Annotated in this window: 36 protein-coding genes; 28 read left to right on the top strand and 8 right to left on the bottom strand. The window is 71.5% G+C overall.

Features of this window, described 5'->3' with window-relative positions:
* Positions 1–137 precede the first annotated feature (137 nt).
* Positions 138–1,319, bottom strand: a complete 1,182-nt coding sequence (locus tag AB0F10_RS16780) for an acyl-CoA dehydrogenase family protein (RefSeq protein ID WP_360624928.1) — start codon at positions 1,317–1,319, stop codon at positions 138–140.
* Between the two features lie 323 nt (positions 1,320–1,642).
* Here AB0F10_RS16780 and AB0F10_RS16775 point away from each other — a divergent pair, with 323 nt between their 5' ends.
* The 24 genes from AB0F10_RS16775 to AB0F10_RS16660 all read left to right on the top strand — a co-directional run bounded on the left by AB0F10_RS16775 (position 1,643) and on the right by AB0F10_RS16660 (position 35,269).
* Positions 1,643–2,536 carry a fatty acid desaturase family protein gene (locus AB0F10_RS16775; protein WP_360624925.1) on the top strand — a complete coding sequence of 298 codons (894 nt, stop codon included), beginning with the start codon at positions 1,643–1,645 and terminating at the stop codon, positions 2,534–2,536.
* A gap of 2 nt (positions 2,537–2,538) precedes the next feature.
* Positions 2,539–3,453, top strand: a complete 915-nt coding sequence (locus tag AB0F10_RS16770) for an arginine deiminase family protein (protein ID WP_360624922.1) — start codon at positions 2,539–2,541, stop codon at positions 3,451–3,453.
* On the top strand, positions 3,453–7,232 hold the full coding sequence (locus AB0F10_RS16765) for an amino acid adenylation domain-containing protein (protein WP_360624919.1): 3,780 nt from the start codon (positions 3,453–3,455) through the stop codon (positions 7,230–7,232). The genes AB0F10_RS16770 and AB0F10_RS16765 overlap by 1 nt, the downstream gene beginning before the upstream one ends.
* A gap of 20 nt (positions 7,233–7,252) precedes the next feature.
* Positions 7,253–8,548 (top strand): condensation domain-containing protein, encoded by a 1,296-nt coding sequence (locus AB0F10_RS16760; RefSeq protein WP_360624916.1) that lies wholly within the window; start codon positions 7,253–7,255, stop codon positions 8,546–8,548.
* 117 nt (positions 8,549–8,665) lie between these two features.
* Entirely contained in the window at positions 8,666–9,352 is a 687-nt protein-coding gene (locus AB0F10_RS16755) for a Type 1 glutamine amidotransferase-like domain-containing protein (RefSeq protein WP_360624913.1), read from the top strand.
* 100 nt (positions 9,353–9,452) lie between these two features.
* Positions 9,453–10,604 carry a serine hydrolase domain-containing protein gene (locus tag AB0F10_RS16750; RefSeq protein ID WP_360624910.1) on the top strand — a complete coding sequence of 384 codons (1,152 nt, stop codon included), beginning with the start codon at positions 9,453–9,455 and terminating at the stop codon, positions 10,602–10,604.
* 164 nt (positions 10,605–10,768) lie between these two features.
* Positions 10,769–15,781: an amino acid adenylation domain-containing protein gene (locus AB0F10_RS16745; RefSeq protein ID WP_360624908.1), complete on the top strand. Its 5,013-nt coding sequence runs from the start codon at positions 10,769–10,771 to the stop codon at positions 15,779–15,781.
* Positions 15,781–17,094, top strand: coding sequence for an MFS transporter (locus AB0F10_RS16740; protein ID WP_360624905.1), 1,314 nt, complete (start codon positions 15,781–15,783; stop codon positions 17,092–17,094). The genes AB0F10_RS16745 and AB0F10_RS16740 overlap by 1 nt, the downstream gene beginning before the upstream one ends.
* A 1-nt stretch (position 17,095) precedes the next feature.
* Positions 17,096–17,719, top strand: a complete 624-nt coding sequence (locus AB0F10_RS16735; protein WP_360624931.1) for a GNAT family N-acetyltransferase — start codon at positions 17,096–17,098, stop codon at positions 17,717–17,719.
* Between the two features lie 39 nt (positions 17,720–17,758).
* Complete coding sequence (locus AB0F10_RS16730; protein ID WP_360624902.1) at positions 17,759–18,937, top strand: alpha/beta fold hydrolase; 1,179 nt, start codon at positions 17,759–17,761, stop codon at positions 18,935–18,937.
* Between the two features lies 1 nt (position 18,938).
* A complete protein-coding gene (locus AB0F10_RS16725; protein WP_360624899.1) occupies positions 18,939–21,536 on the top strand; it encodes an AMP-binding protein in 2,598 nt (865 codons plus the stop codon).
* Positions 21,533–23,134, top strand: coding sequence for a condensation domain-containing protein (locus tag AB0F10_RS16720; protein WP_360624896.1), 1,602 nt, complete (start codon positions 21,533–21,535; stop codon positions 23,132–23,134). Before AB0F10_RS16725 ends, AB0F10_RS16720 begins: the two co-directional genes overlap by 4 nt.
* A gap of 14 nt (positions 23,135–23,148) precedes the next feature.
* Positions 23,149–24,378 (top strand): condensation domain-containing protein, encoded by a 1,230-nt coding sequence (locus AB0F10_RS16715; protein ID WP_360624893.1) that lies wholly within the window; start codon positions 23,149–23,151, stop codon positions 24,376–24,378.
* Positions 24,379–24,487: 109 nt separating this feature from the next.
* Complete coding sequence (locus AB0F10_RS16710) at positions 24,488–24,778, top strand: phosphopantetheine-binding protein (RefSeq protein ID WP_360624890.1); 291 nt, start codon at positions 24,488–24,490, stop codon at positions 24,776–24,778.
* Positions 24,775–26,340 carry an amino acid adenylation domain-containing protein gene (locus AB0F10_RS16705; protein WP_360624887.1) on the top strand — a complete coding sequence of 522 codons (1,566 nt, stop codon included), beginning with the start codon at positions 24,775–24,777 and terminating at the stop codon, positions 26,338–26,340. Before AB0F10_RS16710 ends, AB0F10_RS16705 begins: the two co-directional genes overlap by 4 nt.
* A 27-nt stretch (positions 26,341–26,367) precedes the next feature.
* Complete coding sequence (locus tag AB0F10_RS16700) at positions 26,368–27,183, top strand: thioesterase domain-containing protein (RefSeq protein WP_360624884.1); 816 nt, start codon at positions 26,368–26,370, stop codon at positions 27,181–27,183.
* 125 nt (positions 27,184–27,308) lie between these two features.
* Positions 27,309–29,186, top strand: coding sequence for an FAD/NAD(P)-binding protein (locus AB0F10_RS16695; RefSeq protein ID WP_360624881.1), 1,878 nt, complete (start codon positions 27,309–27,311; stop codon positions 29,184–29,186).
* Positions 29,183–30,763 carry an AMP-binding protein gene (locus tag AB0F10_RS16690; protein ID WP_360624878.1) on the top strand — a complete coding sequence of 527 codons (1,581 nt, stop codon included), beginning with the start codon at positions 29,183–29,185 and terminating at the stop codon, positions 30,761–30,763. The genes AB0F10_RS16695 and AB0F10_RS16690 overlap by 4 nt, the downstream gene beginning before the upstream one ends.
* Positions 30,764–30,767: 4 nt before the next feature.
* Positions 30,768–31,550: a hypothetical protein gene (locus AB0F10_RS16685; protein ID WP_360624875.1), complete on the top strand. Its 783-nt coding sequence runs from the start codon at positions 30,768–30,770 to the stop codon at positions 31,548–31,550.
* Between the two features lie 4 nt (positions 31,551–31,554).
* Complete coding sequence (locus AB0F10_RS16680) at positions 31,555–31,815, top strand: phosphopantetheine-binding protein (RefSeq protein WP_360624872.1); 261 nt, start codon at positions 31,555–31,557, stop codon at positions 31,813–31,815.
* A gap of 91 nt (positions 31,816–31,906) precedes the next feature.
* Positions 31,907–32,116: an MbtH family NRPS accessory protein gene (locus AB0F10_RS16675; RefSeq protein ID WP_360624869.1), complete on the top strand. Its 210-nt coding sequence runs from the start codon at positions 31,907–31,909 to the stop codon at positions 32,114–32,116.
* 6 nt (positions 32,117–32,122) lie between these two features.
* A complete protein-coding gene (gene sbnA, locus AB0F10_RS16670; RefSeq protein WP_360624866.1) occupies positions 32,123–33,088 on the top strand; it encodes a 2,3-diaminopropionate biosynthesis protein SbnA in 966 nt (321 codons plus the stop codon).
* 9 nt (positions 33,089–33,097) lie between these two features.
* Positions 33,098–34,081, top strand: coding sequence for a 2,3-diaminopropionate biosynthesis protein SbnB (gene sbnB, locus AB0F10_RS16665; RefSeq protein ID WP_360624863.1), 984 nt, complete (start codon positions 33,098–33,100; stop codon positions 34,079–34,081).
* Between the two features lie 18 nt (positions 34,082–34,099).
* Positions 34,100–35,269 carry a pyridoxal-phosphate dependent enzyme gene (locus AB0F10_RS16660; RefSeq protein WP_360624860.1) on the top strand — a complete coding sequence of 390 codons (1,170 nt, stop codon included), beginning with the start codon at positions 34,100–34,102 and terminating at the stop codon, positions 35,267–35,269.
* Positions 35,270–35,348: 79 nt separating this feature from the next.
* On the opposite strand, the gene AB0F10_RS16655 is transcribed toward AB0F10_RS16660, so the two are convergent.
* Complete coding sequence (locus AB0F10_RS16655) at positions 35,349–36,314, bottom strand: DUF1702 family protein (RefSeq protein WP_360624857.1); 966 nt, start codon at positions 36,312–36,314, stop codon at positions 35,349–35,351.
* Between the two features lie 261 nt (positions 36,315–36,575).
* On the opposite strand from AB0F10_RS16655, the gene AB0F10_RS16650 reads away from it, so the two are divergent.
* Positions 36,576–37,382, top strand: coding sequence for an AfsR/SARP family transcriptional regulator (locus tag AB0F10_RS16650; RefSeq protein ID WP_360624854.1), 807 nt, complete (start codon positions 36,576–36,578; stop codon positions 37,380–37,382).
* 16 nt (positions 37,383–37,398) lie between these two features.
* Here the strand turns inward: AB0F10_RS16650 and AB0F10_RS16645 are convergent, their stop codons facing one another.
* The 6 genes from AB0F10_RS16645 to AB0F10_RS16620 all read right to left on the bottom strand — a co-directional run bounded on the left by AB0F10_RS16645 (position 37,399) and on the right by AB0F10_RS16620 (position 44,437).
* The gene (locus AB0F10_RS16645; RefSeq protein WP_360624852.1) at positions 37,399–38,757 is read right to left on the bottom strand and encodes a cytochrome P450; all 1,359 of its coding nucleotides are present in this window, start codon (positions 38,755–38,757) and stop codon (positions 37,399–37,401) included.
* Entirely contained in the window at positions 38,754–39,230 is a 477-nt protein-coding gene (locus AB0F10_RS16640; RefSeq protein WP_360624849.1) for an acyl-CoA thioesterase, read from the bottom strand. Before AB0F10_RS16640 ends, AB0F10_RS16645 begins: the two co-directional genes overlap by 4 nt.
* Positions 39,231–39,343: 113 nt before the next feature.
* Complete coding sequence (locus AB0F10_RS16635) at positions 39,344–39,952, bottom strand: response regulator transcription factor (protein ID WP_360624846.1); 609 nt, start codon at positions 39,950–39,952, stop codon at positions 39,344–39,346.
* 66 nt (positions 39,953–40,018) lie between these two features.
* Complete coding sequence (locus AB0F10_RS16630) at positions 40,019–41,137, bottom strand: histidine kinase (protein WP_360624843.1); 1,119 nt, start codon at positions 41,135–41,137, stop codon at positions 40,019–40,021.
* A 173-nt stretch (positions 41,138–41,310) separates the two neighbouring features.
* On the bottom strand, positions 41,311–42,402 hold the full coding sequence (locus AB0F10_RS16625) for a branched-chain amino acid aminotransferase (RefSeq protein ID WP_360624840.1): 1,092 nt from the start codon (positions 42,400–42,402) through the stop codon (positions 41,311–41,313).
* Positions 42,403–43,141: 739 nt separating this feature from the next.
* Positions 43,142–44,437: a cytochrome P450 gene (locus AB0F10_RS16620; RefSeq protein ID WP_360624837.1), complete on the bottom strand. Its 1,296-nt coding sequence runs from the start codon at positions 44,435–44,437 to the stop codon at positions 43,142–43,144.
* Positions 44,438–44,960: 523 nt separating this feature from the next.
* On the opposite strand from AB0F10_RS16620, the gene AB0F10_RS16615 reads away from it, so the two are divergent.
* The 3 genes from AB0F10_RS16615 to AB0F10_RS16605 all read left to right on the top strand — a co-directional run.
* Entirely contained in the window at positions 44,961–46,730 is a 1,770-nt protein-coding gene (locus tag AB0F10_RS16615; RefSeq protein WP_360624834.1) for a non-ribosomal peptide synthetase, read from the top strand.
* Between the two features lie 22 nt (positions 46,731–46,752).
* Positions 46,753–48,108, top strand: a complete 1,356-nt coding sequence (locus AB0F10_RS16610; protein WP_360624831.1) for an MFS transporter — start codon at positions 46,753–46,755, stop codon at positions 48,106–48,108.
* Positions 48,083–50,243 (top strand): amino acid adenylation domain-containing protein (locus tag AB0F10_RS16605; RefSeq protein WP_360624828.1); only part of this gene is annotated, 2,161 nt, incomplete at its 3' end. The genes AB0F10_RS16610 and AB0F10_RS16605, both read left to right, overlap by 26 nt.

The following is a 50,243-nucleotide window of genomic DNA, read 5'->3' as shown; positions in this document are numbered from 1 at the left end:
GGCGGGCACGCCGGTGCCGGGTGGGGGCTGCGGTCCGCTCGCGGCACGGAGAGGCCGGCGTGGGTGCGCAGCATGGACATGCCCCGCCAGATCCGTTCGAGACGCTGCCCTCGAGCGGATCTGGCGAAGGGATCGGATCAGATGTAGGCCGTGTTGGAGTCCAGCCCGCAGACGATCCGGCCGTAGAGCTCGAGGTTGGTGTTCGGGTGCAGGATGGCGTGCAGGTTGAGCACCTGGATGTCCCGCAGGATGCGCTGGATCGGCACGTCGCGGTAGATCGAGGAGCCGCCGCTCGCACCGTCCAGGATCTCGATCGCCTCCTTGGCGCGCTGGCACGCGGCACCCAGGTCGAGCCGGACCCGGGCCCGTTCCTCCAGGGTCCACGACTCGCCGGCCTGCCCCTTGGTGTCGATCATCGTCGCCGCGCGGTGGGCGTGGAACCCGACCTCGTCGATCCGGGTGATCGCCGCGGCGACCTCCAGGTGGGTGATCGGCGCCTCGGCCTGATTCTCGTAAGCGGTGTAGGTGATCTTCCGGCCGGGCAGCCGCTCGAGGAAGGCGTCCTTCGCCGCCAGGGCTAGGCCCAGGGCGGGCGCGCTCACCGTCGAACAGGCGGTGGGCATGAATGGAGCCTGGTAGATCGCCGCGTTCGCGTTCAGTACGGACTTGTGCTGGCCCTGCAGCACCGGCCCCATCTGTAGCACCCGCTCCGCGGGCACGAAGACGTCCTTGGCGATCGTGGTGACGCTGCCGGAGCCGCGCATGCCCGAGGTGTGCCAGTCATCGATGATCTGCAGGTCCGCCATTGGCACGGCGATCATGACCGGGGCGAAACCGCCATCCCCGGTCGGCGTGACCGCCGCGTTCGTGTTCCACGTGCTCTGCTGCGCCCCCGAGTTGAACGACCACTTGCCGTTGACGAGGTAGCCGCCGTCCACGGGCACGGCCATCGCACCGGGGCTGAGGATGCCGCTGATGCGAATATCCGGCGTCGTGAACACCTCGTCCTGCACCTCATCGGGGAACAACCCCATCATCCACGTGCTGATCTGCCAGACCGCGACCGTCCAGGCGGTCGATCCGTCGCCCCGGCCGAGCTCCGCCAGCACGTCCACGACCGTGCCCATGTCGGACTCGTAGCCGCCGTAGCGGACCGGGACGCGCATCTTCAGGATTCCCGCGCCGGTGAGCGCGTCGATGACGTCGTCGTGGATCCGCCGGTTCTCGTCCATCCAGACGGCCCTGTCGCGCAGCAGCGGGACCAGCTCGGAGGCACGTCGAACAAGCTCGTCCCTGGGCGGTGCTTGGGTGATCTCCATGGTTTTCTCCTCAGCGGGCGTCGCGGTGCGCGGCCATGCCGGACGACATAGACAACCCTTCGAAGGCTGTCAACCCGGTCACCCGGCGGCATCTTGGCGGTTGCTGCGCGGTGCGCCGGCGGAGCCACGGCCGACATCAGCAGACCCGACAGGGGCGCCCCCCGAGCAAACCGGGATAAGACTGCACCGCAACGCCGACATAGCTTCGGGACGACGACGCATCTCGATCGTCGGGAGAAGGGATCGCGGTGCCTACAAGTGTGAATGCCCCCCTGACAAGGAGGTCGGCTGTTCCGCCCGAAGTGAGTTCCCTGATCAGGCCCATGTCCCGGCGGGACAACTGGCTCAACTGGCTGTTCCTGGCGGGCGACTGGTCCCTCATCGGCGCGGCCGTCGCGGTGCACCTGCTGAGGCCCGGCCTGGTGACCTATCTGTTCGTCCTGGTCGTCATCGGCAGCCGGATGCGCGCACTGGCGAACCTGCTCCACGAGGCCGCGCACTTCAAGCTGTTCCGCAACCGCCGCCTGAACAACCTGGCCGGCCGCGCGCTGTGCGCATCTCCCATCTTCGTCGGCTACGGAAGATACGTCGCCGACCACAAGCTGCACCATCGCAACCTGTGGAAGAACGCACAGGACCCCGATCTGGCCCTTTACGAGCTGACCGGGACGGTGGGCGCCTCCAGCAGCCGGATGTCCTTCACAAGGTTCGTGTTCGTCCACGTCGTCCTGGTCGTCGTCCCGGTGATGCCGTTGTGGCGTCTCTTCCGGGAGTCGCTGCGCGACCGGGCCAAGCTGGCGACCGCGTGCCTGCTGATCGCGGCCGGGGCCGTTCTGACGGCCACCGGCCCGGCGGTGCTGACCGACATCTTGGTGTACTGCTGGATCATTCCCTGGTTCACCGCGTACCAGAGCATCACGTACTGGGCCGAGCTCGGGGAGCACGGCGGACTGAAGGTCTACGGCGGGGACTGGGGCAGCAGGAACTGGCGCGGAAACATCGTGACGCGCTGGGCGATCGGCTCCCACTCCGACGACATCTACCACCTGCTCCACCACTGGTTCCCGTCCATTCCGCACTATCGACTGCGGTCGCTGGACCGGGTCTGCCGGTCCCGCTGGTTCGAATACGGCTCTCAGGCACGGTGCGACGGCTTCTTCCTCGGCAACCGGTGGAAAACGTCGGTGCTTCGTGACATCTGGCTCGGAGGGAAATAGCAATGACCAACGACACCTTTACGGATGCGGTCGGCGCACCGGGCGAAACGCTCGTGGACGCGGTCGCCGACGGGCGGTTCGGGGTGCGGTCGATGATCGCGCCACTGCGCCGGGTGCTTGTCCGCCGTCCCTCGACGACGGGCGACTTCGCCACGGCGGAATGGCAGCGGCCCGATCCGGAGTTGCTGGTCCGCCAGCACGAGGACTTCTGCCGGCTGCTCGCCGACCTGGGGTGTGAGGTGGAGTTGGCCGACACCGCCGAGGGCATGGTCGATGCAACCTTCATGAAGGACCCGGGCCTGGTGATCGGCCGGGGCGCCGTGGTGTTCCAGATGTCGAAGCCGGTTCGGCGCGGCGAGTCGGTGCTGTTCGCCGAGGCGCTGAGGGCCGCCGGGGTGCCGATCACGGCCGAACTGTCCGGTGCCGCCCGGGCCGAGGGCGGCGACATCCTCTGGCTGGACCCCGCCAATGTGCTGGTGGGCCGCGGCTACCGGACGAACCCCGAGGGGGTACGGCGGCTCCGGGACATCTTCCGCGACGAAGGCGTCAGCGTGCGATCCGTGGACATGCCGCACGACCGTGGTCCGCTGCACGTACTTCACCTCACCTCGGTCGTCTCGCCGGTGGCCGACGACCTCGCCGTGGTGTACCTGCCCCTGGCGCCCGTGCCCCTGCTGGAGGAGCTCGAGGCGCGTGGGGTGCGCGTGATCCCCGTGCCGCCCGACGAGTACGAGACGATGGCCAGCAATGTGCTGACCGTCCGTCCCGGTGTGGTCGTCATGGTGGCCGGGAATCCCCGTACGCAGGCGGCGCTGGAAGCCGCCGGCTGCGAGGTGCACGTCTACGACGGCTCGGAGATCTCGGTGAAGGGGACCGGCGGGCCGACGTGCCTGACCGGCCCGATCTGGCGCGACTGATGAGCGACGAGGTCGGTGAGACGCTGCCGCGACTGCTGGAACGGCAGGCGGCGCGGACGCCGGACGCCACCGCGGTGATCTTCGGTGCCCGCAGGCTCTCCTACGCGGAGCTCGACCGCCGGGCCAACCAGCTCGCCCGGCATCTGGTGACACTGGGCGCCGGCCCGGAGCGGCTGGTCGCGATCGCGTTGCCGCGCAGTGAACGGATGATTGTCGCGGTGCTGGGCGTGTTGAAGGCCGGCGCCGCGTACCTGCCGGTCGACCTGGACTATCCGGCCGAGCGGATCTCTTTCATGCTGGCCGACGCCGCCCCGGTGCTGTTGATCACGGACACCGAGGCCGGCGTGCCGCGGGCCGGTGGACCTCCGGTCGTGGCCCTCGACGACCCCGGGACGCTCGCCGTCCTGGCGGGCCTGCCGGGAACCGCCCTGGCCGATGACGAGCGGGTCGCCCCGCTCCGGCCGGACCACCCGGCGTACGTCATCTACACCTCCGGCTCCACGGGCACGCCTAAGGGGGTCACTGTCGCCCACCGCAGCGTCGTCAACCTGGTCCGCTGGGCGGCGGCCGAGTTCACGCCCGAGGACCTGTCGCTGGTGCTGGCCGCGACGTCGTTGAGCTTCGACGTCTCGGTGTTCGAGATCTTCAGCCCGCTCGCGTGGGGTGGCAGTCTCGAGATCATCCGGAATCTGCTGGAGCTGGCCGACCGGCCGGGCGGCCCGTGGCAGGGCAGTCTCCTCACCGCGGTGCCGTCGGCGATCTCCCAGCTGCTCGGCACGCCGTGGGCGCCCGTCAAGGTGCGGAAAGTGCTGCTGGGCGGCGAGGTATTGACGGCGCACGCGTGTGCGAACGTCCGGGCCGCGCTGCCGCAGGCGGAGATCGTGAACGTCTACGGCCCGACGGAATCCACGGTGGACGCCATCGTGCGGCGGGCCGTCGCTGAGGACATCGACGCCGGCGAGGCCCTGCCGATCGGGCAGCCGATCGCCGGCACGCGGGTGTTCGTCCTGGATGACGGGCTGCGACCGGTCGAGCCGGGAGTGGCGGGGGAGCTGTACCTGGCGGGCGCCGGTCTGGCGCGGGGATATCTGAACCGGCCGGGCCTGACGGCACAGCGGTTCCTGGCCTGCCCCTTCGCGTCCGGTGAGCGGATGTACCGCACCGGTGACCGGGTGCTGTGGCGGGCGGACGGGAACTTGGAGTTCGTCGGCCGGGTGGACGACCAGGTGAAGGTCCGGGGGTTCCGGATCGAGCCGGGTGAGATCGAGGCGGTGCTGGCGGCGCAGGCGGGGGTGGCGCAGGCGGCGGTCGTGGTGCGGGAGGACCAGCCGGGGGCCCCGCACCTGGTGGCCTACGTCGTGCCGGAGCGGGGGGTGGCGATCGACGCCGCCGGTCTGCGTGAAGCGGCCGCGTGCCGGCTGCCCGGGTACATGGTGCCCGCCGATGTGGTGCTGCTGGCGGAGCTGCCCCTGTCGGCGAACGGGAAGCTGGACCGGCGGGCGTTGCCGGAGCCGGACGCCAGGGCCTCCGCCGGCGGGCGGAATCCGGCGTCCCCGCGGGAGGAGATCCTGTGCGAGTTGTTCGCGGACGTGCTGGGGGTCGACCGGGTGGGAGTGGAGGACAGCTTCTTCGCCCTGGGTGGGCACTCTCTGCTGGTGGTCCGGCTGATCAGCCGGATCCGGTCGGTGCTCGGCGTGAAGGTCGGGGTCCGGGCGGTGTTCCGGAATCCGACAGTGGCGGCGCTCGCGAAGGTTCTGGGCGAGACTGGCAGCCCCTCGCTGCCCCTGGTGGCGACGGCCCGGCCGGAACGAGTGCCGTTGTCGTTCGCCCAGCAGCGGCTCTGGTTCCTGGCTCAGCTCGACGGCCCGAGTGCGACCTACAACATTCCGGTCGCCTGGCGGCTGACCGGCCGGCTGGAGGTGGCCGCGCTGCGGTCGGCCCTGCATGACGTGGTCGGGCGGCATGAGTCGTTGCGGACCATGTTCTCAGTCGCCGGTGGCCAGCCGCAGCAGCGGATCGTGGACATCGCCGCGGCGGTGCCGGAGGTCATGGTCGCCGCGACAGATCCGGCGGGTCTGCCCGCGCTGCTCGACGAGGCGACGCGCCACGTGTTCGACCTGACAGTCGAACTGCCGGTCCGCGCGTGGTTGTTCCAGCTGTCGCCCGGCGAGCACGTGTTGCTGCTGCTGACCCATCACATCGCCTTCGACGGCTGGTCGATCGGCATCATGGTCCGGGACTGGGCCGAGGCCTACCGTGCCCGCGCCGCCGGGCGGGCGCCCGGGTGGAGCGAGCTGCCCGTGCAGTACGCGGACTATGCGGTGTGGCAGCGGAGCCTGCTCGGGGACAGCCAGGACGCGGACAGCATCCTGGCCGCCCAGGTGGCCTACTGGACGTCGACGTTGCAGGGTTTGCCCGACCAGCTCGACCTGCCCTACGACCGCCCGCGACCGGTCGAGTCCACTCACCGTGGCAGCACTGTGCCGATCAGCGTGGACGCCGCCTTGCATGGCAAGCTGCTGGCGGTGGCGCGCGAGCATGGAGCGACCCTGTTCATGCTCCTCCATGCCGGCCTCGTGGCCCTGCTGAACCGGCTCGGGGCGGGCGCGGACATCCCGGTCGGTACGCCGGTGGCCGGTCGCACCGACGAGGCGGTGCACGATCTGATCGGTCTCTTCGTCAACACGCTGGTGTTGCGGGCGGACGTCAGCGGCGCCACGAGTTTCACCGAGTTGCTGACGCGGATCCGTGAGACGGACCTGGCCGCCTACGATCACCAGGATCTGCCGTTCGAGCGCCTGGTCGAGATCCTCAACCCGGCCCGCTCGGCCGCCCGGCACGCGCTGTTCCAGGTGATGCTCGTCTCCGACAACACCGGCAACCGGCCGTGGCAGGTGCCGGGCCTGCGGAGCGAGATCGAGCCGGTCGGTCATGAGACCGCCAAGTTCGACCTCATTCTCGCCGTCCGCCAGGAGCATGCCGCCGACGGATCGCCGGCGGGCATCCGTGGTGCCTTCGAGTACTCCCTGGACCTGTTCGACGAGGAAACCGTGCGGGCGATGGCCGACCGGCTGACGCGGTTGCTGAGCCAGGCTGCCGAGAACCCGGCTCTGCCGGTGAGCGACCTCGACATCCTGTCCGCCGCGGAGCGGCAGCGGTTCCTGCACGAGTCGACCGTCGGTCGGCTGGCATCCGACGCGACGCTGCGGAAGGCGCTGGAGCGCGACGAGTTCGGCGCGGGCCGGCCGGCGGCGGACGCGCGGGTGTATGTGCTGGACGGGCAGCTGCGGTTGATCCCACCGGGGGTGGCGGGGGAGTTGTACCTCGCGGGTACGGAGCCGGTGTGGGCTGACGAGGACCGGCCGGGGTTGACGGCACAGCGGTTCGTGGCGTGTCCCTTCGGCTCCGGCGAACGCATGTACCGCACGGGAGAGCCGGTACGGTGGCGCGCGGACGGGACGCTGGAGTTCGCCGGCCGGGCCGATGACCCGGAGTCCCCGCCGGACCTCGATGCGGCGGCCGGCGACCACGACCAGGCGTCGCCGCAGGAGGAGCTCCTGGGTGAGCTGTTCGCGCAGGTGCTCCGGGTCGACCGGGTGGGAGTCCGGGACAGCTTCTTCGACCTGGGCGGCCATTCCCTGCTGGCGGCCGTTCTCGTCGCACAGCTGACGGCGCGCTTCGGTGTGGAACTGCCCCTCAAACATTTCTTCAAGGACCCCACCGTCGCCGCTGTCAGCGAATATCTGGAGAGCAGCCTCCGCAACGGCGGACCGCGTTGACCCGCCCGCGGATCTACCCGATGAGCCGCGAGCAGGAGTCACTGTGGCTCGACGATCTGATCTGGGACGGGCAGTCGATTTACTTGGAGTCCTGGGCCTGCCGGATCACCGGGAGTCTCGACGTCGCCGCGCTCGAGTGGACGATCGGCCAGATCGTCTCACGTCATGAAGTGCTGCGCACCCGGCTGACCGAGCGGGCGGGCGAGCCGGTCCAGATCGTCGCCGCGCCGGCGTCCGTCCGGCTGGCGCAGCTGTCCTGCCCGCCGGCGGAGCTTCCGGGCGCGCTGAGCCGGATCGTCGCCGAGCCGCTCGACCTCGACGAGACACCGATCCGGCCCTGGCTGGTCCGGGTGTCTCCGGCGGAGGTCGTCCTGGTGGTGCAGCTTCATCACGCCGTGATCGATGACTGGTCGCTGAACGTCTTCCAGCGCGAGCTCATGCACCTCTACACGACCCGGCTGCTCGGCCGGCCGCCCGTTCTGGAGCCGTTGCCGATGCAGGCCGGCGACTTCGCCGTCGCCCAGCAGGCCGAGGGGCTGGACCCGGCGGACGTCGGGTACTGGCGGGAGCGCGTGCGGGCGGCACCCCGGTCCTTCCCGATCCCGCCGGACCGGCCCGGCCCGGAGGACCTGCCACACCGTGCCGGGCGGCATGTCCTCACCCTCGGTCCCGAGCTGGGCCGGGCGGTCCGTGCCGCCGGCCGGACTCTGCGGACCACTCCGTTCACCGTGTTCGCCGCAGCGATGGCCGCGCTGTTGTGGCAGTACGGTGAGTCCGACGAAGTGATCTTCGGTACGCCGGTGTCGCTGCGGGGGACGGCCGCCGTCGACGGCATGATCGGCTTCCTCTGCAATATGCTGCCGCTCCGGCTGAGGGCCTCGCGGGCCACGTCGTTCCGGGAGCTCACGAGGGCCACCAGGGCCGAGGTCCTCGGCGCGATGGCCCATCGCACGGTTCCCTTCTCCCACCTCGTCCGGATGACCGGACGTGAGGCGGAAGACGGCCAGCGGCCCCTGTGCGATGTGATCCTGGTGGTCGACGACATGAGTTGGGAACCGTTCTCCCTCCCGGGGCTCACCGCGGAACGGATCCACATTGCTCCCGCGCGAGCCAAGTGCGCTCTCATCGTCAGTCTGGTGGCGGGTGAGGACGGCGGTTACACGGGACTCTGCGACTACGACGCCGATGTCTACGAGGCCGCCACCATCGCTCGGGTGACCGGCCGGTACGCCGCGCTTCTGGCGCACTGCGTCGCGGCCCCGGACGAGCCCCTGGGACGGCAGCAAGGCTTGGTCGAGCAGCCCGGCGGTCGTTGACGGCTTCGGTGTCGTCGTTGATCGTCGGTTGGCGAGGGAGTCCGATGGATTCCCGCCGCTGACCGTGAACGAGAACAGTGTCGCCGCCCTACGGCGGTCCGAGCAGAAACGGTCCTCATGAAACTTCTCCTCACCTCGTCCGGCATCAGGAACCAGAGCATCGCCGGCGCGCTGACCGACCTGTTGGGCAAGCCGATCGCCGAGTCCAGCGCCCTGTTCGTGCCGACCGGCATCTACCCCTTCCCAGGCGGTGCCGGCAGGGCCTGGGAGGCGATGTCCGGGAAGGCTCGCAGCCCCCTGTGCGACCTGGGCTGGAAGTCCCTGGGAATGCTAGAGCTCACCGCGCTGCCGACCATCCGGGAGGAGAACTGGATCCCCTCGGTCCGGGAGGCCGACGCCCTGCTCGTCTGGGGCGGTGACGCGCTGTACCTGACCCACTGGATGCGTCAGTCCGGCCTGGCCGATCTCCTGCCGTCGCTGCACGATTCGGTCTACGTGGGGGTGAGCGCCGGGAGCATCGCGGTGACCGCGTACAACTGCGACGCGGAGTTCGACCTGGAGTTCGTGCCCGATGGCAGCGACAGGGCGCAGGGCGCCGACCGGGCGCTCGGGCTGGTGGACTTCACGCTGTACCCGCATCTCAACCACCCGGACATGGCCGACACGACCCTGGCGAATATCGAGAAGTGGGCGTCCGGGATCCCGGTGGCGACCTACGCGATCGACGACGATACGGCGATCAAAGTCGTCGACGGCACTGTGGAGGTCGTCTCCGAGGGGAACTGGAAGCTTCTGAACGGTTGATTCACCCCGCCACTCAGCAGGTACGCTCGCGCTGCGGGCGGACGAGTTGAGGGGGCAGGCGATGGCTGCTGGCGGATTCTCGGCCAGACGACTGACGCGGGTGCGTCAGCTGCTCGAACGGTACGTCGATTCCGGCTACGTCCCCGGCATGCTGGCTGTTCTCGCCCGCCACGGCCAGGTGCACACCGAGGCGACGGGCAGTCTCGCGTTCGAGGGCGCCGGGGCCGGGGTCCCGATGGCGGGCGACACGATCGTCCGCATGACCTCGATGACCAAGCCGATAGTGGCCGCGTGTGCCATGACCCTCGTGGAGGACTGCCTCCTGCGCCTCGACGACCCGGTGGACGACCTCCTGCCGGAGCTGTCCGGCATGCGGGTGCTCACCGATCCGGGCGGATCCCTCGAGGACACCGTTCCGGCGGCACGGCCGATCACCCTGCGGGACCTGCTGACGCTGACCCTCGGCACCGGCATGGTCCCCGCCGAGCCGGGAACCGTCCCGATCAGCGACGCCCTGGTCGCCCTGGGCGAGCCGTCGCTGGACGAGTGGGTGGGCCGGCTCGGTGCCCTCCCGCTCGTTCATCAGCCGGGCGAGCGCTGGATGTACGAGACCGGCTCGGACGCGACGGGTGCGCTCATCGCCCGGGCCACCGGCAAGTCGTTCGGGGAGGCCCTACGCGAGCGGATCTTCGAGCCGCTCGGGATGAAGGACACCGCCTTCAGCGTGAGCGCGGACCGCCTCGATCGGTTCGCGACGGCGTACGAGGCGGACGACGGCCCCGCCGGTGAGGCACGGGTCGCCGACGGTCCCGACGGGCTGTGGAGCACGCCGCCGGTGTTCGAGGGGGGTGGCGGCGGGCTCGTCTCGACCGCCGACGACTATCTCGCGTTCGCGTCGGCGCTGCTCGCGGGCGGTACCCACCGGGGTGAGCGGATACTCTCGCGGCCTTCGGTGAGCCTGATGACCAGTGATCATCTGACCCCGGCCCAGCGGGCGGTCTCCGGCTTCGGGCCGGGATATTTCGCCACGACGAGCTGGGGTTTCGGCCTGGGCGTGGTCACCCGTCGCACCGACCTCGGCCCCTCGGCCGGCAGCTACGGATGGATTGGCCTGTACGGGACCGCCTGGTACAACGATCCGGCCGAGGACCTGTCGGCGATCCTCATCGTGCAGCGGGCGCGCGCGGGCGATCCCCGGCGGCCGATGCGGAAGGACTTCTGGACTGCCGTCTACCAGGCCATCGACGACTGATCCCGGCCGTTCGTGGCCGCCGGCCGCCCTCAGCACTGGGGGAGATGGTCGTGGCCGCGGACTCTGCGAGGCTCCCAATGAACCGTGGTCGGCGACCTGGCAGCTGATTCGCTGATCTCAGCACCGGCGCGGTTCGATCTGGACCCTGCCGGAATGAGGAAGCCGTGGCTCATCGATTCAACGTCGAGGACCTGTCTCCGGTCGGCGAGTACGGGACACTGACGGCGACCGAGCGGCACCAGCTCCTGTACGGGTGGAACGACACCGCCCGGCCGCTACCGGCACAGACGCTGCCGCAACTCCTGGCGGCACAGGCGGCACGTACCCCGGATGCGCTCGCGGTGACCTTCGAGGGCCGCAGCAAGCTGTCGTACCGGGAATTGCACGAACGAGCCGGGCGGCTGGCCCGGCAGCTGATGACCCTGGGCGCCGGGCCGGAGAAGATCGTCGCGGTCGCGCTGCCACGCGGCGAGTCTCTTGTCATCGCCCTGCTGGGCGTGCTGCAGGCAGGCGCGGCCTATCTGCCGATCGACCCGGACCACCCCGCCGGCCGGGTGGAGTTCATGCTCGGTGACGCCCGTCCGGTGTTGCTGCTCACCGATGCCGCCACCGCGACGGTGTTGCCGGCCACCGCCGGTCTGCCCGTCGTCCTCGTTGATGATCCCGCGGTATCGGCGCCGCCGGCCGCGGCAGCCACCGGCACCGGTCGCGCGCGACCTCTGCTGCCCGGCCACCCCGCGTACGTCATCTACACCTCCGGCTCCACCGGCCGGCCCAAGGGTGTTAGCGTCTCGCACTCGGCCATCGTCAACCGCCTGACCTGGATGGACAACGAGTACGCGCTGTCGGCGGACGACCGCGTGCTGCAGAAGACCCCGTACAGCTTCGACGTGTCGGTGTGGGAGTTCTTCTGGCCCCTGTTCACCGGTGCGGGGCTGGTGCTGGCCAGACCGGGCGGCCACCAGGATCCCGCCTACCTCGCCGAGCTCATCGAGAACGCCGCGGTGACCACCGTGCACTTCGTGCCGTCCATGCTGGACGCCTTTCTGGCCGCCGGCGGTGCCGCGCGGTACGGCACCGTCCGGCGGACGTTCTGCAGCGGTGAGGCGCTGCCCGGGCGGCTGGCCGCTCGTTTCCTGCGGGAGACCGGGGGTTCGCCCCTGCACAATCTGTACGGCCCGACCGAGACAGCGGTTGATTCCACCTTCTGGGCCTGCACGGCCGGCGACGGCCGGCAGGCGCCCCCGATCGGCCGGCCGATCGCGAACACCCGGGCCTTCGTGCTGGACAGCGCGTTGGAGCCGGTTCCGGTCGGGGTAACCGGCGAGCTGTACCTGGCGGGCGCCGGGCTGGCCCGCGGCTACCTGCGCCGGACGGGGCTGACCGCGGAGCGGTTCGTGGCGTGCCCGTTCGGTGCGGCGGAGCGGATGTACCGGACCGGGGATCTGGTGCGATGGCGTGCGGACGGGAATCTCGAGTTCCTGGACCGCGCGGACGACCAGGTGAAGATCCGCGGGTACCGGATCGAACTGGGCGAGGTCGAGGCGGTGCTGGCGGCCCAGCCGGGAGTTGCGCAGGCGGCGGCAGCGGCGCGGGAGGACCCGTCGGGTGACCGCCGGCTGGTGGGCTACGTGGTGCCGGCGGCACACGCGAAGCTCGACCCGGCCGGGGTGCGTGCGGCCGTGGCGCGGGAATTGCCCGGACACATGGTTCCGGCCGGTGTGGTGGTGCTGGCGGCGCTGCCGTGGACGACGAGCGGGAAACTGGACCGGCGGGCGCTGCCGGCGCCGGAGTTCGAGGCCCCGGCCGGCGGGCGGGCGCCGGCGTCGCCACGGGAGGAGATCCTGTGCGAGCTGTTCGCGGACGTGCTCGGGGTCGACCGGGTGGGTGTCGAGGACAGCTTCTTCGCCCTGGGCGGGCACTCCCTGCGGGCGGCCCGGCTGATCAGCCGGATCCGGTCGATGTTCGGCGTGGAGGTCCCGGTGCGGGCGCTGTTCCGGAATCCGACGGTGGCATCGCTGGCCCCGGTCCTGGACGGCGCTGGCAGCGCCCGGGCACCACTAGTGCCCGTCCGCCGGCCCGAGCGTCTGCCCCTGTCGTTCGCGCAGCAGCGACTGTGGTTCCTGGCCCGGCTCAACGGCCCGAGCACGGCGTACAACATGCCGTTCGCCTGGCGGCTGCACGGCCGGCTGGATCCGGGCACGCTGAGGGCGGCACTGCATGACGTGGTCGGGCGGCACGAGTCGCTGCGCACCAACTTCCCGGTGGCCGGCGGTCAGCCGTACCAGCGGATCGTCGATGCTGCGGACGCGGTGCCGGAACTGACGGTGGCGGAGGCGGACCCGGCGGCGCTGCCCGGCCTTCTGGACCGCGCCGCGCGGCACGTCTTCGACCTGGCGGCGGATCTGCCGGTCCGCGCCTGGCTGTTCGAACTGGCGCCCGACGAGCATGTGCTGCTGCTGCTAACCCATCACATCGCCTGTGACGGCTGGTCGATGGGCATTCTGGTCCGGGACCTGGCGGAGGCGTACCGGGCCCGGGCCGGGGGCCGGGCTCCGGACTGGACCGGGCTGCCGGTGCAGTACGCCGACTACACCATGTGGCAGCGGAGCCTGCTCGGTGACGGCCTCGACTCGGACAGCCTGCTGGCCGGCCAACTGGACTACTGGAGTTCGACCCTGCGTGAGCTGCCCGATCAGCTCGAGCTGCCCTACGACCGGCGGCGCCCGGCCGACCCCACCGACAGCGGCGGCACCGTCGGTTTCGACCTGGACGCCACACTGCACGGCGCGTTGCTGGCGCTGGCGCGTAAGCACCAGGCGACCCTGTTCATGGTGCTGCATGCCGGGCTGGTGGCCGTGCTGTCCCGCTCCGGCGCGGGCACCGACATTCCCATCGGTACGCCGGTGGCCGGCCGCAGCGACGAGGCGGTCCACGACCAGGTCGGCTTCTTCGTCAACACCCTGGTCCTGCGCACCGACGGGTCCGGCAACCCGAGCTTCGCCGAGCTGCTGGCCCGGGTCCGCGAGACCGACCTGGCCGCCTACACCCACCAGGATGTGCCGTTCGAGCGCCTGGTCGAGATCCTCAACCCGGCCCGGTCGGTGTCCCGGCACTCACTGTTCCAGGTGATGCTCGTCGCCGACAACGCCGTCACCCGCAACTGGCAGCTGCCGGGCGTGCGGATCGAGCCCGAGCCGCTCGGCCACGAGACGACCAAGTTCGACCTGTCGCTGTTCATCCGCGCGCAGCACGCCGCCGACGGCTCACCGGCCGGCGTCCGCGGCACCTTCGAGTACGCGATGGATTTGTTCGACGCGGCAACGATCGAGACGCTCGCGGACCGGCTGCTGCGGTTCCTCGGGGAGGCGGTCCAGGATCCGTCCCGGCCGGTCGGGGACTACGAGGTCCTGACCGGCGCCGAGCGGCAGCGGATCCTGCACGACTGGAACGACACGGACCGGCCCTTGCCGGCGCTGACGGCTACCCGGTTGTGGGACCAGCAGGCGGCCCGGACTCCGGAGGCCACCGCGGTCGTCTGCGGCCCGAGGCGGCTCTCCTACACCGAGCTGGACCGCCGCGCCAACCGGCTGGCGCGCCGCCTGATCGGGCGGGGCGCCGGTCCGGAGCGGACGGTGGCGGTCGCGCTGCCGCGGAGTGAGCTGATGGTCGTCGCCCTGCTGGCGGTGGTGAAGACCGGAGCGGCCTGTCTGCCGGTCGACCTCGACAGCCCGGCCGCGCTCCTCGCGTCCATTGTCGCTGATACGCGTCCGGTGCTCCTGATCAGAGACACCGCGGCCGAGTTTGCAGGCGCTGACGGCGTGCCGGTTGTCGACGCCGGCGAACCCGCCCTCGAGGCGCTGCCGGCCGGTGCGGTCACCGACTCCGAGCGCACCGCGCCGCTGCTGCCCGCGCATCCGGCCTGGATCACCTGCACCTCGGGCTACACGGGCGCCCCGAAGAGCGTCGTCGCCACTCAGCAGGGCGTGGTCAACTACTGTGCCTGGGCACGCGACACGTACCGCGTCGAGCCGGGCAGCATTGCGCCGGTGCGGGGCCCCTACCTCGACTCCGTCCTGGTGGCGCTCTCGGGTGGGGGAACGGTCTCGGTGACCCCGGACGGCGCCGGCTCCCCGGACGGGACGGCGGGCCGAGTGTCGCCGCTCCGGCTGCTGCCGTCCGAGCTCCGGGCGGCGGCCGGGCCGACAAGCCCGTCGGTGACGGCCGTGACCGGCGGTGAGGTGTTGCCGTCGGCGTCGGCGCGGAGCTGGTCGCAGACGGGTGCCGAGGTCTTCAACGAGTACGGCGTGGCCGAGTGCACGGCCGGCAGCGTCGTCCACCGGGTCGGTGACGCACCTGACGTGGTGGTGCCGATCGGCCGGCCGATCGCGAACACCCGGGCCTACGTGCTGGACGGTGGTCTGCGGCCGGTGCCGGTCGGGGTCGTCGGGGAGTTGTACCTGGCGGGTGCCGGCCTGGGCCGGGGTTACGTACGCCGGCCGGGGCTGACCGCGGAGCGGTTCGTGGCGTGCCCGTTCGGCCGGGGCGAGCGGATGTACCGTACCGGTGATCTGGCGCGGTGGCGCACGACCGGCGACCTGGACTTTTTGGGCCGGACGGATGACCGGACGACGATCCGGGGGTTCCGGATCGACCTGGGTGAGATCGAGGCGGCGCTGGCCGGCCAGGCCGGAGTGGTCCAGTCGGCGGTGACGGTTCGGGAGGACGAGCCCGGCGACCGCCGAGTGGTGGCCTACGTGGTGCCGGCCGCGGAGGCGACGGTCGATCCGCGCGGGCTGCGGGAGGTGGTGGCGCGGCACCTGCCGGAATTCCTCGCGACCACCGGCGTGGTGCTGTCGGCGACGCTGCCGACGACGGCGAACGGCAAGCTGGACCGGTGGGCGTTGCCGGCTCCCGGCCCGCAGGATCGGGCCGGTCCCCCGGAGCCCGCCTCCCCGCGCGAGGAGCTCCTGTGTGGACTTTTTGCGCAGGTGCTCGGCATCGAGCGGGTGGGTGTCCAGGACAGCTTCTTCGACCTGGGCGGTCATTCCCTACTGGCCGCCGTCCTCATCACCCAGGTCGCGGAGCACTTCGGGTTGGAGATGCCCCTCAAGGACTTCTTCAGCGACCCGTCCGTCCGGGCCGTCGACCACTATCTGACCGCACGGGAGTTGTGATGCCAGCGGTTCAGCAACGGCCGTCGGCGGACTTCCGGCTCTACTTCGCGGGACGGTTCATCAGCGACATCGGATCGGCGTTCACCACGTTCGCCATTCCGCTGTTGATCTTCACGAGAACGGGCTCGTCGGTCGGCCTCGGCCTGTCGCTGGCTGTCTCACTGCTGCCGTACCTGTTGTTCGGGTTCGTCGCCGGCGCTGTCGTCGACCGCGTCGACCGGCGCTCGATGATGATCGGCATCGACCTCGCCCGCGCGGCCCTGCTGGTGTCGCTGCCGCTGATCGCGCTGGGCGACGATCTGAATCTGTTCTGGATCTACGCCGTCGCGTTCCTCGGCTCGACGCTGCAGATCCCGTTCACCGCCGGGCAGTTCGCGAGCGTCACGCACCTGGTCGGAAAGGACCACCTGGTCACCGCGAACGGCCGCCTCCAGGCGGCGACGTCGCTGGCTCAGATCGCCGGCCCGGTGCTCGCCGGCATCGCGGTCGCCACGATGCCGGTCGTCGACCTGCTGCTGATCGACGCGGCGACCTTCGCGCTGTCGGCGGCTGCCCTGGCGCTGATCAGGGTGAGCTTCAACGACGTCCGGCCGCCCGGCGAGGGGCCGCGCCGGGTGGCGGTGCTGCTGCGCGCGTTGCGAGCCGACATCCGGGAGGGCCTGACCTACGTCTGGCGTAACCCGTTGCTGCGCAGCATCGCGGTGACAATGGCGGTGGTCAACCTGTTCGCCTCCACCACCCTCGCCCAACTCGTCTTCTACGCCAAACGCCAGCTCTCGGCCGGCAACGGTCAGGTGAGCCTCCTGTTCGCCGCCGGCGCCGCCGGGGTGATGCTGGTGTCGCTGGCGGCCGGTCGCCTGCGACGCATCCGGCTGGGTGTGCTCCTCGTGGCGAGCCTGGCCCTCAACGGCATCACGGTTGTCGGGCTGGGGCTGACCTCGACCTACGCGATCGCGATCGTCCTCTGGGCAGTCAACAGCGCGGTGAGCGTGCTGTTCAACATCAGCACGATGACCCTGCGCCAGCAGATCGTCCCCGACCGTCTGCTCGGCCGGGTGATGACGGTCTCCATGGTGCTGGCCTGGTCGGTGATCCCGATCGGGGCCCTGGCCGGCGGTTTTGCCGTCGCGCAGGCCCGCATCGGCCCGGTCATGATCGGGATCGGCGTGGTGATCGTCCTGACCGCCGCCGTCGCCGCGGGTTCGCCGCTGGGACGGGCCCGGCTGGCCTCGGACGAGCGTGCCGCGCCGCCGCAGACCGCGCCAGGCAATGCCAATGAAACCGTGTCAGGTCGGAGGACGGCCCGTGAGTGAGATGTTCCTGGTGGTCCGCAACGACGAGGACCAGTATTCGGCCTGGCCGCAGGCCCGGCCGGTGCCGGCGGGCTGGCATCCGCTAGGTGTCGCCGGAGAGCTGGACGACTGCCTGGCACAGATCCGGCGGGTCTGGACCGACCTGCGACCGCGCAGCGCCCGCCGGACCGAGACGGGGCCTGCCCGCACCGTCCACGACACCGGACGGCTCCAGCTCCGCCAGGTACTGCCGGCCGAGATGTCCTGCCGGCGCGTCGACGGCCACCGGCACGCCGACTGGGCGCCCGGCTACCTACCGGCACCCACCCGTTCCCGAGCCCCGGCCGACCTGTACGAGCTCGTGCTCACGTCGACCGGCAGCGTGATCGGCGACCTCGGGGTTACGCCGGCCGCGACCGGCGCCCACGAGCTCTGCTACGCGCTGGAGCCGCTGTCACGCGGCCACGGCTACGCCACCGAGGCGGTGGACGCGCTGGCGGCCCGGCTTCTCGCCCAGCCCGGTGTCTCCGGGGTGACGGCCACCGTCGGACGGGCCGATGCGGACGCCGCCGGTGTCGCCATTCGCGCCGGGTTCAGCCTGGCCGGCAGCGGCGACGGGCCACGTGTCTTCCGCCGGTCCGCCTGACCGCATCGCTCCCGCATCCCATCACGAGGAGGCAACTGCGTGACCGACGCCACGATCCGATCCGACCGCTGGATCCAGCGTGCCCAGCCACGCCCGGACGCGCCGATACAAGTGGTGTGCCTGCCCAGCGCGGGCGCCGGCCCGAGCATGTACGGCCGGTGGGCGGCTGCGCTGGGCGACCGCGCCGAGGTTGTCGCAGTGACGCTGCCCGGCCGGGAGGGCCGGTCGACGGAGCCGGCCTCCCCCGACCTGCACCTGCTCGCGCGCCAGATAGCGGTGGCTCTGTTACGCACATTGGACCGCCCGTATGTGTTGTTCGGGCACAGCATGGGCGCGCTGATCGCGTATACGATCGCGCGGGTGCTGCCAGAGGCCGGTGGGCCGGCGCCGGCCCGGCTGGTCATGTCCGCGGCTCGTCCACCGGACCTGCCGCTCCCGGCGGCGGTGGCCACCGGCAGTGACCAGGAGCTGGTCGCGGGTCTGCGCGAGCTGGGCGGCATGCCGGACGAGGTCCTGGCCGACCCGGACTGGCTTGCGATGCTGCTCAAGCCGTTGCGCACCGACCTCGCCGCGGTGGACGCGTTCCGGCCGCTGCCCGGAGGTCCGCCGTCGTGCGCGGCGGTGCTGGTGGCCGGTGACGGCGACGACCACGCGCCGCCTGCCGTCGTGGCCGGCTGGCGGCGCTTCCTCACCGCCTCGGCACCCGTGTACGCCCTGCCGGGCAACCACTTCTACCTCCGGGAGCCGGCCAATGTGGCGGCCCTGGGCGCGATAGTGCTCGGTGCCCCCGGCCGGCCCCACCCGGCGCCGTACGACGGCTGCACCATCGAGCCGTTCGACGGTGACCAGGCCGCGCTGGCGGCGCTCAGGGCAACCCGTCCGCACGCACCGGCCCCGCCGGCCCTCGATCCAGGTCATGACCTGCTCCGGGTGGCCGTCCGCGACGGTGACCAGCTGGTCGCCTACGCGGAATGCGGCGTGATCGGCGACGAAGAGTGTCACGTCTGGGGCCTCCTGCACCCGGCCGTCGCCCGGCGCGGGATCGGCGGGCTGCTGCTCGGCGAGTGCCGGGCGTACGCCGCCGCCCTCGGCCGGAAAGTGCTCGTGACCACCGTCGACGGGCACGAGGGCTCGGCACCGTGGCTTATCGCCCACGGCTTGCGCCCGGAGCGATCCGTGGGCGGCCGGGCGACGTGGCAACTGCGAATGGAAGGCTGACATGGTTGACGCACCCGAGCTGCCCCCGCCGGACTGGTTCGCCACCGATCGTCCCATTGTCTCGAGATCTGTTCCGGACCTGCTGGCGGCGGCCGCGGCGACCCACGGCGGGCGCCCGGCGCTGATGACGGCCGACGGCGTCGCCTACCGGCACGACGAGCTCGCTGCCGCGTCCGCCACGACGGCGGGATTCCTTCGCTCCGTGGGCGTCGGGCCGGGCACCGCGGTAGGGCTCCTGTGCGACCACCATCCCGAGGCCGTCCGATCGGTCATCGGGGTGCTGCGCGCGGGCGGCGTCTACGTGCCGGTCGACGGCCGCTGGCCGGCCGAGCGCATCGCCGCGGCGCTGCACCAGATGAACTGCCGGTCGCTGCTGGCCGATCGCTCGACCGCCCGGGCCGCCTATGAACTGCTCGACCGGGTGCCGAGTCTGACGTCGATCGTGTGCGTGGACGGGGGCTCGGACGCCTTCGACGATCCGGACCGTCTCACGATGACGGTGGGCCTGTGGAACGCGATCGCCGCGGACCCGGACGAGTACCGGGGCGCCGGGTTCAACCTGCGGCCGAAGAGCGCCACCTTCACCGAGGCGGAGATCCTCGCCTACCGCGACCACGTGGTCGCTCTGGTAGCCGCCGCGGGTGACGGCTGCCGGGTGCTCGAGATCGGATGTGGCAACGGCCTGATCGGCAAGGCCCTGATGGCCGCCGGCTTTGACTACGTCGGCGTTGATCCGTCGTCGGTGGCGGTCGCCGGGCTCACCGCCTGGGCCGCCGAGCACGACGTCAAAGCCACCATCCGGACGGGGTACGCCCACGAGCTCGGACCGGACGACGAGCCGTTCGACGTGGTCCTGGTCGCCAGCGCGGCCCAGTTCTTCCCGGGGCCACGGTACCTGGCCACCGTCGTCGGAGAGTGCCGCCGGGTGCTCCGCGACACCGGCCGGCTGGTGATCGCCGACGTCATCGACCCGATCAGCGGCGACAACCCCGACCTGTTCCGGATCCCGGTCCGGGCCTGGGAGTCCCTGGCCGGTGACGGCTTCGCTGGGGCCGAGATCCTGCGCCGATCCGGCGACCGCCTTCCCGACCTGCTCCAGCGGCGCTACGACGTGGTGCTGGCGGCGGGCGGATCCGACCGGGCCGCCGACCGGCCGGTGCTGGCCGGGCGGCCCCAGATCGAGGCGAGCACGCCGTGGAGCGGACCCGGCCCCGCACCCGCGGATGCGGCCTACTGCATCTTCACTTCCGGCTCGACCGGTCAGCCGAAGGGCGTTCTGGTCACCCATCATGCCGTGGCGAACCTGATCGACTGGGTCAACCGCGAGTTCGGGGTGGACGTCGGCGACCGTCTGCTGTTCGTGACGTCGTTCGCGTTCGACCTGTCGATTTACGACATGTTCGGCGTCCTCTCCGGCGGCGGCAGCATCCACCTGTTGCCGGACGCGGTGCTGGCCGAACCCGAGCGGGTGTACGACGTGCTGATGAGCGAGGGCATCACCTTCTGGGACTCGGCCCCCGCCGCCCTGTCGGTGGTGCTGACCGCGACCCGCGGCCGGGCCCCTGGTGGCCGCCCGGCACTGCGCCGGGTGTTCCTGTCCGGGGACTGGGTGCCGGTCAGCATGCCCGCCGAGATCCGTGACCGGTTCGGAGCGGCCACGACCGTGGTGGCCCTCGGCGGTGCGACCGAGGCCACGGTGTGGTCGAACGCCTTCGTGGTCGGTGAGCTCGATCCCAGCTGGCCGAGCATTCCGTACGGGCGGCCGATGCAGAACGCCCGCTATCACGTGCTGGACGAGCGGTGGGACCCGTGCCCCGTCGGTGCACCGGGGGACCTCTACATCGGAGGCGAGTGCCTGGCGTCGGCGTACGCGGGTGATCCGGCACTGACCGCGGCCAAGTTCATCCCGGATCCGTCACCGGACCGCGCCGGCCAGCGCTTGTACCGCACCGGCGACCGGGCCCGCTGGCTCGCCGACGGCAACCTGGAATTCCTCGGCCGGCTCGACGACCAGGTCAAGATCCGTGGTTACCGAATCGAACTCGGCGAGGTGCAGGCCGCGCTCGTCCGGCAGCCCGGCGTCCTGGACGCGGCGGTGGTCACCGCGGTGATCGGCGGGGACCGGGCGCTGTGCGCGTTCTATGTGGGTGGTGCCGATCCGGTGGACGAGGCCCGGCTGCGCTCCCGCCTGGCCGAGACCCTGCCGTCGTACATGATGCCGGCCCGGCTGACCGCGTTGCCGGCGCTGCCGGTCACGGCCAACGGCAAGGTCGACCGCGCGGCGCTGGCCGGCCTCGCGGCCCGCCCGCCGGCCATCGCGCCGGGCACACCACGGCAGGACCGGCCGGTCCCGGTCGAAGGTGATCCGGATGAGGTGGAGCTGACAGTGCGCGACGCCTGGGTCGAAGTCCTCGGCCCCGGCGCCGGGGCCGGCGGCGACTTCTTCCTGGCCGGCGGCGACTCGCTGACCGCGGCGCGGTTCGTCGCCCTGGTTAACGAGGACGCCGGCACCGCGCTGAAAGTCCGGGATGTGTTCGACCTCCTGACCCTCGACGCGCTCATCACGCGTGCCCGTGCCGGCGAGGCGGCCCTGCGGTGACCAGCAACGGACAGCGGGTCGATCACGCCGCACTCGTGCGCACGATCCAGTCGGTGTGGGCCACCGAGCTCGGGTCGCCGGCCGCGCCGGACGACGACTTCTTCACCGCCGGTGGCACGTCGCTGGCCGCCGCCCGGATCGTCGGGGCCCTGCGGGAGCAGGGCGTCGACACCGCGTTCACCGTGCTGATGCGCCACTCCACCCCGGCCCGGTTCGCCGCGGCCATCCTCGCCGGTGACGGTGCCGCGCGGACGAGCCTGCCACATCTGGAGGACGGCGCTGCTCCGCCGGTCACGGTCCAGCAGGAGACGATCTGGTTCCTGGAACAGCTGCGACCCGACAACATCGCGTACCAGAATCTCGCCGTTGTCGATCTGCCCGAGCGGGTCGACAGCGTGCGGCTGGCGGATGCGCTGACGACCCTCGCGGCGCGGCACAGCCTGCTGCGTACATCGTTCCCCGTCCGGCGGGGCCGCCCGGTTCTGCTCGAGCAGCCCGGCCCGGTGGTCCATTTCGACACCGCGGACCTGTCGGCGTTGGCCCCAGCCGAGCGTGACCGGTGGATCCGCGACCTGGGCGGCCGGCCCTTCGACCTGACGGAGCCCGGGCTGGTGCGGTGGACCCTCGCGGAACTCGGCGACGGCCGCCAGGCCCTGATCCTGGTCGAGCACCATTTCCTCCATGATGGATGGTCGCTGGGCCGGCTCATGACCGAGCTGGCCCACGTCTATCGCACCGGTTCGAGCGCCGGCCTGCCCGCGCTGCCGCACCGGTACGCCGACTACGCCGCCTGGCAACGGATGTGGCTGCACACCGACGACGCCGCGGTGTCGCGGAAGTTCTGGGTCGAGTTGCTGGCCGATCCGGTCGAGCCGCTGCGCCTGGGCGACGACGCGCGGCGCCCGGCCGACTTCTCGTTCACCGGTGACACCTACCACGATCGGCTGCCGGACGCGGTCGTGGCGGCCGCGGACAGCTACGCCCGGTCGCAGCGGACCACGAGTTTCGTCGTACTGATGGCCGCCTTCGCCGCGGTGGTCGGCGGCGTCAGCGGCAGCCCGGATTTCAACCTCGGCTCGATGCTGCGCAATCGCCGGGTCCCCGGCACCGAGGACATCCTCGGCATGTTCGTCACCACCATCGCGCTGCCGGTCCGCGGCTGGCCGGCCCGGACGATGCGGGACCTGACGGCGGAGCTGTCGGAGGCGCTCACCAGCGGTCTGGATCATCAGGAGATCCCGTTCCCGAGCGTGGCCCGCGAGCTGCCGGGTAGGCGGGACGGCTCGCGCAATCCGCACTTCCAGGTCTGCTTCTCCATGAACGACTACCCGGACCTGCGTCCCGCGTGGGGGCCGGGGCAACGGGCCGGCCTGCGGTTCCCGAGCAACGGCGGCGCCAAGTTCGACCTTGACGTCGTCCTGATGCCCGAGCCGCGGGGCTACCGGACACTGTGGCGGTTCTGCACGCCGCTGCTGACCGCGGAGCAGATCCGGAGCCTCGCCACCGTCTTCCACGCCGCGGTCCGGGCGCTCACCGGTTCACCGGATTCCCCGATCGCTGCCGTGCTCGGCGACGTCCTCCCCGGCGCAGTGCGGTGACCGGCCGGCCACGAGTGAGCTGGACGGCCATCGCCGCGACGTCCTTCCAGCGCGATTTCTGGTTCCTCGACCGGGTCACCCGCCGTCGGGGCACCTACAACGTCGCGGCGAGCATGCGCTGGCCGGTTCCGCCGGACATCGAGCTGGTGACCGCCATCGCCACGGAGATCGCCGGACGGCAACCGGCGCTGCGGACCCGGCTCGCCACCGCCGACGACGCGCTCTATGCCCTGGTCGGTGACCAGCCCGGCGCGCAACTCGACGTGACCGCCGTAAGCGCCCCGCCGGCGAGCTGGGACATGATGGTCACGGCGCTGGCCCGTGAACCCATCGATCCCCGCGCGGCCGGCACCGTACGGCTGCGGTTGATGTCGGCGGAGCCGGATCTGCCGGCGCCCTGCGAACCGCGGCTGTGCGCGGTCAGCCACCACGCGCTGATCGACGGCCGGTCGCTCGCCGCGTTCCTGGCCGAGGTGTGCCACACGGCGATCCACCCGAACCGCGGCGACGCGCCTCGCTTCGTGCCCGGCGCCAGCGCGGCCGCGCAGCTGGCCCATTTCCGCCGCCGTCACGATGACGATTTCACGTACTGGACGCGGCGGCTGCGGCCGACGGACCAGCCACCCGCTGCGCCGCACCGGCGGGACCCGCCGGCGGATCCGCTCGAGGCCGAGTCCGTCCAGGTACGCCTCGACCGCACGCAGCGGCAGGCGGTCGCCGACTTCGCCGCCGCGGAACGCAGCAGCGCCTTCATCGTCCTGATCGCGGCGTTCCTGGAGGCCCGGCGGCGCGGCGGGGACAGTGCGGACCTTGCCGTCGGCATCCCGGTCGACGGCCGGCCGGCGACCGTCGACCGCGGGGAGTTCGGCTGCTTCACCACCGTCCTGCCGATCCGCGTCAGCACCGCCGGCCCGGCCGCCGCCCACACCGTGGCGGCCATGCATGCCCGCCTTCGCGACACGTTCCTCGACGCGCTGGACCACGCCACGATCACCGTCCGGGACCTGCAGTCGATCGGCGGGCGGGCGGGTCTCACCGCGGCCTACCGCTCGATGGCCACCATGCTGACCTCCGCCGCTGACATCCGCCCCATCAGCAGCGGCACCAAGGTCGATCTCGCTTTGACGATGGTCGACCGGGACGGCGCCACGGACTGTCTCTTCGTGTACCGGCCGGGCGTGCTCGGCCGGGCCGAGGTCACCGGGCTCACCGGGACCTTCGTGCGGCTGCTGGCCGGCCTCTGACACCGGCGAGAACGCATCGGCCCAGGCCAGCAAAACCGGAGAGGCCGGACGACCGGGACGGTTGCGAGGATTGACGACTGGATACGGGAACGCGAGTTGAAGGAGCGGAATGACTGAATCCAGGGAACAGCTCGTCGACACCGTCTTCGCCGAGCCGGAGGGGGACGGGGAGCAGGCGGTCGCCCGGGTCATCGCCGAGGTGCTGGGCATCGACCGCGTCGGCCGGCTGGACAGCTTCTACGACTTCGGGGGGACGTCGCTCGCGGCCATCAAGGTCTGCGCGCGGCTCGAGCACGAACGTGGCTGGCGGGTGGATCCGGCGTGGCTGTTCACCAGCGACGTCGTCGCGGACTTCGCCCGCAAGGTGCAGTCCGAGGCAGCGCTGGCAGCCGAGACATGACCGGTCCGGTCGGCTTCCCGCCGACAATTCATGCAGCCGTCGCGGAACAGTCGGCGCGTGATCCTCGGGCGACGGCGCTGGTCTGGCAGGACAGCGAGATCAGCTACGGCATGCTCGAAACGGCCGCGAACGACTACGCCGCCGACCTGTCCGATCGCGGTGCCGGGCCCGGCCGGATCGTGCCGCTCCTCATGGATCGCTCGCCGGAGATGGTGGCGCTCCAGCTGGGGGTGCTCAAGACCGGTGCGGCCTATGCCAACCTCGATCCGAGCTGGCCGGTCGAGCGCCGGCGGGTGATCCTCGATCTCCTGGCGCCGGTGGTGGTCATCGCCCCACCCGGCCAGGAGACCGGCGGACACGCCAGTTGTCAGCCGGCGGCCGACGGCATCGACGGCGCGGTCCGGCGCGCACGGCCGTTCGACGCGGCACCGGTGCCGCCGGACGCGCCCGCGACGGTCTTCTTCACGTCCGGCACCACCGGCATCCCGAAGTGCGTGGTGTCGCCCCATCAGGCGGTGACTCGGTTCTTCGGAGAAGGCGGTCTCAGCGGTTTCGGTCCCGGTCACGCGACGCCGCAGATCGCGGCGCTGCCCTGGGACATGTACGCCTTCGAACTGTGGGGACAGCTCACCACCGGCGGCGCGGCCGTGCAGATCCCGGCGAACTATCTGCTCCCGAACACGCTGCGCCGGATCGTGGCGAAGCAGGGCGTCGATACGCTGTGGCTCACGACGTCGGTGTTCAACCTGCTCGTCGATGAGGATCCGCACTGCTTCACCGGCCTCGCCGGCGTGTACTTCGGTGGGGAGAAGGCGTCGCCGGAGCACGTCCGGAGCTTTCTGCTTCACCATCCCGGCATGCCGCTCTGGAACGCCTACGGCCCGGCCGAGAGCTGCATGATCACCACTCTTCGGCGGGTGGTGCCCCCCGACTGTGACCGGCCCGGCGGGCTGCCGGTCGGCACCCCGGTGCCGGGGACGGACGTGGCCGTGCTCGATGCCCTGGACCAGCGGTGCGCGCCCGGTCAGGAGGGCGAGATCTGCATCTCCGGCGCCGGCCTGGCCACCGGCTACCTGGGGCAACCGCAGCTGACCCTCGAGAAGTTCCCGTCCATCGACCTCGACGGGCCGGTCCGGATCTACCGGACCGGCGACATGGGGGTGTGGGATGACGACGGTGTCCTGCACTATCGCGGCCGGCGTGACCGCCAGATCAAGATCAGCGGACTGCGGATCGAGCTCGCCGAGATCGAGTCGGCGGCCGCCGAGCTGCCGGGCGCTCGCAGCTGTGTCGCGCTCGGGGTGAACGGCGCAGACGGCCGGCCCGAGCGGCTGGCGCTGGTGTATCTGACCCCGAGATCGGATGCGCCAGCGGAGACGCCTGACCCAAGCGAGGACGACCCACTCGGCGTGCACGCCCACCTGCGTCGGGTGTTGCCCGCCTACCTGGTGCCGCAGATCGTGCGGGGCCTGGCGGAATACCCGGTGACCGCCAACGGCAAGGTCGACCGTGCGGCGCTGCACGACATCGTGCGCCGATCGCGGCGGGCGGCCCGGCGATGACCGTCGCGCCGGTGGACCGGCCACTCGGTGCGGCTGGCGGAACCGCCAGTGGCTAGCGGCGCGGGCCGGACGTCCGGTCCGGCGCCCTCCGGAAGCTCGTGGTTCCCGTTCGGGACCGGAGACGACGCCCGGGTCCGCCTGGTGTGCCTGCCGCATGCCGGTGCCGGAGCAGGCTTCTACCGGAGCTGGGGCCGCGGCCTGCCGGCGTCGATAGCCGCCTGCCCGGTTCAGCCACCCGGCCGGGAGAAGCGGCGCTCGGAACAGCCGATGACCTCAGCCGGGGAGATCGTCCGGCTGCTCACGCCGGAGCTGATCAGGACGGTTCGGCCACCGTACGCGATATTCGGCCACAGCACCGGGGCGCCGTGCGCCTTCGAGGTCATCCGCGAGCTGCGCCGCCTGGGCGGACCACTGCCGGTGCACCTGTTCGTGGCGGGCCGGCGTGCCCCGGGCCTTCCGGTGATGAGGACAGAGCTCGCGGGCCTGCCGCCGAACGAACTGGCGGCGGTGCTGCGCAGGCTCGGCGGGACGCCCGAGGGTGTGCTGGCGAACCCGTACCTGCTCGCTCTGCTTCAGCCGCTGCTGGTCGCGGACTTCGCCGTCAACGAGGACTACGACTACCGGGCGGGGCCGCCTCTGCCGGTACCTATCACGGCTTTCGCCAGCACCAGCGACCATTTCGCGGATCCGGCTCAGGTCGCCGGCTGGCGGCAGGAGACCAGCGCCGGGTTCACGCAGCTCGTGCTGGAGGGTGGCCACTTCGCCATCTTCGAGCATTCCGCGGTGGTCTACGGGCGGCTGGCCGCCGACCTGGAGAAGGCGGCGGCAATCGCGGAGGTGTGACCGGCCGCCCGGCCTGCAATCGTCTGGGTACCGGCGCCGACACCGGTGTCAGGCCTCGCGGCACATGACGGCTTACTTGGAGGTCTGTGGTGAGTGAGCATGATGCGCCAGAGCAACGGGAAGCGGTGACTGTAGCGATCGTCGGTCTCGGCGTCCGGGGACTGAGCGTTCTGGAGCGTCTCGTCAGCCACGCCGTACTCGCCGGCCCGGCGGTGACGATGCGCGTGCACCTGGTCGACGCCCGCCCCGCGCAGCCCCGGCAGTACGACGTTCACCAGCCGGACTATCTGCTGCTCAATCACGCCTGCGCCCAGGTGTCGATGTTTCCCTGCGACCGGTCGGTGACCCGGGCACCGGCAATCAGCGGGCCCAGTCTGTTCGACTGGGCGCAGGAGCGGAACCTACGGGTGGCGGACGACGGTTTCACGGTGGGAAGCGTCGGGCGCCGGACAGCGCCGGACGACAACCTGCCGCGACGGGTCTTCGGCGAGTATCTACTCTGGTTCTACGAGCGCCTCCGCGCCATGGCGCCGGACAACCTTCGGCTGATCGACCATCTCTCCGAGGCCGCGGATGTCGTGCCCCGGGTCGGCGGCTCGGTTCTGCGGCTCGACAACGGTGACCACATCGAGGCGGACCACGTCTTCGTGACGGTCGGCCAGCGTCCCCAGCCCGCGTCGGACGCCGAGGACGGCTCTTCCGGCCGGCTGATCGGCATGCCCTACCCGCTGCCCGAGCAGTTCGCCTCCGTTCGGCCCACCGACACCGTCGCCATCGCGGGCCTCGGCCTGACGGCTGCCGACGCGATATTCGCCCTGACCGTGGGGCGGGGCGGCCGGTTCGACCGGTCGGTCTCGCCGGAGCGGTACGTGCCGAGCGGCCGCGAGCCGCGCATCGTGGTGTTCTCCCGCTCCGGTCTCCCGTACCGTGCTCGACCCACGCCCTCGTCGTTTGTCTCGTACGAGCCGGTCGCCCTCACCGGGGCGGCGATCGACCGGCTGCGGGCCCAGACACCGCGCCTGGACTTCGAGCGGGACGTCCTCCCGCTGCTCCTGCTCGAGCTGCGGGTGGCGTACCGCCGGGCGACGCTCCTGCAGGACGCCGGCCGGGAGGACGCCGAGGCTTTTCTCCTCGGCGCCCGCGCCGCCGCCGCCGAGGGGTGCCTTGCCACCTTCGCTGATCTGCCGGGGCCGGCGGAGTTCGACGCCGTTGCCGCGTACCACGGAATTCTGACGCCGGCCGGGGCGGAGCCCGCGGCCCGGGCCGACGCGCAGAGCTATCAGCGCTCGATCGAGTCCTGGCTGGCGGCCGACATAGCGCAGGCGGTCCGCGGATTCGAGGCGAGCCCCTTCAAGGCGGCGACCGAGACGGCCCGCGAGGTCCGGGACCTCCTGCGCTACGCGATCGAGTTCGGCGGGCTCACTGACGCCTCCTTGGATCGGTTCTACAGCTACCACGTGGAAGCGATCAACCGCCTGGTCATCGGGCCGGAGAAGGAGCGGGCCGGTGACATCCTGACCCTGTTGAGGTCCGGCACTGTCACCGCGCCGCTGGGCCCGGACCCGCTCGTGAGCTGGGACGGCGGCAGCCACACGTGGACCCTGTCCTCGACGGCGCTGGCGGTGCCCGGGACGATCAACGCGGACTGGCTCTACCGGGGATTCACCAACCGCCTCAGGTCGTTGGAGAGCGACCCGACCATCGTCGGTGCGATGGCGCGACGGGGCCTCGTCCGGCGCTATCGGCCGGAGAGCACAGTGGTGTCGTCCATCGATGTGGACGGAGACGGTCATCCCATCGGCGAGAGCGGTGAGCCCGCCGCCGGGATCTGGGTGTTCGGGCTGCTCTGCGAGGGCGCGACGTTCTATAACGGCTACCTCACCTCGCCCGGACGGTTCGAGCGCGCCCAGTTCGACGCCGATCGCGCGGTGGCCGAGCTCCTCGAGGAGGCCCGGCAGGAACGCCGGGCCATGAGTGCGGCCGAGGGGAGCGCGCAGCGATGATCATCGAGACCGGGTTGTGGGGAGGGCCGGCTCAGCCGCCCTGCGTCCTCGGGGAGTTCGAGCGCTCGGCCGGACTCCGGCCGGACGCGCTCGCCGTCACCGACTCGGAACACCGGCTGACCTATCGCGAGCTGGCCGACTGGATCGCCGGCATCTCCGCGGTGCTCCGGGAGGCGGGCATCGTGCCGGGTGACACTGTCGCCGTCACCGGGCCGCGCGGCGCCGCACTCGTGGCTGCGGCCTGGGCGGTCATCGGTGCGGGCGCCACGTACCTGCCGCTCGACAGCAACTTCCCACACAAACGGCTCGCCTACATGCTCGCCGAAAGCGGAGCCAAGCTGCTCCTGCAGGCAGGGCCGGAGCACGACGTGCCGGGGCCGAGACGGATCATGATTCCGGAGTGGAGCGGGATCGAGCGGACGGTCGGGTCCGGTCTGACCTTCGCCGCCTGCACGCCGGAGGCGCCCCTCTACGTCATCTACACGTCGGGGTCGACCGGGAATCCCAAAGGGGTGGCGGTCCCGCACAGCTGTATCGACAACATGGCGTACTGGCAGCGGCAGCACTCGTCCCGTCCGGACCTGCGGACGGCACAGTTCGCGCCGATGAACTTCGACATCTGGTTCCAGGAGGTGCTCAGCACGCTCTGCGGGGGCGGAACGCTCGTCATCATGCCCGAGGAGCTGCGGCAGGACCCGATCGAGTTGCTGGACTGGCTCGCGCACGAGCGGATCGAGCGGCTCTTCACGCCCTGCGTGGCGCTGCACATGCTGGCCACCGCGGCGTCGGCGGCCGCCTCGCTGGAGGATCTCACCCTCCGAGAGATCAACACCGCCGGTGAACAGCTCCTCTGCACACCGGCGATCAAAGAGTTCTTCGGCCGCCTGGCGAACTGCCGTCTCAACAACCACTACGGCCAGAGCGAATCGCACACGGTGTCGGTGCAAACCCTCGACGGGCCGAGCGGGGCCTGGCCCTCGCTGGCACCGATCGGCCTGCCGCTGCCGGGCTGCGAGGTCCTGCTGGACACCACCGAGCCCGATGGCCGGCCGGTCGGCGAGCTGCTCGTGGCCGGGTTGCCCGTCTCCCTCGGCTACCTGAACCAGCCGGAGCTGACCGCGCAGCGCTACGTGCAGGTGCCGCCGACCGCGTACGGGCACACCCGGGCCTTCCGGACCGGTGACCTGGCGAGCGTCGAGAACGGGGTGCTGCACTTCCTCGGCCGCATCGACGACGAGGTCAAGATCCGGGGCTTCCGGGTCAACCCGCTCGAGGTCGAGGCCTGCCTCGGCAAGCTGCCGGGGGTGGCGGAAGCCGTCTGCGTCCCGGTCAACCTGGGCGCCGGATCCCGGCAGCTGCGGGCCGCCGTGACGGTCGCGGCCGGCGAGCGGTTCGATGCTGTCACCTCGCTGGCCGCCCTCCGCGACGAGCTCCCATGGTTCTCGGTGCCCCCGTCCATCTCGGTGCTGCCGGCACTGCCCCGCAAGTCGAGCGGCAAGGCCGATCGAGCCGCTGTCGCGCGGCTGCTGGGCCCGGCCCGCCGACCGGCAGTCACCGTCGACGCAGAGGAGCGATGAGCCCTTGAACGAGAACCCTGTGCTCGTCCTGGACTTTCCGGGGCGCCGGCCCGAAGCCCACGTCAGCGAGATGCAGCTCGACCGGCACGGATTCACCTGTACGGAGGGGCTGACGTCGCCGATGCCGGTGGCGCTCACGACTCCCGCGTACGCCGGTGAGCTCAGCGCCCGGCAGCCGCTGGGTCGACCTCTCGCCATCATTGCCTACTGCGCCACCGCGCCCCTGGCCGTCGCCATGGCCGGGCTTCTCGCCGGTCCGGATCGGCCGGTGCCCATCGTGCTGCTCGATCCTCAGCGGACACCACCCGCCGAGTTCCTGCGCGAATATCGAGAGGTCGTCGGTCAGGTCGAGGGCCAGGCGGTGTCCGCGGAGCGGCCACCGCTGCTCGACGTCGAGCGACTGCTCGCCACCCCGGAGGTCCTGGTCGAGCGCATCGGTGTGGATCTGCGCCGGCGCGCTGAACTGGCGCTGGCGTCCTACGGTTTCACCGGGGCCGACGTCACCGGCCCGGTGGAGAGCCTGGTCGGCGTCTACGTCGAGTGGCTCACCTTTCTCGTGGCGGCTCACCACGACGAGCTGCGCCCTCCGCGTGGGCCGGTCCTGCAGGTGATCTCCCGAGGTCACCCGGTCGACGCCGGCTGGCTGGGCGCCACCGGCCTCCGCACCGTGCGCGTCTCCTGCGACCGGCCGGAGCTGGCCGTCAACGCGGAGGCGCGGGCCGCGATCGTCGACTTCCTGCACGAGCAGGCCCTCCCGGCGGCCGCCGGCCTGGGACATGAGGGGTAGGGACATGCACGCCGACCTCGTCACCGAGACCGAACTCGCCCTCGCCGGACTGTGGACCGAGATCCTGCAGGTCGACGACGTCGGGCGGTCCGACAACTTCTTCGACCTCGGCGGTGACTCGATGCTCGCCACCAGGCTGGTCCTCTCCGCCCGGCGCAACTGGAACGTCCAGTTCTCCGTCCGCGTACTTGTCGAATCGCCCGTGCTCAAGGACCTGGCCGACCGGATCGACGCGCTGGTCGCCGGGGCCGGGGCGAGCCGGTGAGCCGCCGGCAACGAGCAAGATGCCCGATCCCACCGGTAGCACGCACGCTCGGTGCGGATGTCCGGCACGCGACAACGAAATGAGGGTACTCGTGACCAACCCGTTCGAAGACGCCGATGCTCGCTATCAGGTCCTGGTGAACGGCGAAGCCCAGTACTCCCTGTGGCCCGTCGCCATCGCCTGCCCCGACGGCTGGACCGTCGTGCTCGACGACGAATCCCGCGCCGTCTGCCTCGCCTACATCGAGGAGCACTGGACGGACATGCGCCCGGCCAGCCTCGTCCGCGCCGACAATGGCTGAGGCGCGATGATCTATGACGCGACCTACGAGATAGTCACCGACGACATCTTCCTGGACATGGGCGGGTTCATCCCCGGTGTCGATCTGATCCTCAAGCTGGAAGGCCTGAACCCCGCCGGCTCGATCAAGCTGAAGACCGCCGTCGCGCTGATCGAGGACCTGATGACCAGGTTCGGCATCGGCTCCGGCGACCGCCTGATCGAATCCTCCTCGGGGAACCTCGGCATCGCGCTCGGCACCCTGTGCGCCACCCGGGGGATCAGCCTCACCATCGTCGCCGATCCGAACACCAACGCCGCCGCCATCTCCACGATGCGGGCCCAGGGCACCACTGTCGTGGTGGTCCAGGATCGGGATCCCAACGGCGGCTTCCTGCAGACCCGGATCGACTACATCCGGTCCCAGCTTCGGCAGGACCGGAAGCTGTTCTGGCCCAACCAGTACGCCAACCGAGCCAACAGCTCCGCTCACTACCGCTACACCGCGCGCAGCATCCTCCGGGAACTGCCCGAGGTCGGCGCCGTGGTGGTGGGGGTGAGTACCTCCGGAACGCTCATGGGCTGCCGGGAGTTCTTCCGCGAGAACCGCCCGGCCACCCGCGTCATCGCCGTCGACGCCGAAGGCTCGATCCTGTTCGGGGGCCGCGGCGCCCCACGCCTCATTCCCGGTCTGGGCGCGAGCCTCCGCCCGGGGTTGCTGGTCGACGACGGTGATTTCGAACGGGTCGTCGTGCCCGAGGTCGAGACCGTCGCGGCGTGTCACATGATGGCGCGCCGGTGCGGGCTGCTGGTCGGCGGTTCCACCGGCACGGTGCTCGCCGCGGTCCGCCGGCTGGCACCCACGTTCCGCAACGACAAGCCTGTGGTGGCCATCTCGCCGGACAACGGCGAGCGCTACGTCGACACCGTCTACTCGGAGAAGTGGGTGAAGGAGCACTTCCCGGGCATCGACTCGGTCCTGGCGCGCTGGTGAGGAGTCCGAATGTTTCAGGTCGTACCGCACGCGGTCGCCGCCGACGTGCTCGGCGGCTCCCGGGACGCCGTCCTGGCCGCGGTCGAGCAGGCGTACCTTGCCCACGACAAGGGTGACACCGTCAATCCGCCGAGCCATTTCCTGCGCTTCCCGGACCGGCCGGCCAACCGCATCATCGCCCTGCCCGCCTACCTGGGCGGCGAGGCCGGGATGCCGGGCATCAAGTGGATCAGCAGCTTCCCCGGCAACCACGAGCTCGGCCTGCCCCGGGCGTCGGCGGTGCTGCTGCTCAACGACGACCGCACCGGCCGGCCCGTCGCCTGCCTCGAGTCGGCGCATATCAGCGCCGCGCGGACTGCCGCCTCGGCCGCGCTGGCGGTGCGCACCCTCCGGCCGCGCGGCGGACCTGTCAGCCTCGGCTTCGTCGGCACGGGTGTGATCGCCGCGACGATCGCCGCCTACCTGCACCACACGGCGCTGCCGGTGACCCGGTTCGTCTGCCACGATCTGGTGACCGAGCGGTCTCAGCGGTTCGTCAGCGACGCGGAGAAGCACTGGCCCGGGCGCGGCGTTGCCGGCGAGCTGGAGGCCGCGCTCGGTTGCGACGTGGTCGTCCTGGCCACCACCGCGGGCCAGCCCTATCTGCCGGAGACGTTGCGGTTCCGGGCCGGACAGACCGTCCTCAACATCTCCCTGCGCGACATCCACCCGCGCACGCTGCTGGCCGCGCAGAACATCGTCGACGACGTGGACCACTGTCTCCGCGCGCGGACCTCCCCCCACCTGGCCGAGGAGTTGTCCGGCGGGCGCGAGTTCGTCACGGGGACCCTCGCCGACGTCCTGACCGGCCGGTGTGCGCCGGGGGAGCAGGAGCCGGTGGTGTTCTCGCCGTTCGGACTCGGCATCCTCGACATCGCCGTCGGCGCCGTCGTGCTGGAGCGCGCGGCGAACGATCCCCGCACCGTCGTGGTGCCGGGTTTTCTCGAGGACTGAGGCGCTGGGAGGGTACCGGTGGGCGAGGCTCGGCTGGAGCGCGGCGACCACGGACATGAGACATACACCTACGACTACGCGAGATCTCTGCTGCCCGGCCCCGGCAACGGAGCCGGCATGTGGCGCTATCAGGCTCTGCTGCCACGGCCGGACGAGCCCACAAGATATCCGCTGCTGGTGGGTGGCACGCCCTTGCGCGCCCCGCGGGCGCTTCGGCAGATGCTCGAGCTGCCGGGGCTGTGGCTCAAGGACGAGACGACCGGGCCGAGCGCGTCGAACAAGGACCGGGCTACGGCTCTCGTGATCGACGAAGGGCTGCGCACCGGTGTCAGGGTCGTCTCGACGGCGTCGACCGGCAACGCGGCCCTGTCGACGGCTATCGGCGGCGCGGCCGCGGGCCTGGCTGTCGTCATCTTCGTCCCGGACGACTGCGCACCCGCCAAAGTGGACCTGATGGTCGCGCGGGGAGGGCACGTCTTCAGGGTCCGTGAGGGTTACCGTGCCGCGTTCGAGTTGTCCCGGCAGGCCGCGGCCCGGTTCGCCTGGCTGGACCGCTGCACCGGGCTCAATCCGCTGACCGTCGAGGCGAAGAAGACAACCTCGTTCGAGGTCTGGGAGCAGCTCGGTGGGCGCGCGCCGGAGGCGGTGGTGCTGCCGGTGGGCGACGGGGTGACGCTGATCGGCGCGGCAAAGGGTTTCCGGGAGCTCGTCGCCTGCGGGGCGCTGGCACGGGTACCCCGGATCATCGCGGTGCAGGCTCAGAACTGTGCGCCGCTCGCCGCGAGGTGGCACGGCAACCCGGCACCGGCCCACTGGCCGGGCACGGTGGCCGACGGCATCGAGGTGCCGCAGCCGATGCTCGGGGACTGGACCCTCGACGAGGTACGGGCCGCCCGCGGAGACTTCGTCACGGTCAGCGACGCCGAGATCCTCGACGCGGCAGGCCTGCTGGCCGGCGTGGCGGGAATCGCGAGCGAACCTGCCGGCGCGGCGGCCCTCGCCGGCCTGCGCCGGGCCGTCGCGGGCGGCCTGCTCGAGGCCCGCGAGACGGTGGTCGCCTGGGTGACCGGGGCGAACCTGCCGGCCGCGCCGGCGGGCGCGGCCCGGCCCGGCGCGGTGTTCACGATCTCGGCCGATCTGGACGCGGTGGCCGCCGCGCTGGCCGACACCCCGATTCCGGTGTCCTGACGAACGGCCTTCACGTCGCCATGTCGGGCCGGTTCACCGGCCCCCTGTCACCCCGGGGGATGCGCTGAGACCCCGGCGGTCAGGCATCTACGAAATGGGCGCTGATCCGTTGCCGCCACAACTCGTACGCGGGCTCGGCCCCCGACTCATGGACGGCGGTGGCGTCGGCGAGGGCGATCGCCTTGTCGATGTCCAGGTCGGTGAGGGCCAGGCAGGCGGTGGTGGTGTAGTCCGGCACCAGGCCGGCGTACGAGCGGGCCTTCACGGCGAAGATCGAGCCCAGGCCCAGTTGCGCCTGCTCCTCACCGGCGGCCCGCCGCAGCACGGCCAGGCCGTCCGGGTCGCTCCCACCGGCAAAGGTGGCGGCCAGACCCACGCCACTCCACAGGTCCGGCTGGCGGTGGGCGGCGAAGCGGCGTACCGCGGCTGCGACGTCGGGCGCCTGACCCCCGCAGATGAACCACAGCGCCCGGCCGATGCCCTGGTCGACCGCGCGGAGGAAGTAGTCGGGCGCGCCTTCCCAGCCGTACGGCTCGGGCAGTTTCTGCTCGGTGACCCAGCGCGGCGTGTCGAAGTAGGCGCGGTCGAAGCCGTACCCGTCGACCGCCAGCCAGCTCATGGTCGGGTGATAGGGATCGCCGTCGAGGTCGGGGACCACTTTCTTCCACAATGGCCGCGGCAGCCGGGCCATCGCGAAACCGATGCCGATGTACGCGAGGAAGATGTGCCGGCTCCCCGGCCCGAGCAGCAGATCACGGGTCCGGTGACCGCGGCCCATCGCGTCGAGAACGGTACAGGCCATCGTCGCCCCCTCGTAGGCGAATCCGCGCAGTTCCGCCTCCACCAGCTCCAGGCGGCGCTCGACCTCCCACTGGTCACGGGCATCGATTCCCCACTCGAACCCGCAGATCACCGCCTGGGGAACGGCCTCCAGGTGCCGCACGGCGGGGGACGGCCCGGCCGGGAAGCCCCGCTTGGCGAAAGTCACGTCGGCGAGCTGAGGCGAGAGTACGAGCCTGCGCACCGATCCGAAGACAGTTGGCATTTGTCCACCTTCTGTGATTGTCGCCGACGGTCACCCGACCATCGTGGCGGGCGGCCTTTGCGGGCGGCCACCTCCCGGTTGCTGTCCGCCGGGTGGCCCGGTCCGGAGGTCCGAGCCTGCGATCAAGCGAATCTCGCGATGTCATGCCCGCGGCATGAATTTCTCACCGTCCGGGTCGTGACCAGATCTCTGGAGTGCCGGGTGCTACTCGACGCATGCTCTGAACGGCAAACCCGCCGCGCGAGCGATTGGAGCTGCGAGATGGACGAGGAACACGGAAACGTGACCCTGCGGTTGCTCGGCCCGGTGTCCGCCCACCTGCTAGGCAAGCCCGTGATGCCGAGCGCGCCCAAACAGCGCCAGCTGCTCGCGCTGCTCGCGCTGCACGCCGGCCGGGTGGTCACCACGCAGACGCTGGTCGAGGAACTCTGGGGCGACGAGCCGCCCCGCAGCTTCGCCACTACCCTGCAGACCTACGTCCTGCAGCTGCGGGCCCGGCTGGGGGCGGCCGCCGGGGACCGCGAGTGGGCGCGGCGGCTGCTCGAGACCAAGTATGCCGGCTACCAGTTCAACGCGCTGCTGTGTGACACCGACGTGGCGGAGTTCCAGCTTCTGGTGCGTTCCGGGCGCCGGGCGGCGGAGGCGGGGGACCCGGCGGCCACCGCCGAACTGCTGGGCGGCGCGCTGGCGCTCTGGCACGGGCCGGCCATGGTGGACGTGCCGGCCGGGCGGGTCCTCCGGGCGGAGGTGGCGGCGCTCGAGGAGACGCGGCTCGGCGCGCTGGAACGCCGGATCGACGCCGACCTGGCGCTCCGCCGCCACGCTGACCTGCTGGAGGAGCTGACGATGCTGGTGGAGAGAAACCCGATGAACGAGAACTTCCGGGCCCAGCTGATGACCGCCCTCTACCGCTCCGGCCGGGCCGGTTACGCGCTGGAGGCGTTCCGGCAGGCGCGCAGCGTGCTCCGGGAGGAACTGGGGGTGGAGCCGGGCCCGCGGCTGCGGCGACTCCACCAGGCGATCCTGACCGGGGACCTGGACGCCGAGTCGGCCTGGCTGGCTTCGTGACCGGCGGCCCCGGCGGTCAGGCCGCAAGCACCCGGACCGGCAGGCCGCCCCGCACCCGGAGGGACAACATGGCCTCCGGCACCGGCTCGGCCGGTCCCGCGAACTCGAACCGGAAGCGGCGCGCGACCATGGCCGCGATCAGGGTGGCCTCGAGCATCCCGAGGTGGCTTCCGACGCAGACCCGTGGGCCGGCCCCGAACGGGATGTAGGCGTAACGGTGCGCGACGGGCGGGGCGTCGGCCGCGAATCGCTCCGGCCGGAACTGGTCCGGTTCGGTCCAGAAGTCGCGGTGCCGGTGCAGCGTGTACGGGCTGATCATGACGTCCGCGCCGGCCGGGACCGGGTATCCGCCGATCTCGTCGGTGGCCAGGGCACGTCTCGGTAGTCCCCAGACCGCGGGGTAGAGCCGCATCGTCTCCTGGATGACCATCGTGGTGTACGGCAGGCCGGTCAGGTCGGCGTGCCCGGGCGTGCGGTCGCCGAGCGCCGCGACGGCCTCGGCACGCATCCGCTCGGCCGCTTCCGGGTGCTGGCTGAGCAGGTACCAGGCCCAGGAGAGAGTGCTCGCCGTGGTCTCGTGCCCGGCGAGGAGCATCGTGACGATCTGATCGCGCAGGAGGTTCCAGCGGGCGCCGGCGCTCGGCTCGCTGTCGGCGGCGCGCAGCAGCATCGCCATCAGATCGGACCCTTCCGTGCCAGCGCCCCGTTCACGGGTGCTGACGAGCGTCCGTACCGCGTCCTCGATTTGCCGCCGCGCGGCGCGGAAACGCCGGTGGCGGGGCAGGGGCAACCACAGCGGTAGCGCGCCGAGCGTGACCATCTCGAACATCGCCTGTTCCTGCGCGGTTTCGAACGCGGATCCCAGGAAGCTCAGCGGGCTCAGGTCGGCGTCGAGCAGCGTCCGGCCGAGGACGTCCATGGTGAGCGCCGTCATCTCCCCGGCCAGATCGACGACGTCGCCGGTCCGGGCCTCCAGGCGCCCGGTCAGCTTGACACCCGCCTCGGCAACCACCCCGGCGAAGCCCGCGATGCGCTCCCGGCGGAACGCCGGGGAGATGACCCGGCGCTGACCCCGCCACGTCTCGCCCTCGCTGGTGAGCAGGCCGTCGCCGAGGATCCGCCGCCGGGCCTCGGCCAGGCCCAGCCCTTTGTGGTAGTTCGCGGCGTTGTCGGTGAGGACGTGCCGGGCGTGGTCCGGGTGGTTGAAGAAGTAGAGGGTCTTGGGACCCATCGCGAAGCGGACCACGTCGCCGTACTCGTCCGCCGCGTCGGACAGCAGCCGCAGCCGGTCACCCCACAGCTTGCGCAGCAGTCCGGGAGTCGCCCACGGCGGTGGCCCGGGGTAGGACCGGGGGCCGGTCCGGACCAGGCTCATGCCCGGCCTCCGGAGCCGCAGCCCGCGGCCGACGGGGCGGGGGCGACCGCGTAGGCCCTCAGCGCCGATCCGAGCTGCGGTGGCACCCGGGCCGGGGTGGTGGCGGCGCCGTCGGTGCCGCGCATGCAGGCCATCCGCTGACGACTCCGGGCGATCAGTTCCTCCCCGCTTCCGCCCACGCGGACGAAGTCGAAGGCGAAGCCGATCTGGGTCGGCGACAGGTGCTCCAGCCGCATCCTGATCGACACCTCGTCGAACGCGGAGATCTCGCCCAGCTGTTCGTCCTCGGACTCGACAGTGCACAGCTCCAGATCGCCGTTCAGCTCGTCGAGCACGCTCGGAGCGTGCTCAAGCAGGAACATCTCGCGGCACCGGCCCTGCCAGCGCACGTAGTTCACGGAGTAGACGTTGCCGACGAGGTTGGTCTCCTCGAAACCGACGACGTGCCGGTACTCGTAATACTGCTTCCTCATGGGCCGCCTCCGGCAGTCGCTGACTTACGACCAACATGCGGGCCGAGAGCGCTCCGCTCCATCTCGGACCTTGCTCACAGAAACGGCAACTCATGATCACCGAGAGGCACCCGCTACGGCAGCCAGCCCGAGTCGTAGGCCATCTTGACCGCGTCGACGCGGTTGCGGGCGTGCAGCTTGGTCACGACCGTCGTGAGATAGTTCCGGACGGTCCCGACGGACAGGTACAGGGAGCGGGCGATCTCCTTCGGATCGGCACCCTGGGCCGTCAGCCGCAGGACCTCGTGTTCCCGGGTCGACAGCGGGTTCTCACCGCAGTCCCACGCGGAGAGGGCCAGCTGCGGGTCGATCACCCGGCGGCCTCCAGCGATGGTGCGGATGGCGTTGGCCAGCTCCTCCGGCGGAGAGTCCTTGAGCAGGAAGCCGGACACCCGGGCAGTCAGCGCCCGGCTGACCGTTCCGGAGCGGCCCAGGTTGGTGAGGATGAGGGTGCGGCATCTAGGCAGCTCGGTCCTGAGCTGGGCTGCCGCCGACAGGCCGTCCAGGCCCGGCAGGCCGACGTCGAGCACCGCGACATCGGGCCGGCAGGTCAGCGCCGTGGGAACGATGTCCGCGCCGTTCTTGACGGCCGCCACGACCTGCAGATCCTGCTCCAGTTCGATGAGGGCCACCAGTGCCCCGCGAACCATGGCGACATCCTCGGCCAGCAGGATCCGCAGCATGGCAACTCCCCTCCGTGGGACCTTTCCGGCAGGCGCCGAGGGCGATGAGGTGCGTCCGGAGCGGTTCTACCGGACACCCACGGGCGCGTCAGCTCCGCTGGTGATCGTCGCGAGCACATGGAACCATCCGTTGTCGCGCACCATTGCGCTCAGAGTGCCGCCGACCGCTTTCAGCCGGAAGGCGAGGTTTTCGAGTCCGCCACCGTCGCGGTGGGTGGCGGCGGTCTGCGGCACTCCGTCATTGGCCACCGACAGTGTGACGTGCTCCTCGGTCTGCTCCGCGGTGATCCAGCAGCTCCGCGCGCTGCTGTGCCGGAGGACATTCGTGATCAGCTCACGGAGGATCATGGCCAGGGCGCTGTCGACCTTGTCGGGCAGTATTCCGCAGTTCATCTCGACGTGCACCGCGACGTCGGCGTCGGCGAGCAGTGCGGCCGTGGACGCCACCTCCTGCGCCAGCGAGATGTTGCGGTAGCCGTCGGCCACCTGCCGTACGTCGGCGCCGGCCTCTCGGGCGATGGCGACCACGTCCCGCAGGTGGTTGCCCGCCGAGGCGGGATCGCTGCTCATCAGCCGCCGGGCCAGCTCGGCTCTGAGCGTGATCGCGGCCAGGCTGTAACCGAGGAGATCGTGCAGGTCGCGGGCGAAGCGGAGCCGTTCCTGGACCACGGCCAGCTGCGCCTGTTCGACGTGCCGGCCGTGCGCCTGTCTGAGCACGTCGGTCAGGCGGTACGAGCCGAACATGGTCAGGCCGATGGCCAGGCTGGCGACCGCTGTCACGCCCGCGCTCCGGAGGCCGAGCCCGAGCGCGGTTGCGGCGGCGAACAGGCTCACGACGACCGCTCCGAACAGCGCCCAGGCGGCCGGGCCGGGCACCACGAGCAGCACGGACGCCGCGAGGAATCCGCCCATCCCGGGCCAGGTGGCGCCGGTCACCAGCGGCAGATAGGTGGCGAGCCCCTGGAGGGCGAGCACTCCCATGCGCAGCCACCCCGAACTCCGAGCCGCCCGCAGGAAGAGCAGGGTCTGCAGCACCGCCAGGGCGATGACCGTGGCCAGGCAGCCGGTCAGCTGCCGCGCCGGCATGGGCGCGGCCAGGATCGCGCTGACCTGCACCGCCAGGAGCGCGGCGAGGATCATCAGCCGCAGGCGGATGACCTCCGGCAAGCCGCCCTGTGCAGTCATTCGGCAACTCCTGAAATCAGGTGTTCGCGGAAGGTCGAGCGACGCAAGGACCAATGCGTCGGGGATGCACAGCGTTGAAGGTGCCCGGCGTCGGGGCGGACAGCTCGGCCCCGCCCGCACGGTGGCCGGATGGGACGCCTGAATAGACAATTGTCGAATTGGTGGATCGGCGGTCAGCACACGGCGCGCGTCCACTGCCGATCGTCGGGGATGCGGCCGTACTGGATGCCGAGCAGTTCGTCCCGCAGGCGCATGGTGACCGGGCCGGGGCGACCGTCGCCGATCGGCCATGCGTCATGCGCCCCGCGCACGTGGCCGACCGGCGCGATGGCCGCCGCCGTTCCGCAGGCGAAAACCTCGGTGATCAGGCCGGCCTCGCACTCATTGCGCCACTGCTCCACGGAGATCCGCTCCTCGGTGCGGCCGAGGCCGAGCCCCCCGGCCAGCTCGAGCAGCGAATCCCGCGTCACCCCCGGCAGGAGCGTGCCGGTCAGCGCCGGGGTCACGAGCGTGGGGGAGCCGCCGTCCGCCGCCTGCCGGACGAAGCAGAGGTTCATTCCGCCCATCTCCTCGACCCACCGGTGCTCGGCCGCATCGAGCCAGACCACCTGGTCACAGCCCTGCTCCACGGCCTGCCGCTGGGCGAGGAAGGCGGCTGCGTAGTTGCCGCCGGCCTTCGCGGCTCCGGTGCCGCCGGGCGCGGCGCGGGTGTACTCCTCCGACAGCCACACCGTCAGTGCCGACGGGCCGGTCCGGGTGCTGAAGTAAGCGGCCGCCGGGCTGGCTATCACGCAGAACAGATAGCTGCGGGACGGCAGGGTGAAGCCCAGCGTCGGCTGGGTAGCGATCATGAACGGCCGGAGGTACAGGCTCGTGCCTTCGCCGTGCGGCACCCAGTCGCGGTCCTGCCGGACCAGTAGCTCGATGGCGCTCACGAAGGTCTCGACCGGGAGCTCCGGCATCGCCAGCCGACGGGCGGATGCGTTGAACCGGGCGGCATTGCGCTCCGGGCGGAACAGCGCGATCGTCCCGCCCGGCCGGCGGTACGCCTTCATCCCCTCGAAGATTTCCTGTCCATAGTGGAAGACGGACGCGGACGGCGGCAGGGCGAGGGCATGGAACTCCTCCAGTCGCCCGTCGTGCCATCCGGGCCCGGCGTCCCAGTGCAGGGTGATCATGTGGTCGGTGAACACTTGTCCGAAGCCCGGCGCGTCCAGCGTCGCCCCCCGCTCCGCGTCGGACATCGGACGGCCGCTCGGATGCATGTCGAATTGCAGGATGTCTACTGCCCTCCCCCGTGGATTGGCATAGTGCGAACGGCCCAGTCCCGCAGCATGGGGGGCCGTTCCGGTGACGTTCTTTTATTGATTCCCGGGGCGCCGCCGTGATACCTGGTCGTCGGGAAACGCCGCTGAGTTGGCATTCCGGCGCACAGATCCGGTGGCATCCGATCGACCGGCCGGTAGGTCCGGTGGTGCATCGCACGACCGGGCGGACCCACTCACACCAATCGCCTCCCCGCGTAGGCTTAGTGGACCGCAGCGAAAATCGCTGCTCAGCGATGGTAGATCAGGTCGCGTTCACGCGTCGAGACCCTTCGATCAGGTGTTCGGCCGCCTGGCCTGCGTCTTCTTCGCAAATTGCCAGCTCAGCGTGGATCTGAAGATCTTTTGTGGATGGTTCGGCCGTTGCTCTGACTCCACGCGGCCCGGGCGACCACGTCGGACCCGCGTCGGCGGCCAGGTCGCCGATCGGCCGAATTCCGCTTTCGAATATCAGTTACATCACTAAAACGACATTGATGCTCATCGCTATCAAGTTCCCCATATAAACACCCTCATCTGTGTCGAGAGAGGAGCCCGGGGAATCTTCGATCCTATTTCCCGTCTCGGTGCGGCGGGCGCCGGACCCGGTGCCGTCCATCCTGCCGGAAACATTCGGGCGGCGCCCTTCCTGTTGCGTGCGCCGGCGAGGGATCGGCCGGCCGGCGACCCCGGGGCCCGGCTACGCCGCCGTCCAGCGGCCCGGCAGCCGGGCCGGGGCCAGCAGCCCGGCGCAGCTTGCTTCGATGCTCTCCACCGGGGGCAGATCGAGCGCGTAGTCGCGGGCCAGGACGGCGGTCATCGCGACGAGCTGCACCATGGCGAGATGCGAGCCGGGACAGAAACGCGTCCCGGATCCGAAGGGCAGGTACGCGTGGCGGGCGTGCGGCTGGCCGGGCCGTAGCCAGCGGTCCGGGGAGAACGTCTCCGGCTCCTCCCACCAGCGCCGGTCCCGGTGAATCAGGTACGGACAGATCAGAATCTCGCAGCCCGCCGGCACCCGGTGGCCGAGGATGTCCGTGGGTCGCGTGGTGGTACGCGTCAACAGCCACTGGGGCGGATACAGCCGCAGCACCTCGCGAATGACGGCGGTGGTGTACGGCAGGGCGCGGGCGGAAGTCGGGTCGTCCGTACGCAGGCCGGCCGCCTCCTCCGCGATGCGGTCTGTGACGGACGGGTGGGCGGCCAGCAGCAGGGCCACCCAGGCCATCGCCGTGCCCGGCACACCGTGCGAGGCGAACATGATGGTCCGCAGGATCGACACCACCCGGCCCGGCCCCGGGCCCTGCCGGTCGGCGATCAGCGCATCCAGCAGGTCGCGGGGACTGCCCGGCGCTGCCGCACGGGTCCGTTGCTCGACGACGCCGGCGAGCTGGGCGAGAAGTCTTCCGTTGGCCACCGTGGCGGCGCGAGCGGCGGGCCGGGGCAGCCATGGCACCCTGCCCTCGCCATTGACCAGCGCGTGCAGGGCGGTCTGGAACAGCCCGTCCGCGGACTCGTACAGCTCGTTGCGGATCGCTTCCGGGGTGGCGCCGCCCACGCAGAAGTCGACGATGGCCCGGCCGAGGATCCCGCGCGCCGTGCTCAGCACGTCGATCGGGCGACCGGCGTGCCTGCGTACCTCCCCGGACATGGCGTTCAGGAAGCGGGTCAGGTGCAGGTGGGTGACGCGGTCCCCGACGGAGCGCCACACCTCGCGCCGGACCCGCATCCAGTCCTCGACGTGTGCCTGCAGGGCCGCCTGTTCGCGGGCGTCACCGCGGAAGCCGGCATCGATCAGGAAGCTGTCGTTGGTGGCGGCGAGGATCCGGTGGGCGGCCGCCACGTCGTGGACGGCGATGGTCCGCGGCCCCAGCCGCACCACGTCGCCGTACCGGGAGCGGTTCTCCCGCAGCCAGCCGATGCGGTCCCGCTCGTAGTTGATGACGTCACCGACGAACCACCGGCCGCGAGGGCCGGGTATGTACTGGGCTGTCACGCCGCTCCTCCTTACCGGGCGAATGGCGGGCGGCCGCGCTCCCGGGAGGGGGAACGCGGCCGACGGGAACGATGGGCCGGTGCTAGGGCCGGATGCAGATCTCCGGGATGTACAGGTACGCCCCACTGACCCGGGAACGACGGAGGCGCCGGCTGAGCGCCCGAGCATAAGTCAACATTTCTTCACCTCCCATCGATGTCATCGGCAGGAATGCCTGTTTGCCGAAAATAGGCCAGAGGCGGCTGCCACACAATGCGCGCCTTCTGTGTGGCCGCCTCCGCCGGGCACCCGCCGGGCCGCGAAAGTCCAGCTCAAGGTCGGTGCGTCAAGGCGAAATAATTAGGGAGCAAGTGATTTCGACGCTACTAACAGAGCAATTTCGAGTATGTCTTGCGGGGGCTCACGGATGTACCGTCACTGTTTGTCCGCAGATTGGCGTCCCGACACGGGGGGATCCCAGAAATGCGTTATCGGATACTCGGCGATCTCTGTGTGGTCGGTCCGGCCGGCCTGAGGAATGCTTGTGGCTAGCGTGCCGGTCGAACCGCTGGCGGCATTCCTCTGGCAGGCCGCACTGCGCCCGGCGGCGGTGGCCATTCTGGACGACGAGGGGCCGTGGACCTACCGACAGTTGGCCTCGGCGGCCGCCAGGCTGGCCGACCGGCTCGACCGTGCGGGCGTGGAACCCGGTTCGTTGGTCGGCCTGTCGGTGACCCGCGGCCGGCGGGTCGTGGCCGGCATCCTCGGCATCTGGCTGCGGGGCTGCGCGTACGTGCCGATCGACCCGGACTATCCGGAAAGCCGCCGCAGCTACCTCGCTCGTGACGCGGGAACCGGCCACCTGGTGGTCGACGGCCCGGACGACGGATTCGCCGTGGCGCCTGGGGAGTCGCCGCCCGGCGAGCGCGAACTGCCCGGTGGCCTCGCCTACGTGATCTACACCTCGGGCTCGACCGGCGAGCCCAAGGGGGTCCTGGTCCGCCACGCCAATCTGCGGGCGCTCTTCACCGCGGCCGCGGAGGTCATGCCGGCCGGGCCGCAGGACGTGGGCACGGTGTTCCACTCCTACTGCTTCGACTTCAGCGTCTGGGAGATCTGGCGGGTGCTGGCGGCGGGCGGGCGGTGCGTCTTCGTGCCCGCCGAGGCGCGCACCGACGGGGAGAGCCTCGGCCGGCTGCTCGCGGGGCAGCGGGTCACTCTGCTCAGCCTCGTACCGTCGGTCTTCGCGAACCTGGTGCAGGCGGTCCGGGCCGACCGGACGGCATTGCCGCACCTCCGTGAGGTCGTCCTCGGCGGGGAAGCGATGGACCTGAACGTCGCACGGACCTGGCTCGAGCTCGGTGTCGCGCCGCGGGCGCGACTGGTCAACATGTACGGCATCACCGAGACCACGGTCCACGTCACCGCCCGGCCGCTCGACGCCGAGCGGATCGCCGCGTTCCGGGGCCCGGGCACGCCGATCGGTCGGCCCCTGCCCCACCTCCGGGTCACCGTCCGCAACCCCGACGGTGCGGAGACGCCTCCCGGCGAGGTGGGGGAGATGCACGTCGCCGGTGGCGGCGTGGCCGCCGGGTATCTCGGCCGGCCCGAGCTGACCGGCCGGCGGTTCCGGCCCGGCCCGGGCGCCGAACCCGGGATCTGGTACCGCACCGGCGATCTGGCCCGCCGCGAAGCCGACGGAGAGCTGGTGTATCTCGGCCGGAGCGACGCCCAGATCCAGCTGCGCGGCCACCGCATCGAACCGGGTGAGGTCGCGGCGGCCATCGGTGCGGTGCCCGGCGTGGCCGGCGCCGGGGTGACGGTCGTGCCGAACCGAGGGGGCGAGCCCGTCCTGGTCGCCTGCTACGTGCCCGCCGGGGCGGCGAGTCCCACGGCCGCTGAGTTGCGCGCCGCGCTGCACGACCGCCTCCCGCGTCATCTGGTGCCCGCCCGGCTGGTTCCGGTCGACCGACTCCCGGTGACGGCGCAGGGAAAGCTCGACCGCGCGGCGCTTGTCGTCACGGCCGGCGGGGTCTCCCCGGCCGGCCACTGGCAGACGCTCGTCGCCGACGTGTGGAGTGCGGTGCTCGGCTTCCGGACCGGCGAGGTCGCGGCGGACGACGACTTCTTCGAGCTGGGCGGGCACTCGCTCGCGGCCGGCCGGGTCGCCGGCCGGCTCAGCCGGCGTACCGGCCGGGCGGTCACCCTCCGACTGCTGTACGACCACCCCGTGCTCAGCGACCTCGCGTCGGCGCTGGCCGGGTTCGACGGCAATGGTGCCGTCAACGACAAGCGGCGCAAGCCCCATCGATAAGCCGGCCGGGGAGGCTCTGCTCATGCAGCGGTTCGCGATCATCTGGTCCGGTCAGTTCATCACCCTGGTCGGCAACTCCGTGCTCCGGTTCGCGTTCGTCATCCAGGCCTGGACCGCCGGTCAGCAGGCCACCCAGGTGGTGCTGCTCGCGCTCTGCGGCGTGCTGCCACAGGTGCTGCTGAGCCCCACGGCCGGCGCGCTGGTGGACCGGTGCCGCAAGCGGACCGCGTTGATGCTCGCCGACCTGGGCGGCCTGGTGGTGGTCGGCGGGCTCACCGTCGTCTACTTCGTAGGACATCTGGAGCTGTGGCAGATCTATCTGGCCGCCACCCTGCTCGGCGCGACCGCCGCGTTCCAGTATCCCGCGCTGTCGTCGGCGGTCCCGCTGCTCGTCGGCAAAGCGCACCTCCAGCGGGCCAACGGCCTGCTCGGAACCGCCCGGAGCACGGCGGAGGTCTGCGGGCCGGCGCTGGCCGGGGTGCTGATCGGGACGTCCGGGCTCGCCGCGATCCTCTGGGCCGACCTGCTCAGCTTCGTGGCCGGGCTGGCCACCATCTGGTCGGTCCGGTTCGCCGAGGAACGCCCCGGCCGTGCGCCGGGCGGGGCGCCGCGCCGGCGGCTGATCGGCGACTCGCTCGACGGGCTGCGGTTCCTGTTCGCCCGGCCCAGTCTGCGGGGGCTGATCCTGATCGTGTTCACGGTGAACCTGGTGATGGTCTTCGGCTATTCGGTGCTGCCACCGATGATCCTGGCCCGGACTGGCAACGACACGGCCGCCCTGGCCGCGGTGCTGAGCAGCATCGGCGTCGGCGGGATCCTCGGCGGGCTGGTGGTCGGGGTCTGGGGCGGGCCGAGGTCGCGGATCCGCGCCATGCTGCTGGGGATCCTCGGCATGTGCGTGAGTTCGCTGATCGCCGTGGCCGTGGTCCGGGACGTGCGGGCCTGGTGCGCGGCGGTCGTGGTGGGCGCCGTGCTCATGGCGATCGTCAACAGCACCGAACAGGCGATCATCCAGACCAAGGTGCCGTCCGACCGCCAGGGCCGGGTCTTCGGCGCGGTCCTAGCGGTGTCCCAGGTGTCGGTGCCGCTGGCGATGGCGCTGTCCGGGCCGCTCGCCGATCACCTCTTCGAACCGCAGGCGGCGACCGGCACCGGCCTGGTCGGCCGGCTCCAGCCTCTGCTCGGGACCGGGCCGGGCAGCGGCATGGCGGCCATGCTGCTGATCGCCGGCGTCGGCGGGTCGGTCGTCGCGCTCTGGGGCCTGTCCAGCCAGCCGGTGCGTGACATCGACCGCCTCGTACCCGACATCGAGGAGTCCCCCGTGACCGACCGGACCACGCAGGAGGTGGACGATGCCGGCGAGCCCGTTCGAGGGTGACGGCGACCGGATGCCCTGCATCCACGATTTGTTCGAGGCACGGGTGGCGCGGGATCCCGGCCGGACCGCGCTGGTCTCCGGGACGCGGAAGCTGACCTATGGCGAGGCGGACGCCCGTGCGGACCGGCTGGCCCAGCGGCTGGTGGACGCCGGTGTGCGGCGCGGCTCCGTAGTCGGCGTGCACTTGGACCGCGGTCCCGACCTGGTGATCGCCGCCCTCGCCGTGCTCAAGGCCGGCGCGGCGTACCTGATGCTCGACCCTGACCTGCCGGCGGCGCGGCTACGCGAGTTGGCCGAGGACGCGGGAGCGGTGGCGGTGATCGCGCCCACCGGCGAGGCGGTGCGGCGGCTGGGGCTTCCGCTGCGACCCGTACGGGTGGCCGATGCCGCTGGGCCGGCACTGCCGCACGGCGCGGGCGGTGCCGGACCAGAGGACGTGGCCTGCGTGATGTTCACCTCCGGCTCGACCGGCCGGCCCAAGGGGGTCGCCGCGCCGCACCGGGCCGTCACCGGCACGCTGTCCGGGCAGCAGTACGTGCCGTTCGGTCCCGATGCGGTCTGGCTGCAGTGCGCACCCGTCTCCTGGGACGCGTTCGCCCTGGAGCTGTGGGGTGCCCTGCTGTTCGGCGGTGTGTGCGTGCTGCATCCCGGCCCACGCCCGGACGCCGTGGTCATCGCCGGGCTGGTGGCCGCGCACCGGATCACCACGATGTACCTGTCCGGCAGCCTGTTCAACGTGCTCGTGGACGAGTACCCGGGGGCGCTCGCGGGGCTTCGGCACCTGATCGTGGGGGGCGAGGCGCTGTCGCCGGCCCACGCCGGCCGCGCGCTACGCCGGTTCCCGGAGCTGCGGCTCACCAACGGGTACGGGCCGGTCGAGGGCATGATCTTCGTGACCACCCATCCGGTGACCCCGGACGATGCGGAGCGCGGTTGTGTGCCGATCGGGCGGCCGCTGCCGGGCAAGGACGCGTACGTGCTCGACGCGCGTCTCCGGCCGGTGCCCGACGGAGAGGCCGGCGAGCTGTACGCCGCCGGCGCCGGCCTGGCCCACGGCTACCTGGGCCGCGGCGCGCAGACAGCCGAGCGGTTCGTCGCCGACCCGTTCGGTACGCCGGGCACGCGCATGTACCGCACGGGCGATCTGGTCCGCCGGCAACCGGGCGGCCGGCTGGAGTTCGCCGGGCGCGCGGACGCACAGGTGAAGGTCAACGGCTACCGGATCGAGCCCGCCGAGATCGAGGCCGTGCTCTCCCGGCATCCCGCCGTGCGTCGGGCCGCGGTGGCCGCCGAGGCCGCCGGACCAGACGAGAAGCGGCTGGTGGCCTACTGCGTAGCCGCCGGTGGACAGCGGGCGGAGCCGTCCGGTGCCGAGCTGCGCGCCCACGTCGCCGCCGCGCTGCCGGACTTCATGGTGCCGGCGGTGTTCGCCACTGTCGCCGCGCTGCCGCTGACCCCGACCGGCAAGCTCGACCGCGGAGCGCTGCCTCGCGCCGCCCGGCCGTCCGCCGCGCAGCACCGGCTCTGGCTCCTCGACCAGCTCGGTGCGGGGCTCGCCTACACCCTGCCGGTCCTCATCCGGCTGCGGGGCCCGGTCGACAGCGCAGCACTGCGCGCCGCTCTGTCCGATGTGGTCGACCGACACGAGCCGTTGCGCACTGTTTTCAGCGCCGGGGACGGCGAGCCCCAGCCCCTGGTGCTGCCGGCCGGCCGGGCGGATCCCGTCCTCATCGAGGTGCGGACGACCGGCGCGGAGCGGGAGGGCCGGATCGCCGAGGCCGCCCGGCACCGCTTCGACCTGCGTGTCGAGCTGCCGGTGCGAGCCGCCTTGTTCCTCGACGACGGGGACGGGCAGGCGCGCGCCCTCCTTCTGGTCATGCACCACATCGCCGTCGACGGCTGGTCGCTGGTGCCGCTGCTGCGCGACCTGTCCCTCGCGTACGCGGCCCGGGCCGGCCACGAGGTCCCGGACCTGCCGCCGCTGCCGGTCCCGTACGCCGACCTCGCCGCGGAGCAGCGGGCCCGGCTGGGAGACCGGGCCGACCCGGACAGCCCGGTCTCCCGCCAGCTCGACTTCTGGACGGCCGAGCTCGCCGGCCTGTCCGGGGGCCTGCGCCTGCCCCGCCGGCCGGACC

The sequence above is a fragment of the Actinoplanes sp. NPDC026623 genome, from assembly GCF_040638275.1.
Classification (GTDB): domain Bacteria; phylum Actinomycetota; class Actinomycetes; order Mycobacteriales; family Micromonosporaceae; genus Actinoplanes.
The sequence above is the reverse complement of the archived record's forward strand: the minus strand, read 5'-3'. Positions and strand labels throughout refer to the sequence as shown.

Excerpts from the sequence above, each read along its gene's own strand:
- AB0F10_RS16770 (WP_360624922.1), top strand. The coding sequence starts at position 2,539 with ATGACCAACGACACCTTTACGGATGCGGTCGGCGCACCGGGCGAAACG.
- AB0F10_RS16625 (WP_360624840.1), bottom strand. The coding sequence starts at position 42,402 with ATGCATCCGAGCGGCCGTCCGATGTCCGACGCGGAGCGGGGGGCGACG.
- AB0F10_RS16710 (WP_360624890.1), top strand. The coding sequence starts at position 24,488 with ATGACTGAATCCAGGGAACAGCTCGTCGACACCGTCTTCGCCGAGCCG.
- AB0F10_RS16610 (WP_360624831.1), top strand. The coding sequence starts at position 46,753 with ATGCAGCGGTTCGCGATCATCTGGTCCGGTCAGTTCATCACCCTGGTC.
- AB0F10_RS16705 (WP_360624887.1), top strand. The coding sequence starts at position 24,775 with ATGACCGGTCCGGTCGGCTTCCCGCCGACAATTCATGCAGCCGTCGCG.
- AB0F10_RS16630 (WP_360624843.1), bottom strand. The coding sequence starts at position 41,137 with ATGACTGCACAGGGCGGCTTGCCGGAGGTCATCCGCCTGCGGCTGATG.
- AB0F10_RS16650 (WP_360624854.1), top strand. The coding sequence starts at position 36,576 with ATGGACGAGGAACACGGAAACGTGACCCTGCGGTTGCTCGGCCCGGTG.
- sbnA (WP_360624866.1), top strand. The coding sequence starts at position 32,123 with ATGATCTATGACGCGACCTACGAGATAGTCACCGACGACATCTTCCTG.
- AB0F10_RS16775 (WP_360624925.1), top strand. The coding sequence starts at position 1,643 with ATGTCCCGGCGGGACAACTGGCTCAACTGGCTGTTCCTGGCGGGCGAC.
- AB0F10_RS16640 (WP_360624849.1), bottom strand. The coding sequence starts at position 39,230 with ATGAGGAAGCAGTATTACGAGTACCGGCACGTCGTCGGTTTCGAGGAG.
- AB0F10_RS16780 (WP_360624928.1), bottom strand. The coding sequence starts at position 1,319 with ATGGAGATCACCCAAGCACCGCCCAGGGACGAGCTTGTTCGACGTGCC.
- AB0F10_RS16655 (WP_360624857.1), bottom strand. The coding sequence starts at position 36,314 with ATGCCAACTGTCTTCGGATCGGTGCGCAGGCTCGTACTCTCGCCTCAG.
- AB0F10_RS16645 (WP_360624852.1), bottom strand. The coding sequence starts at position 38,757 with ATGAGCCTGGTCCGGACCGGCCCCCGGTCCTACCCCGGGCCACCGCCG.
- AB0F10_RS16735 (WP_360624931.1), top strand. The coding sequence starts at position 17,096 with ATGTTCCTGGTGGTCCGCAACGACGAGGACCAGTATTCGGCCTGGCCG.
- AB0F10_RS16765 (WP_360624919.1), top strand. The coding sequence starts at position 3,453 with ATGAGCGACGAGGTCGGTGAGACGCTGCCGCGACTGCTGGAACGGCAG.
- AB0F10_RS16725 (WP_360624899.1), top strand. The coding sequence starts at position 18,939 with ATGGTTGACGCACCCGAGCTGCCCCCGCCGGACTGGTTCGCCACCGAT.
- AB0F10_RS16755 (WP_360624913.1), top strand. The coding sequence starts at position 8,666 with ATGAAACTTCTCCTCACCTCGTCCGGCATCAGGAACCAGAGCATCGCC.
- AB0F10_RS16760 (WP_360624916.1), top strand. The coding sequence starts at position 7,253 with ATGAGCCGCGAGCAGGAGTCACTGTGGCTCGACGATCTGATCTGGGAC.
- AB0F10_RS16740 (WP_360624905.1), top strand. The coding sequence starts at position 15,781 with ATGCCAGCGGTTCAGCAACGGCCGTCGGCGGACTTCCGGCTCTACTTC.
- AB0F10_RS16680 (WP_360624872.1), top strand. The coding sequence starts at position 31,555 with ATGCACGCCGACCTCGTCACCGAGACCGAACTCGCCCTCGCCGGACTG.
- AB0F10_RS16690 (WP_360624878.1), top strand. The coding sequence starts at position 29,183 with ATGATCATCGAGACCGGGTTGTGGGGAGGGCCGGCTCAGCCGCCCTGC.
- sbnB (WP_360624863.1), top strand. The coding sequence starts at position 33,098 with ATGTTTCAGGTCGTACCGCACGCGGTCGCCGCCGACGTGCTCGGCGGC.
- AB0F10_RS16635 (WP_360624846.1), bottom strand. The coding sequence starts at position 39,952 with ATGCTGCGGATCCTGCTGGCCGAGGATGTCGCCATGGTTCGCGGGGCA.